General features: G+C 60.0%; 51 protein-coding genes and 2 tRNA genes (1 of these 53 running past the window's edge). 31 read left to right on the top strand and 22 right to left on the bottom strand.

Going from position 1 to position 57,671, the window contains the following annotated elements:
• The 4 genes from VGY55_22935 to flgL all read left to right on the top strand — a co-directional run.
• A protein-coding gene (locus VGY55_22935) for a rod-binding protein (GenBank protein ID HEV2972841.1) crosses the window boundary here: on the top strand, positions 1-6 show its 3' end. Its footprint begins 390 nt before the window's first position; only the last 6 of its 396 coding nucleotides appear in the window; its start codon lies beyond the left edge, outside the window; its stop codon occupies positions 4-6.
• 114 nt (positions 7-120) lie between these two features.
• Positions 121-615 (top strand): flagellar export chaperone FlgN, encoded by a 495-nt coding sequence (flgN, locus tag VGY55_22930; protein ID HEV2972840.1) that lies wholly within the window; start codon positions 121-123, stop codon positions 613-615.
• Positions 616-649: 34 nt separating this feature from the next.
• Positions 650-2,347, top strand: a complete 1,698-nt coding sequence (gene flgK, locus VGY55_22925) for a flagellar hook-associated protein FlgK (protein HEV2972839.1) — start codon at positions 650-652, stop codon at positions 2,345-2,347.
• A gap of 127 nt (positions 2,348-2,474) precedes the next feature.
• Entirely contained in the window at positions 2,475-4,784 is a 2,310-nt protein-coding gene (flgL, locus tag VGY55_22920) for a flagellar hook-associated protein FlgL (GenBank protein ID HEV2972838.1), read from the top strand.
• Positions 4,785-4,834: 50 nt separating this feature from the next.
• Here flgL and VGY55_22915 read toward each other — a convergent pair whose 3' ends face one another.
• The 4 genes from VGY55_22915 to VGY55_22900 form a co-directional block, all read right to left on the bottom strand.
• Positions 4,835-5,587, bottom strand: coding sequence for a hypothetical protein (locus VGY55_22915; GenBank protein HEV2972837.1), 753 nt, complete (start codon positions 5,585-5,587; stop codon positions 4,835-4,837).
• A gap of 223 nt (positions 5,588-5,810) precedes the next feature.
• Positions 5,811-6,983, bottom strand: a complete 1,173-nt coding sequence (locus VGY55_22910; protein ID HEV2972836.1) for a hypothetical protein — start codon at positions 6,981-6,983, stop codon at positions 5,811-5,813.
• Positions 6,984-7,288: 305 nt separating this feature from the next.
• Positions 7,289-8,332 (bottom strand): PDZ domain-containing protein, encoded by a 1,044-nt coding sequence (locus tag VGY55_22905; protein HEV2972835.1) that lies wholly within the window; start codon positions 8,330-8,332, stop codon positions 7,289-7,291.
• Positions 8,333-8,645: 313 nt separating this feature from the next.
• A tRNA-Lys gene (locus tag VGY55_22900) sits at positions 8,646-8,718 on the bottom strand.
• Positions 8,719-8,932: 214 nt separating this feature from the next.
• Here VGY55_22900 and VGY55_22895 point away from each other — a divergent pair.
• From VGY55_22895 to VGY55_22885, 3 genes are all read left to right on the top strand, one after another.
• Complete coding sequence (locus VGY55_22895) at positions 8,933-9,649, top strand: hypothetical protein (GenBank protein HEV2972834.1); 717 nt, start codon at positions 8,933-8,935, stop codon at positions 9,647-9,649.
• Positions 9,650-9,884: 235 nt separating this feature from the next.
• Entirely contained in the window at positions 9,885-10,604 is a 720-nt protein-coding gene (locus VGY55_22890; GenBank protein ID HEV2972833.1) for a Bax inhibitor-1 family protein, read from the top strand.
• 410 nt (positions 10,605-11,014) lie between these two features.
• A complete protein-coding gene (locus VGY55_22885; GenBank protein ID HEV2972832.1) occupies positions 11,015-13,279 on the top strand; it encodes an autotransporter-associated beta strand repeat-containing protein in 2,265 nt (754 codons plus the stop codon).
• Between the two features lie 73 nt (positions 13,280-13,352).
• On the opposite strand, the gene VGY55_22880 is transcribed toward VGY55_22885, so the two are convergent.
• The 9 genes from VGY55_22880 to VGY55_22840 all read right to left on the bottom strand — a co-directional run bounded on the left by VGY55_22880 (position 13,353) and on the right by VGY55_22840 (position 24,215).
• Positions 13,353-14,621: a hypothetical protein gene (locus VGY55_22880; GenBank protein HEV2972831.1), complete on the bottom strand. Its 1,269-nt coding sequence runs from the start codon at positions 14,619-14,621 to the stop codon at positions 13,353-13,355.
• Between the two features lie 180 nt (positions 14,622-14,801).
• The gene (locus tag VGY55_22875; GenBank protein ID HEV2972830.1) at positions 14,802-15,290 is read right to left on the bottom strand and encodes a DUF3368 domain-containing protein; all 489 of its coding nucleotides are present in this window, start codon (positions 15,288-15,290) and stop codon (positions 14,802-14,804) included.
• Positions 15,287-15,553: a UPF0175 family protein gene (locus tag VGY55_22870; GenBank protein ID HEV2972829.1), complete on the bottom strand. Its 267-nt coding sequence runs from the start codon at positions 15,551-15,553 to the stop codon at positions 15,287-15,289. The genes VGY55_22875 and VGY55_22870 overlap by 4 nt, the downstream gene beginning before the upstream one ends.
• Positions 15,554-15,644: 91 nt before the next feature.
• Positions 15,645-16,601 carry a N(4)-(beta-N-acetylglucosaminyl)-L-asparaginase gene (locus tag VGY55_22865; protein HEV2972828.1) on the bottom strand — a complete coding sequence of 319 codons (957 nt, stop codon included), beginning with the start codon at positions 16,599-16,601 and terminating at the stop codon, positions 15,645-15,647.
• On the bottom strand, positions 16,598-17,602 hold the full coding sequence (locus tag VGY55_22860; protein ID HEV2972827.1) for a GDP-mannose 4,6-dehydratase: 1,005 nt from the start codon (positions 17,600-17,602) through the stop codon (positions 16,598-16,600). The genes VGY55_22865 and VGY55_22860 overlap by 4 nt, the downstream gene beginning before the upstream one ends.
• Positions 17,569-19,860, bottom strand: coding sequence for a hypothetical protein (locus VGY55_22855; protein ID HEV2972826.1), 2,292 nt, complete (start codon positions 19,858-19,860; stop codon positions 17,569-17,571). Before VGY55_22855 ends, VGY55_22860 begins: the two co-directional genes overlap by 34 nt.
• A 68-nt stretch (positions 19,861-19,928) precedes the next feature.
• Positions 19,929-22,217 (bottom strand): BatA domain-containing protein, encoded by a 2,289-nt coding sequence (locus VGY55_22850; GenBank protein ID HEV2972825.1) that lies wholly within the window; start codon positions 22,215-22,217, stop codon positions 19,929-19,931.
• Between the two features lie 137 nt (positions 22,218-22,354).
• Positions 22,355-23,251 (bottom strand): DUF58 domain-containing protein, encoded by an 897-nt coding sequence (locus tag VGY55_22845; protein ID HEV2972824.1) that lies wholly within the window; start codon positions 23,249-23,251, stop codon positions 22,355-22,357.
• A gap of 7 nt (positions 23,252-23,258) precedes the next feature.
• Positions 23,259-24,215: a MoxR family ATPase gene (locus VGY55_22840; GenBank protein HEV2972823.1), complete on the bottom strand. Its 957-nt coding sequence runs from the start codon at positions 24,213-24,215 to the stop codon at positions 23,259-23,261.
• Between the two features lie 508 nt (positions 24,216-24,723).
• Between VGY55_22840 and VGY55_22835 the strand changes: the two genes are divergently transcribed.
• From VGY55_22835 to VGY55_22790, 10 genes are all read left to right on the top strand, one after another.
• Complete coding sequence (locus tag VGY55_22835) at positions 24,724-27,237, top strand: DUF4159 domain-containing protein (GenBank protein ID HEV2972822.1); 2,514 nt, start codon at positions 24,724-24,726, stop codon at positions 27,235-27,237.
• A 394-nt stretch (positions 27,238-27,631) separates the two neighbouring features.
• Positions 27,632-30,691 (top strand): LPS assembly protein LptD, encoded by a 3,060-nt coding sequence (gene lptD, locus VGY55_22830; GenBank protein HEV2972821.1) that lies wholly within the window; start codon positions 27,632-27,634, stop codon positions 30,689-30,691.
• Between the two features lie 216 nt (positions 30,692-30,907).
• Positions 30,908-31,570: a hypothetical protein gene (locus VGY55_22825; GenBank protein ID HEV2972820.1), complete on the top strand. Its 663-nt coding sequence runs from the start codon at positions 30,908-30,910 to the stop codon at positions 31,568-31,570.
• A 28-nt stretch (positions 31,571-31,598) separates the two neighbouring features.
• Positions 31,599-32,444, top strand: coding sequence for a sugar phosphate isomerase/epimerase (locus VGY55_22820; protein ID HEV2972819.1), 846 nt, complete (start codon positions 31,599-31,601; stop codon positions 32,442-32,444).
• 115 nt (positions 32,445-32,559) lie between these two features.
• Entirely contained in the window at positions 32,560-32,805 is a 246-nt protein-coding gene (locus tag VGY55_22815; protein HEV2972818.1) for a hypothetical protein, read from the top strand.
• A gap of 161 nt (positions 32,806-32,966) precedes the next feature.
• The gene (locus VGY55_22810) at positions 32,967-33,743 is read left to right on the top strand and encodes an SMC-Scp complex subunit ScpB (protein HEV2972817.1); all 777 of its coding nucleotides are present in this window, start codon (positions 32,967-32,969) and stop codon (positions 33,741-33,743) included.
• Positions 33,744-34,042: 299 nt separating this feature from the next.
• Positions 34,043-34,873, top strand: coding sequence for a ribulose-phosphate 3-epimerase (rpe, locus tag VGY55_22805; GenBank protein ID HEV2972816.1), 831 nt, complete (start codon positions 34,043-34,045; stop codon positions 34,871-34,873).
• Between the two features lie 50 nt (positions 34,874-34,923).
• Positions 34,924-35,580 carry a histidine phosphatase family protein gene (locus tag VGY55_22800; GenBank protein ID HEV2972815.1) on the top strand — a complete coding sequence of 219 codons (657 nt, stop codon included), beginning with the start codon at positions 34,924-34,926 and terminating at the stop codon, positions 35,578-35,580.
• 140 nt (positions 35,581-35,720) lie between these two features.
• Positions 35,721-36,581, top strand: a complete 861-nt coding sequence (gene accD / locus VGY55_22795) for an acetyl-CoA carboxylase, carboxyltransferase subunit beta (GenBank protein ID HEV2972814.1) — start codon at positions 35,721-35,723, stop codon at positions 36,579-36,581.
• 236 nt (positions 36,582-36,817) lie between these two features.
• Positions 36,818-37,684 carry a serine/threonine-protein kinase gene (locus VGY55_22790; GenBank protein HEV2972813.1) on the top strand — a complete coding sequence of 289 codons (867 nt, stop codon included), beginning with the start codon at positions 36,818-36,820 and terminating at the stop codon, positions 37,682-37,684.
• 85 nt (positions 37,685-37,769) lie between these two features.
• On the opposite strand, the gene VGY55_22785 is transcribed toward VGY55_22790, so the two are convergent.
• Positions 37,770-37,976, bottom strand: coding sequence for a carbon storage regulator (locus VGY55_22785; GenBank protein HEV2972812.1), 207 nt, complete (start codon positions 37,974-37,976; stop codon positions 37,770-37,772).
• A gap of 586 nt (positions 37,977-38,562) precedes the next feature.
• Here VGY55_22785 and VGY55_22780 point away from each other — a divergent pair.
• From VGY55_22780 to VGY55_22770, 3 genes are all read left to right on the top strand, one after another.
• Positions 38,563-38,820 (top strand): ribbon-helix-helix protein, CopG family, encoded by a 258-nt coding sequence (locus VGY55_22780; GenBank protein HEV2972811.1) that lies wholly within the window; start codon positions 38,563-38,565, stop codon positions 38,818-38,820.
• Positions 38,817-39,251, top strand: coding sequence for a type II toxin-antitoxin system VapC family toxin (locus VGY55_22775; protein HEV2972810.1), 435 nt, complete (start codon positions 38,817-38,819; stop codon positions 39,249-39,251). The genes VGY55_22780 and VGY55_22775 overlap by 4 nt, the downstream gene beginning before the upstream one ends.
• Before the next feature lie 118 nt (positions 39,252-39,369).
• On the top strand, positions 39,370-40,650 hold the full coding sequence (locus VGY55_22770; GenBank protein ID HEV2972809.1) for a Gfo/Idh/MocA family oxidoreductase: 1,281 nt from the start codon (positions 39,370-39,372) through the stop codon (positions 40,648-40,650).
• Between the two features lie 28 nt (positions 40,651-40,678).
• Here the strand turns inward: VGY55_22770 and VGY55_22765 are convergent, their stop codons facing one another.
• Positions 40,679-41,443, bottom strand: coding sequence for a hypothetical protein (locus tag VGY55_22765; GenBank protein ID HEV2972808.1), 765 nt, complete (start codon positions 41,441-41,443; stop codon positions 40,679-40,681).
• Between the two features lie 135 nt (positions 41,444-41,578).
• Here VGY55_22765 and VGY55_22760 point away from each other — a divergent pair, with 135 nt between their 5' ends.
• Positions 41,579-44,113, top strand: a complete 2,535-nt coding sequence (locus tag VGY55_22760) for a DUF4982 domain-containing protein (protein ID HEV2972807.1) — start codon at positions 41,579-41,581, stop codon at positions 44,111-44,113.
• Between the two features lie 32 nt (positions 44,114-44,145).
• On the opposite strand, the gene VGY55_22755 is transcribed toward VGY55_22760, so the two are convergent.
• The 6 genes from VGY55_22755 to VGY55_22730 all read right to left on the bottom strand — a co-directional run bounded on the left by VGY55_22755 (position 44,146) and on the right by VGY55_22730 (position 47,254).
• Positions 44,146-45,153 carry a hypothetical protein gene (locus VGY55_22755; GenBank protein HEV2972806.1) on the bottom strand — a complete coding sequence of 336 codons (1,008 nt, stop codon included), beginning with the start codon at positions 45,151-45,153 and terminating at the stop codon, positions 44,146-44,148.
• 25 nt (positions 45,154-45,178) lie between these two features.
• On the bottom strand, positions 45,179-45,454 hold the full coding sequence (locus tag VGY55_22750) for a hypothetical protein (GenBank protein ID HEV2972805.1): 276 nt from the start codon (positions 45,452-45,454) through the stop codon (positions 45,179-45,181).
• A gap of 100 nt (positions 45,455-45,554) precedes the next feature.
• The gene (locus tag VGY55_22745) at positions 45,555-46,115 is read right to left on the bottom strand and encodes a hypothetical protein (GenBank protein HEV2972804.1); all 561 of its coding nucleotides are present in this window, start codon (positions 46,113-46,115) and stop codon (positions 45,555-45,557) included.
• A gap of 304 nt (positions 46,116-46,419) precedes the next feature.
• Complete coding sequence (locus VGY55_22740; GenBank protein HEV2972803.1) at positions 46,420-46,827, bottom strand: hypothetical protein; 408 nt, start codon at positions 46,825-46,827, stop codon at positions 46,420-46,422.
• Positions 46,828-46,863: 36 nt separating this feature from the next.
• Positions 46,864-47,112, bottom strand: coding sequence for a hypothetical protein (locus tag VGY55_22735; GenBank protein ID HEV2972802.1), 249 nt, complete (start codon positions 47,110-47,112; stop codon positions 46,864-46,866).
• Between the two features lie 68 nt (positions 47,113-47,180).
• Positions 47,181-47,254 (bottom strand) — tRNA-Met (locus VGY55_22730).
• 181 nt (positions 47,255-47,435) lie between these two features.
• Here VGY55_22730 and VGY55_22725 point away from each other — a divergent pair.
• From VGY55_22725 to VGY55_22705, 5 genes are all read left to right on the top strand, one after another.
• Positions 47,436-48,488, top strand: a complete 1,053-nt coding sequence (locus VGY55_22725; GenBank protein ID HEV2972801.1) for an alpha/beta hydrolase — start codon at positions 47,436-47,438, stop codon at positions 48,486-48,488.
• A 102-nt stretch (positions 48,489-48,590) separates the two neighbouring features.
• On the top strand, positions 48,591-49,406 hold the full coding sequence (locus VGY55_22720) for an NIPSNAP family protein (GenBank protein HEV2972800.1): 816 nt from the start codon (positions 48,591-48,593) through the stop codon (positions 49,404-49,406).
• Between the two features lie 57 nt (positions 49,407-49,463).
• A complete protein-coding gene (locus VGY55_22715) occupies positions 49,464-50,615 on the top strand; it encodes a rhomboid family intramembrane serine protease (protein ID HEV2972799.1) in 1,152 nt (383 codons plus the stop codon).
• Between the two features lie 222 nt (positions 50,616-50,837).
• On the top strand, positions 50,838-52,316 hold the full coding sequence (locus tag VGY55_22710) for an MBOAT family O-acyltransferase (GenBank protein ID HEV2972798.1): 1,479 nt from the start codon (positions 50,838-50,840) through the stop codon (positions 52,314-52,316).
• Positions 52,317-52,430: 114 nt separating this feature from the next.
• The gene (locus VGY55_22705) at positions 52,431-53,459 is read left to right on the top strand and encodes a hypothetical protein (GenBank protein ID HEV2972797.1); all 1,029 of its coding nucleotides are present in this window, start codon (positions 52,431-52,433) and stop codon (positions 53,457-53,459) included.
• A 5-nt stretch (positions 53,460-53,464) separates the two neighbouring features.
• On the opposite strand, the gene VGY55_22700 is transcribed toward VGY55_22705, so the two are convergent.
• Complete coding sequence (locus tag VGY55_22700) at positions 53,465-54,052, bottom strand: TetR/AcrR family transcriptional regulator (GenBank protein HEV2972796.1); 588 nt, start codon at positions 54,050-54,052, stop codon at positions 53,465-53,467.
• Between the two features lie 109 nt (positions 54,053-54,161).
• Here VGY55_22700 and VGY55_22695 point away from each other — a divergent pair, with 109 nt between their 5' ends.
• The 5 genes from VGY55_22695 to VGY55_22675 all read left to right on the top strand — a co-directional run bounded on the left by VGY55_22695 (position 54,162) and on the right by VGY55_22675 (position 57,666).
• Positions 54,162-54,920: a 3-oxoacyl-ACP reductase family protein gene (locus tag VGY55_22695; protein HEV2972795.1), complete on the top strand. Its 759-nt coding sequence runs from the start codon at positions 54,162-54,164 to the stop codon at positions 54,918-54,920.
• 172 nt (positions 54,921-55,092) lie between these two features.
• Positions 55,093-55,851 (top strand): SDR family oxidoreductase, encoded by a 759-nt coding sequence (locus tag VGY55_22690; GenBank protein HEV2972794.1) that lies wholly within the window; start codon positions 55,093-55,095, stop codon positions 55,849-55,851.
• 12 nt (positions 55,852-55,863) lie between these two features.
• Positions 55,864-56,841, top strand: a complete 978-nt coding sequence (locus VGY55_22685; GenBank protein HEV2972793.1) for a zinc-dependent alcohol dehydrogenase family protein — start codon at positions 55,864-55,866, stop codon at positions 56,839-56,841.
• Positions 56,842-56,850: 9 nt separating this feature from the next.
• A complete protein-coding gene (locus VGY55_22680; protein HEV2972792.1) occupies positions 56,851-57,255 on the top strand; it encodes a nuclear transport factor 2 family protein in 405 nt (134 codons plus the stop codon).
• Positions 57,256-57,300: 45 nt separating this feature from the next.
• Positions 57,301-57,666, top strand: coding sequence for an SDR family NAD(P)-dependent oxidoreductase (locus VGY55_22675; protein ID HEV2972791.1), 366 nt, complete (start codon positions 57,301-57,303; stop codon positions 57,664-57,666).
• Positions 57,667-57,671 lie beyond the last annotated feature (5 nt).

Raw genomic sequence — 57,671 nt, 5'->3', positions numbered from 1 at the left:
CGCTGATAACAACGCGGGATTCGGGATTCGTAGCGCGCGGCCCTAAGCCGCGATTTCCCCGGAACCCCGCCTCCCCAGTCTCGAGTCCCGAACCCCGAACCTTTCCACTTCGAGCATTTCATGCCAACGCAGATAATCGCCTGGGAGTCAGAACTGGCCGGCCTATTGGCCGAGCTATCGGATATTCAAACCGAATTGCTCAGCGTGCTCTCCGATAAGCGTCATCGACTGCTCACCTCCGACACGCTAGCGATGGAAGCCCTGCGCAGCCGGGAAGAAGAACTAATCGGCCGGCTGCAAGCCTGCCAGGAGCGACGCCTCGAGTTGCTAGCACAGGCGGCGGCCGAAGGATTGCCAGCGAACGATTTGAAGAGCCTGGCGGCGGCGCTGCCGCTGTCCCAGCGCAAAAACTTGAGCCCAAAGCTTCGCGAAGCGACTGCTCGTATGCGGCTCTTGCAGCACCACAGCCTGACAAATTGGGTACTCGTGCAGCGGACGCTGATTCATCTTTCTCAAGTGCTGGAGATTATCGCTACTGGCGGCCGACTACAGCCGACATATGAAAAGGACGATTCCGCCAGGTCCGGCGGATTCCTGGTAGACCGGGCGGCCTAGCCATTCTGGCCAATTTCCACCGGGATCGAGCGCGATGTCGCTGTTCAGCTCCATTCAGATGGCCAGCAATACTCTGCAAATCCAACAAATTGGATTGCAGGTCGCCGGCCAGAATATCTCCAACGCCAGCACCCCCGGTTACAGCCGCGAGGTGGTGGATCTCGCCGCTGGTCCCTCGCAGCAAGTCGGCGGATTGCTATTGGGCACTGGCGTTCAAATCCATGCGATTCAACAGGAAGTCGATCAGTTCCTCAACCAACGCGTTCGCGGCGCGGCCAGCGATCAAACGAGCACTGCCCTGAGCACGCAAACCTACCAGCAGCTCGAGAGCCTGTTCGGTGAATTGAACAGCTCGAATCTCGGCACGTCACTGACCGATTTCACTTCGAGCATTGCGCAAGTGCTCAATTCGCCGCAGGATGTTCCCACTCGCAATCTCGCGGTGCTCAAGGGGCAGACGGTGGCCAGCACTCTCAATAACTTGGCGTCGCAAGCCAGCCAACTTCGCTCGCACTTGAACGACCAAGTGATTCAAGACGCCGGCAACATCAATAGCCTGCTCAACCAAGTGGGCAAGCTCAACGTTCAAATCGCCGACGCCGAAGGGGGCAATACCACTTCGAGCCAGGCGGTCGGTCTCCGCGACCAGCGCGACCAAGCGCTTTCCGACTTGTCGAAGCTGATCAACATCACGACGACGGTCCAGCCCGACGGAACGGTGAATGTCTACAGCGGCGGCGACTATCTCATTTCCGAGGGACAGGTCCGGCAGGTCAAAGTTGATACGACCTCGGATCGCGGGCTGTCGGCCGCGAACATTCGTCTGGCCGCGACCGATTCGAAGCTAGCCATCAATTCCGGCGAAGTGGGAGGGCTGATCAACTCTCGCGATCAGATCCTCGGCGGGTTCCTCGATCAGCTCGATTCATTCGCCGGCACGTTGGCTCATGAGTTCAACAAGATCTATTCAACCGGTCAAGGATTGAACGGCTATAGCCAAGTGACGAGCACCACGCCGGTGGACGATGTGAACACGGCGCTCGATGCCACGGGGCTCAAAAACTCGCCGTCGAGCGGCACGTTTCAAGTGCTGGTCTATAACAAGGCCACCGGGCTGACGCAGACGACCAACGTGCAGGTTACCGAAAACGGCCTCGCCGGCGATACCTCGCTCTCCAATCTCGCATCACAATTGAACTCGATCAGCGGACTGTCCGCGGCAACGACGCCCGAAGGCAAACTCACGATCAGCACCACTTCGGCCGACCAACAGGTGGCCTTCGCCGGAGACACAAGCGGGACGTTGGCGGCACTGGGAATCAACACGTTTTTCACGGGATCCGATGCGCGGGGAATCGCGGTGAACAGCGCCGTCGTCCAAGACCCGTCGACCTTCGCTGCGAGCAGCGGCGGCGTGGGGGTCGATACGAATGTGGCGCAGCAACTCGCCCAATTCCAGGACTTGCCGCTGGCCTCGCAAAACGGCGCGACGATGTCGAACCTGTACGATCAGATCGCTTCGAGCGTCACCCAGGGATCGAGCGTCGCCAAGAGCGTCAGCGATAGCGCCGCGACGTTCGCCGCCTCGCTCGAGGGCCAACAGCAATCCATCAGCGGCGTCAACATCGACGAAGAAACGGTGAACATGCTGCAATATCAGCGCAACTTTCAGGCTTCGGCGAAATACATAGCGACGCTCAGCCAATTGTTGAACGATTTAGTCCAGCTATAAGGATGCCTGACAAATCCGGCGGGGACTGTCCCGCGTTTGCGCGGGCACCATCGCCGCGATGGTCGGCGGAGCAAAACGGGGACTGTCCCCTTCTCCCAGCCGGATTTGTTAGGCATTCTAAAAACTCATGACCGCCATCGCTCCCATTCCTGCCACGCGAGTCAGCGATCTGCTGACCACCCAGCGGCTCAACGCGCAGTTGCAGGCCGATGAGATCGGCTTGCAGCAGCTCGAGAGCCAGGTGTCCACGGGACAGCGGCTGACCCTGCCGAGCGATGATCCGACGGCGGCGGCCCAAGCCATTAATTTGAACCGGTTGATTCAACAGAAGACCCAAATCAAGAACAATCTCGATACCAACCAATCGTATTTGACGGAAACCGACACCGCGCTGGGAAATGTGGCGAACCTGTTGTCCAACGCTCGCTCGACGGCCCTTTCCGTAGCCGGCACAGTGGCCGACAGCTCCCAGCGCCAAACCGCGGCCCAAGTGGTCGCCAGCGCCATCCAGCAATTGACCGACATCGGCAATCAGAGCTTCAACGGCCGCTATCTGTTCGCCGGTTCGCAGGCCGGAACGTCGCCGTTTCAAACCGACGGTTCGTATGTCAAATATGTCGGCAATGCCGAGCAACTCACCAGCTTGTCCGACATCAGCCAACTCTTCCAAACCAACGTGAGCGGCGCGGATGCGTTTGGCGCGCTCTCGACCGGAGTGAGCGGCGCCGCCAATCTCACGCCCAACGTCACGGCCGACACCAGGCTCTCCGATCTCGATGGCGGCCAAGGCGTAAATAAGGGGAGCATCACGATCTCCGACGGCGCACATTCCAGCGTCGTCGATCTGAGCAACGCGGTCACGCTCGGCGACGTGGCCAATCTGATCGAGTCGCATCCGCCGCTCGGAAGAACGCTCCGCGTCGATATCACATCCACCGGGCTGAATGTCTCGCTCGACGCCGCCGGCGGGGGCAATCTAACGATCACGGAAGTCGGCAACACGACCACCGCCGCACAACTTGGCATCTTGAGCCCGAACAACGTCGGCACGGCGGTCGTTGGCAAGCCGCTCAATCCCCAGCTCACACTCACCACGTCGCTATCGGACATCCTCGGTTCGCAAGCCCAGGCCAACCTGATTTCATCCGGCAGCGATAAAGACATCGTCATCCAAGCTAACAACCACGGCGCTGCCTACAACGGCTTTGCCGTTCACCTGATCGACGATCACACGGTCACCGTCGGCTCCGAAAAGGTGAACTACGATGCGGTCGGAAAAACGATCACGATCGACATCGCCAGCGGCCTGAGCACCGCTAAGGACGTGGTGCATGCCCTCAACAACAACGCCGCGTTTTCGGCCGACTTCACAGCCGCTCTGGACCCGGCCGAACTCAAAAACGATGGCAGCGGCACGCTCGACACAACCCCAACCGCCACGACCGCCGGCGGCAGCGGAGTGAACTTCGACAGCGGCTCAGGCCTGCAAATCGCCAACGGCGGCCAGACCTATACGATCGACACCAGCGGCGATCACACCGTCGAGGATTTGCTCAACACGCTCAACGGCTCGCCCGCTTCGCTGTCGGCGGAGATCAATTCGTCGGGCAATGGCATTAACATTCGCTCGCGGCTTTCGGGGTCCGATTTTTCGATCGGCGAGAACGGCGGCTCGACGGCCGCCCAGCTCGGCGTGCGCACGTTCAACGGTTCGACATTATTGACGCAATTGAATTACGGCATCGGCATCCATACGGCGACGAGCGGCACGGATTTCATCGTCCAGCGCCCGGATGGATACCAACTCAAGGTCACGGTTGGCTCCGCCAAGACGATTCAAGACGTCATCAACCTGATTAACAACGACCCGAACAATCAGGTCGCGGCCAACAAAGTCACTGCCCAGCTTGCATCGACAGGCAACGGCATCGTCCTCACCACGACCGACCCTTCGACGGTTTCCCCATTGGCCGTGATCGAGCAGAATGGCAGCACCGCGGCCCAAGACCTTGGATTAGTCCCCGCCGGTCAAACGCAAAGCAATCCGGCGACCGCGTCCGGCGGAACAACAACGATCGCCGGCGCCGACGTCAACCCGCAGGAAACGGATAGCGCCTTCAACGCGCTGATCCGCCTCAAATCGGCGCTGGAAAACAACGACACGAACGGGATCAATCGCGCGATCGGGCTGCTCGACGGCGCGTCGAGTCAACTCGATTTGACACGCGCCGACCTCGGTGCCCGAGAACAAACGCTAAACACGGTGAGCACTTCCTTGGCCACGGAGCAGGACAACCTGCAATCGAGCCTGTCGAACACGGTCGATGTCGATATGGCCAGCGCGATCACGAACCTGACGGCGCTTCAGACTTCCTTCACCGCTACGCTGCAGATGACGGCCCAAATCTCGAAACTGACCCTGCTGAATTACCTGTGAGCGGCGATTTGCGATAGTGTACCTCTCACGCGGAAGGTGAGGGGTACACTTTATTTCGACTCGCGCTTCCAGGCGAGCGTCACGCCCAGGCTGTTCAGGTCTTGCCCGAGTTCTTCCCCGAGAGAATGCAGCCAACCGGTGGTGGCGGGGCGCCCTTGATCGGCGCCGTCGCCGGTCGTGGGCGGACTCGGCGTCGGGGCAGACGACTCGGGCGCGGCGGTCTCCTTTTCCGCGGGCTTCTCATCCGGCGCGGGTTGCTCGACCGCGGTGGTCGCGCCGACAGGCGTTGCAGCGTTGTTCGAGCTTGGTTGTTCGATTGGCGCCGATGTAGCGGGATCTACATTCGCGACAGGAGCTTTCTCCGCGGCGCTGGGCTTCGTTGGTTGTTCTGGTTTTGGTTCAGATCCTCCGACAGCCCGCGCGTCGTCACTATTTTTGGGCACGACCACCTGCCGCGCGTTCGCGTTCTTCGGCTGGGTCTGGGGATCGGCGGTGACGATTGGCGCGTCGGGCAGCGGACCGATCGACTCCGGTTGCGATTGAGCCGTCGCCGTCGCTAACCAACTCACGATCGCCGGCAATTCACGATCCGGCTTGCCGGCGGTTTGCCAAGCGGCCTCCAATCGCGTCCATTCGGCCCGGCGCCGATCGTACTCGGCACGGTCGAGGTGGAATGTGTCATAGACCTGAATGCGATAGGCACGAGCGGCCTTTTCAAGCTGCTCTTCCTGCGGCGATGGGGAATCGGAGTTCCCAACCGCCAAACCCGCGGCAATCACGACGGCCAGCAAATGCGTTATCATGCGAATCACCCGAAGTGCGATCAAAAAAAAGAAAGAGGACGCCAATTACAGCGTCCTCGCAAGCCTAGGTCGCATTTCAGAACAGGTCAAATCGCCGCCGCATCGCTCCCTCTCCCTATGGGAGAGGGCTGGGGTGAGGGAAATTGCCAAGGACGCTCAACCCTCACCCCGCCCTCTCCCAAGGGGAGTGGGTTTCCCGTTCGTACTTCGTACTTCGTGCTTACTATTGCTTTCGCTGCACGTGAACCTTCACCCGGTATTGGCCGGGAAAATCGCTGCCGGCCTGCTCTGGGCGCATCGCGATGGCCAAATGGAATTGACCGGTTTTTTCCGCCGTGAATGTGAGGTGGCTGCCGATCTTGAAATAGTCTTCGCCGTTGCCGATCTTTCCGATCAACGCTCCGACCGGAATCTGCGCCTTGGGGCTTGCAAATATGCCGAAGTTCGCCCCGGCAGTTCCCCCGTCGGGCGTGCTCATCGCCTGAGCGCCCCAGGGAGTCATGGCAATCGATCCCGTGGCGGACACGGTCACCGTGTCGCCGCGTTCGAGGCGAATGTTCGTGTTCAGCGTGCCGTTGTGCACCATGTGAGAGCTATTGACGGTGAAATTAACCGGCAGCTCCTCTTTCTTTGCCACATCGCGGTCGATGTGGCGAACATCGGCCAGCTTGATTGTCAGTGGCCCGTATAAGCTGCTGATCGCGAACGATTGCGGCACGATCCGGCCGACGATTGTAAACTCCGTGGTCACGACCGTGTCGTCTGGGATATAGGCGGCGGCGCCGGAGTTTGGCTTGTCGTTCGGCGAATCGTCGGCGTCATCTTGCGCCTGCTCGAATTCGCTAAGTATTGCTCGCACTCGGGTGCGGCGCTCGGCGTCGGAATCGTCGCGGCGGCGTTCGAGTTCCGCCCGCACCGGGGGTCCCAATTTCATGAGCGCCTGCTGGGCGGCCTCGCGATCGTTAAACGTGCCCGAGCCGAGGTCTTCGATCCAGCCGGCGATTTGCTTGGCCAGCGTCGGATGGCTGGCGAGCCCGGGGGTGAAGCTGAGAATCTTCGCCACGGGAACGTTAAGCATCCCAAACTTCGTTTCGATCGACAGGTCTTTGAGCGACAGCCGGCCGGTGATCACCGAGCCATCCATCAAATGCATGCGGAGCGACTCGGGATCGGCGGCGTCGAGCGGCGCATCGCCGCCCAGCCTCGACGCATCAGCCGTCGCCGGGCTCGGCTTCGCGGCGGGCTTCGCAGGATCCGCGCGGTTCGTTTCGGTTGCGATCTGGTCGACGGGCTTTTGGTTGTCGGGCTTTTTGTCGTCAGCGGAAGCCAGCCTCGCGGGCACGACCAGCCAGGTCAGCAGCAAGCCAATGAGCAAAGAACGCGTCGCGAGTCTCACGTGACTCCTCCTCTTGATGCCAGAAATCCGGCGAAAAGAATGGCGAGTGAGCCATGAATCTTGAATTGCCCTGATCCCAAGACCATTATAACGGTCGCCGGGACGGATTGCACGAATTGGTCGCGAGAGACGCGAGAGATCGCCGGCTTCGGCCCTTGCTCGGCCGGTCTTATGGAGAGGGGACGCGATGCAGCGTCCCCTCTTGGGCACCCATGCCCACGGCTCGGCGTGGGTATGAGACGTAACGAGGCATGGCCACTCAGGGCAGTGGCCATGGTACCCGTCAATTCAGCATTGATGCTCTACTAGCGCGGTGCACGAGCCGGCGGCTCGGGGCGGGTCGCGCTGCTCACCCCCTCGCGGCGGCCCAATTTGGCGTCGGCCCGCATCGGCTTGGATTCGCGCATATATTCAAAGTCCACGGTTCCCGGCTCGATGCGGTGCAGGATTCGCCCGAAGTCGGCCAGATTGGTGATCCGCTCTCCGTGCCAGGTGGTGATCACGTCTCCTTCCCGCAACCCCGCCAGAAATGCCGGCGTGTCGGGATAGACACGGCGGACAATCAGCCGATCGGGATAGCGGTCGTCGAACACCACGCCGAAGTAGGCGAAATCGTCGTCATACACCTCATCGACGTAGAAAATGCTTGGTTCCAGGTAAACGACCTCCTCGCGCCCGTCTCGCCAGACGACCACCGTGATTCGCTCATCGTTGTTCATGCCATAAACAAACTGATCGAAATCATCCGGCCGCGCAAGTCGATGGCCGTTCACTGAAATGATGAAATCTCCAGGGCGCAGGCCTGCTTTAAAAAGCATACTGGTCTTCGCCAAATCGGAAACGGCCAGCCCGCGCTCGGTGACGCGACCGAATGTGATCCCCAAATCACGATCGGATCGGTGAGCTTGCCGGTGCACGTCTCGAGCGGTCGATCGTTGGTCGGCGTTGCGCCGATCGGTGCTGCCCGGAGCGGGTATCGCTTCGCGATCGCGAGAAGTAGGGCTCGTCTCGCGCGGGGCTGGCGTCGTCTCGCGCGGAGCCGTGTCCTTAGGATTCTGCGCTTTTTCACGAAGCGCCGGGTTGGTCTCCCGCGGGGCCGGAGTCACATCGCGCGGGTTCTTCGCGGGCTCGCGCGGTGCGGCGTCCTTTGAATCCTTGTTGCTGGGTTGCGGATTAGCCTCCTTGGGAGCCGCGTTCTTGGGCGCGACATCTTTTGGCGCGGCGCCCTTTGGCGGGACGTCCTTGGGCGGATTTGCCGGCGGATCGGCGGCGCTCACGCGCCCCAGGAGTAGAGCCATACCAACCGCTGCCACAATCAACGCTCGACCGACGGATAGAAACTCTCTCATGATGGTTCTCCTTCTTCTCGTTCTTACGGCATCAAGCGAGAGGTAGCTCGGTAAATACGCAATGGCTACCTGCTTTGCCGCCAATCACGGCGCCGCATATCGCGTTCCATAACTTGCTGCACCGCGTTCCGTGCCTGATTCGGCTCGCCCGCAGTCAAGTCTAAGACGAAGGACTCCAGTGGGTTACTGGAATCCGCGGTAGGAAAATGATTTCGATTGGCCTGGATAAGATTCTCGGCAACACGACCGATCAAGGGATGCGCAAGGTCGGTGGTGCTGAGCAAAAAGCGGCCAGGAGTGATTCCTAGGGCATTGAGGCTGTTGGGACTCGAACCCAAGACCTACGGATTAAAAGTCCGTTGCTCTACCGACTGAGCTACAGCCTCTCGCCGCCTTTTTGGATGAGAACGGGCAGAACCCTCGTGCCGAATCTCCGGACGGCGAACTCCTGATTCTATGCGGGCGGCGGTTGCCGCGAAACCCGTTTCGAAGACCGCCTTACAAATCCGCCGGGGACTGTCCCCCTCTCCCCCGCCAGACTTGTCAGGCACACTCATGTTATGATGCAATAACATTGAACCAAGTTCGCGAATCGACCGCATGAGCTTTTCCGAGAATCCGGATCCATTGGCTGGGGCAATTTCGGCGGCCTATGCGACGGCCGACGAGCGGGCCGGCTTCGTTCGTAAGTGCTACCTGCACATCTGCGGCGGCGTGTTTGCCTTGATTGGCGTTGAGGCGATCCTGTTGCAAGTTCCGTTCGGGCCGTCGTTGGCGGACCTGATGCTCGCCGCCCCTTATTGTTGGCTTGTCGTGATCGTGCTGTTCGTCGCGGTTGGCCATTTCGGAGACTATTGGGCGGAATCGGCCAAGACGGTCCCGATGCAATACGCCGGGCTGGCATTTTACATCGTCGCGCAGGCCGTCGTTTTTATGCCGTTGCTGCTGGTCGTCGAGCGGATCGGTCCGGATCGCGTGCTTCCGCAGATTGGAATGATCGCGGCCGTGATGTTCGGCGGGCTGACGTCGATCGTGCTCGTGACGGCCCAGAGTTTCATCCTACGGCGACTTCTCCAGTTGTTCGGCGGGCTGGCTGGGCTCTTGATTATCGCCTGGGGCGCTTCGACGAGTCATCCGCTCGCAATTCCCGTCGTCGTGGCGATCATCGGCCTGGCCGGCGCTTACATGCTGTACACAACGTCGAGAGTCATGTACGAGTTTCACCTCTGGCAATATACGGCAGCCTCGCTGGCCCTGCTCGCCTCGGTCGCGCTGCTACTTTGGGACTTGCTCCAATTCCGCTTGAGTCGCCGATGAAAATGCGGGACGGGGCACCCGCTGTCGCTATTCAGAGCGCCTAACGAATCCGGCGGGGACTGTCCCCTTTTTGCGGAGCGGGCACCATCGCCGCAACGGTCGGCAGCAAAACCGGGACTGTCCCCTTCTCCCAGCCGGATTTGTTAGGTGCTCACAAGCCCTTCTTGGCAGCCAGTTTGAGGTATGATATTGTAAGACCGTCAGCAACGATCAAATTATTGGGAGGCCCAAGGCCATGAGTTATTCCGAGAACCCGTACCAGTCATCTTGGGGCACGATCGCGGCCAACGCGGCGGTCGATGAGCGCACCGACTTCATCCGCAAGACCTATCTGCACCTCGGCGGAGCCGTGCTCGCCTTTATCGGCATCGAAGCAATCTTGCTCAATCTACCGATCGGCGCGCAAATAGTCGATTTGATGCTCGCCCAGCGTTATAGCTGGCTGATCGTCATGGCCCTGTTCATCGGCATCAGTTACTTGGCGTCGAGCTGGGCCCAGTCTGCCACTTCAGTCTCAAAGCAATACGCCGGGCTCGGGCTCTACGTCGTCGCCGAATCGATCGTCTTCTTGCCGATCTTGCTCATTGCCGATCGCTTCTATCCGGGCGTGATTCCGCAGGCCGGGATGATCACGGCCGTGATGTTCGGCGGACTGACGATGATCGTGTTCGTCACCGGCCACGACTTCTCGTACCTGCGCACGATCCTGATGCTGATGGGCCTGGCATCGCTGGTGCTTGTAGCTTGGGCCGTGTTCAGCAATCACGCGCTGGGGATTCCGTTCAGCGTGGCGATGATCGCCTTCGCCTGCGGATACATCCTGTACGACACGTCGAACGTAATGCACCATTATCGGATCGGCCAACACGTAGCAGCCTCGCTCGCCCTGTTCGCCTCTGTGGCATTGCTCTTCTACTACGTGCTGCGGCTCTTGATGCAATTGAACCGCCGCTAGCCGTTCCGCCTTGCTCCATCGCCGGCCTGCCATGAGCTTGTCGAAATGGAGTGAGGGCGATTCCAAACCGATCCGAATGCCATCAGAAGAGCCGGTGAGACGCGAGTCTCTCCGGCTCGTCTTTTCGCGCACAAATCCTCAAAATCCTGTCAGAAAAATCTCGACGGGATTCACGGGATTGTTTTTGTTGGCTGTCCCGAAGTCGGTGGGCCGGGTCGATGAGTTGCCGATCATTCGTCGCACGTGCCGGCATCAGCGCGAGACTCCGCTCAAAACAGTGCCGGTGTGGTGCCCGCGCTTGCATTCGCCGTTGAGCATGACTATTTTGGGGATCGGACGTCGCCTTTTGCCTGACGACCGGATATTGACCGTCGTGAGTCACCGGACACCAATTCCCGCAACAGTCGTTAATGATTCCAATCAAGATTCCAATCCGCCGCACGACCCCCGAAGATTGCCAGCGGCGTTTTGTTTCGCCGCGCCTCTATTCGCCCCGGCGGTTCCGTCTCGCCGCGCGACGCAGCCACTGCGCCTTCTTGATCGCTCTTCTTCTCGGCTTCACCGCGACGAGCGGCGTCGCCGGCACGAGTGGCACTTGGACCGACACGACGTCGGGCGGGCTCTGGTCAAAACCTGGGAATTGGTCGGGCGGAATCATCGCCGACGGGACAGACGCCACAGCGGACTTTAGCACTCTCAACATTACGGTCGACAACACAGTCCACCTTGACACTCCACGAGCGGTAGGTTTTTTGAGGTTTGGCGACACAACTCCGTCAAATAATTGGACGCTCGACAATAACGGGAATCCGCTGAACACTCTCACGCTGGCATCCTCGTCAGGCGGCCCGCTAATTCAAGTCAAAAACCAAACCGCAACAATCAGTGCGATCCTCGCCGGCTCCGAGGGATTCTTCACGACGAGCGGTACTGGCACTTTGACGCTCACCGGAGCCAACACGCTTTCAGGACCAACGTATGTCGAGGGAGGCTTTCTTCAGCTTAGTAATGGACTTGCTTTGCAGAACAGCACGCTCTCCCAAGTCAACAGCAACACTCTAATCTTCGGCGGCTCCATCGGCACCTTTACGCTGGGTGGGTTGTCGGGCGCATACAACTTGTCACTGACCGACAAACTTGGATCGGCGATCAATCTACGCGTTGGCAATAACAACGCCGATACTTCGTATGGTGGAACGCTGAGCGGTGCCGGCTCGCTGACCAAGGTCGGCACCGGAACGCTGACGCTCAGCGCACCCAACACATACACGGGCCAGACAACTATCCTTGGAGGCACGCTGCTCCTGACCACTAGCGCGTCTCCGCTTTTCAGCAGCACCGTCGTTTGCAATAGCGAAGACGGGCTCGCATTCAACCAAATTCCCAGCAGCGATGTGACGATCGGAGCGCTGGCGGGCACCGGTGATATCTCGCTCAATGTTGACGGCGGCTTCGGCACCACTGTCGGTATTACTCTCGACGTAGGCGGCAACGGCGCCAGCACAACCTACAGCGGCGCGTTGAGCGGGTTTGGCGGGTTAAAAAAGCTCGGAAGTGGAGTCATGACCTTAAGCGGCGCGAATTCGTATAGCGGCTGGACGACCATCGATGGCGGCACCGTAAAGCTCGATGGGGCTGGAACTCTAGGCAGCCGAACAGGAACACTCTATATCAGGAACAGCGGAATTCTTGACTTGAACGGCGTCTCGGTCGGTGTTGGAGATATGACCAGTGACTTGAGTTCGATCACAGTCGTGAACAACAAACCTGGCACTTTGGCCACCTTGACAATCGACACCGAAGAGCCCGGAACTGCCTCTTATAGCGGAATTATCGGCAGTAATTCGACAGGTGCGGGCACGATCGCTCTGGTCAAGACGGGTCCAGCGAGCGAATCGATTGCGGGAGCGTACGCCGCAACGACAACCGTCGAGCGCGGGACACTCGAATGCACTCTTGCCAAAAATGGCTCAGCCACCACCTTCATTTCGGCGGGCACCGATTTCTCAACCGCGGCGTTGATCTGCGGTGTGGGGCTTCGCGGGTCGTACGCAGGTATCGGGTCAACCGCCATTGGGCCTGCGATGGGTACGAGCGCTGATCTGCGCGCCGGTCGGAGCAGTTCGGGCTTTGGCAGCGTCGAGATGCAGTGGCGCGCGGTTAACATTGGCGATAGATCAAGCGTTGCGAGTGATGTGTTGAATCTGACCCATATGTCGCCGATCTCGGGGACTCATGTGCAGACCGATCCGTTTGCCTTGCAGATGACGTACATTCCAGGCGCGCTGGCCGGAGATGAGAGCACGCTGGCGGCCGAGGGATTGCTTCTGCTCGGCTGGCTTGATACGAGCCAGAATCAGCCGTTTGGGCTCTGGGAGGACGCGACGGCTGGAAATTTCGGGAGCGGGCTGCATGGCGATGTGTTTCAGAATGTCCAAAGCTCTTGGGATGCTTTTGCTTCTGCAAACTCAATCACCGATTCCAATGTCGGAAACTTTCTCGGCAGCTACGGCGTCGACGTGGCCCATCACATGGTCTGGGCGGTGGTGAATCACAACAGCCAATTCGCGGCCGTCCCGGAGCCGTCCAGCCTGATTCTTCTCGCAATTGGCGGCATTGCGCTCGGCGGGCGATTGCATCAACGGAGACGGCGGATGGGCAGCAGAGCGAATTAATGGTCTCGCCCATTGCGAGCATCAAATGCGGCGGAACGTGCGGAGTCAGGTTCTGGCCACTGATGGCAGCCGATCAGTCGTTCGTCGCCTGCTTTACGCCATTGTTCTCAAGCGCCGTGTACGTGTCGGCCGGCATCAGACCGAGCCATGGATCGGAGCGCGGGGTGAGGAACAATTCGGCGTAGACGCGATCGTTGAAAGCGTCGATCTCCGCCGTTGTCCCGGCGGCCAGCCATTGATGGATTTGTCGATGGAACAGGTACTCGTTTCGCGCGGTATCGACTCCGATTGAACCCTGGAAATTACGGACCATCCGCACCAGCGGGTCCTCGACCACCATCTTGGAAATCGCCAAACGCGCGGCTTTGGCGGCAGCCGGATGCTGGCTGCGGATCAAGGCCAGGCTGGCGGCGTCCAACTGGGAGTCGCCAGCGTGCAATTGGGCGATGCGGTTCCAAATGTCGTCGGTGGTGGCCTGAGCGACACCCAGCGTCTTGAGATCCTGCTGGTAAGCCGTCTCGATTGCCGCCGCACGATCGCGATGATAACTGGCTAAGAAGCTTTCTCGCTCGCCGGCCGACATGCCGGCCGCCTGCTTCGCCGTCTTTTCAGCCCGCTCTAACTCACGTAGGAATGCCTTCGGTCCATACAGTCCCGGCAGGGCATCGATGATCCGGCCGTCGGAATCGAGCACGTAATGGATGCTGTTGCCGGTGAGCGTCCGCTCGAGCTTCCGACCGTCGCCGAAATCGATCGTCACCTTCGGAACCGGCCGCACAGATTTCCAATGCAGTATGAAGCGATCGCGGAGCGCCTCGCTGATTTCGGCATTGGCGTAAAGCGTCGTGCGGAAGAAGCGGCTGTTGGCGCAACTGTATTCGTCGGTGAGCTTGCCGAGCAAGCGGAGCGAAAGAAGCGGCTTCCCTTCGCGCTTGGCAGCGGCCTTCGCTTCGTCGAAGTCGGTGTACCAGAACAGGCGCGAGGCGTGGCAATCGCGCTGACCGCTCACCTGATCGAGGGCTGTCCGCAAGCGTTGCCAGGCGAGTTCGTCGGGGTCAGGATCATGCTTCGCGGCCGAGGATGCGATCACGAGGCCCTGCATCGCGGTGTGCTTCGTAATCATCTCGGCATGCGTTGTCAGCAACGCTTGCAAACCGGCGGGGCCTTGCGTTCGCAACAGCCGAATCGCCGGCTCCGCAACCGTCGGGTCATCGGAGACGGCGTTTGTCGCCATACTTTGGAGCAATTCCTTCGGATCGCCGCAGCCGCTGGCCGAGCGCTCGAAAGACCAAACTGCGAGACCTGACGATGCCAGAATGGCGATGATCGCGACCCGTCGCATGGGAATCTCCTTTGCAAAGAACGCTTGATGTGCCGGCGAATGCGGGATCGTGGGAATCCCGCATCGAATGCCGCTGCATTCGACGTTTGGATTCTACTTCCGAATCAGCCGCCGCTGGGTAAAGCATTTGTAACGAGCGGCGAACGAGATTTCGTACGGAAAAACGTAGAATCGAGCGGCTCAATGCCCAGCCCGCCGTCGTTCAGCATCGGCCGCGAGCGCTCGGGCGAGAATTCGATCCGAGATATGGAAATTGGTTTGGCGCAGTTGAGCGATCGCTGTCGGCAGATCGAGTAAGTGCCGCTTTGCAGCCGCTTCCAGCACATTGATTGTGCCGGCAACCGACAAACCGAGCGCCTCAGCCATTCGACGGCCACGGCGGTCGTCCATCAGTAGCAAGGTGGCGTGCAACTCAGCGGCCAAGCTGATCGCTTCGGCCTCTCCCCTTCCAAGCCGAAGTTGCGGATCGACCGCGATGGGAGACCGAACAACAGGCCAAGCAGGAAGCCGGTCGATCCAACGACGGACGGGATCGGGGGCGCCCTGACGTTGACGTTCGGTTGGCACAGCCGTTGGAATCACGACTTCGCCAAAAAGAACTGGAAGAATATCAACCTGCCCGATCAAAACCAGATAATTGATGGGAGATGTGTCGGACAGAACGATCACGAGTTGAGGAGGCGATCAAGGGTTTCTCGATCGTGTTCGTAGTCTTCCAGCGAATAGGGAGCTTCGACGTGACTCGCTTTCATCAGTCCGTCGGCCTCGTATACGGAGATTCCAAGCACCTCCGCAACCTGACCGATGCTTAATCTCTCAGCCTGATACCAAGCGATCGCCAATGCTTCCTTCGCGGCATGAGCTAGATCGCCGCCGAATTGCAGTTCCAACGATTGTTGCACCGCATCGGGAATGTCGATCATGACCTTCATCAAAATGCCTCCGCACCCATTTAAGCCTACTTAGCCCAGAACCATTCCGTCAAGACAGACCCGATTTCCGGATTTACTGGCGCTCAAATCGTCAATCGCTGGCGGCGCGCTCATAAAGCGCCGCGCACGGTTCGAGCCGAGCACCCTGCTCGTCGGCGACGGCGATTTGCTTTGGTCCCCACATCGCTGCGCCGGCGTGGCGGCCGTCGGGGGTGAGAAGATAGAGTTGGACGTTAAAGTTGGGCCGCCCGTCGGCGTCGCGGCGATGCGATGGCGTGTGGGCGGCGACGCGGCGGAGGATTTCGAGCCCGGCCTCGTGCGGGGGCACTCCGCTACGCATTAGTTCAACGGCGGCGAAGCTCGACAGGTTTTGCAGATTCGCCTCACCCCAGCCGATGCTTCCGCACGAGCCGATCGCATTATCGACGTACAGCCCCGCGCCGAGAATCGGCGAATCGCCGACTCGACCCGCGAGCTTGAACGCATGGCCGCTGGTGCTCGTGGCGCAGGCCATGTCGCCGCGCGGGTCGATCGCCGCGAAATGGACCGTGCCGCCGGGGCCGTAGAAATGTTTGTCGAACCAGGTCTGCACATCAAGCTCGATTTCGTCCGGGCGCGGCGGCAGCCAGTCGCCCGAATTCGGGCGCGTTCGTCGCCAATGCAGCCACATCCGGCGAGCTTTATCCGTCAGCAGGTTTTCCTCGACGAAGCTATTGGCCAGCGCGAACCGCAGCGCGCCTTCACCGACCAACAATGCGCGGTCGGTTTGGCGCATCAAGAGCCGCGCGACTTGCGTCGGATGGCGAATGCCGCGCAGGGCCGCCACACCGGCGCCGCGATGGGTCGCACCATCCATCACGGCCGCATCGAGTTCAACGACGCCATCTTCGTTCGGCAGCCCGCCATATCCAACCGACATTTCTTCCGGGTCGTCTTCGACAAGTGTCGCCGCGGCCACACAGGCATCGAGCGGCGTGCTGCCGGCGGCCAGCAATTCATATGCCCGCACGGCGGCGCGAAGGCCATTATGAGATGCGATGACCTTCATCGCGTGATTTCCATATCGTGCTTTACCATCATCTCCACCAACTGCCGGAAATCGCAAATCGGCGACCAGCCCAATTCGGCTCGGGCCTTGCTCGCATCGCCTTGCAGATCGTTCACCTCGGCGGGCCGATAAAACTCCGGTCGCGAAACGACGTAATCTCGATAGTCGATCCCGACGCATTCAAACGCCAGCTTGCATAGGTCGCGGACCGAATGAGTTTGCCCCGTGGCGATCACGTAGTCGCCCGGCTGCTCTCGCTGGAGCATCCGATAAATGGCTCGCACGAAATCCTTGGCGTATCCCCAGTCGCGGCGGGCTTCGAGGTTCCCCAGCGGAAGCTCCTTGGCCAGCCCAAGCTTGATCCGCGCGACATGGGAGGTCACCTTGCGGGTGACGAATTCGAACCCTCGCCGCGGCGACTCATGATTGAAGAGAATCCCCGAGTTGACGAACATTCCATAGGCCTCGCGATAGTTGCGGGCCAGATGAAAGCCGGTCACCTTGGAAATGCCGTAGGGCGAGCGAGGGAAAAACGGCGTCCGCTCGGATTGCGGTGACTCCATCGGGTTGCCGAACATCTCGCTCGAAGCGGCGCAATAGACTTTGCACCGCGGCGCGCACTGGCGGACCGATTCCAGAATGAAATGCGTGCCGTCGATATTCGCCCGAAACGTCGAGAACGCATCCTCGAACGAATACGAAACGAAGCTCTGGGCGGCCAGATGATATAACTCGTCGGGTTGAATCTGCGAGACGGTCGTGTAGAGGCTGGCAAAGCTCTCGAGGCTGGCGGAATGCAGATGAATGCGGTCGAGGATGTGCGTGAGCCGAGATAACCGATGCGCCGGATCCTCGAGCGCCACCCGCCGCACCAGGCCATGCACCTCGTACCCTTCGTCGAGCAGTAATTCGGCAAGATAAGAGCCGTCCTGGCCGGTGATTCCAGTGATTAGGGCGCGCTTCATCGTTAGACCAGCCCCCATTTCTTGCGAAGATACCATTCGACGCTCAAAAGCGCTACCACGAATAGGAAGTAATACGGCTTATCCCAAGGCGTTTCCTTGATCTCGGTCGGAACTTCCAGATCTTTGGTCTGCTTCTTGAACCAGGCGCAGAGGTCGGTGAGTTCTTCCGGCGCCCAGGTGGCGCCGCCGGCGGCTTTCGTGAACGCGGCAAGGCTTCTCATCAAGCTCGGTCGCGGAGCGGGGTTTTCCATTTCGAGGTCTTGATCGTAGACGATGAACCGGCCTTTGGCCTCGCCCAGCTTTGCACCGCCGCGGGTTGCCGTAAGCAGGATCGTGTAGTCGCCAGGCAACTGGGTTTCCTTGAAGCTGCCAGTCATCTGGTCGCCCAGGCGGGCCAGATGGAGCGGGCGAGTTGTGCCGTCGGGCAGGACGGCGCTGGCCTCCAAGGTCGCATCGCGAATGGGCTCGCCTTGCGGCGAAGTCGCGCCGACGGTGAATTCCACCGGCCGCCGCGGGGTGAATTGTCGCTGCGCCAGCTTGATCCAGACGCCGGTCTTCTCGGCCTCATCTTTCTTCGCCAGCCAAAAGATCACTTGCCGCCAGAACTTCTTGTGCTCCTTCTCGAAGCCCTCCATATACCAATGCCAGGTGGAATCGCCGGCAAACGCCAACACTCGGCCCGCTCCCGCCTCCGCGGCGACCAACAGCGGCTGTCCGCCGGGAGACGTCACTGCCAGCGGCCTGGCCGTCGGTTTGAGCGCGCGAAATAAGTTCGCGCCATCCAAACCGGGAAGCTTCAGCCACGCTTCGCGATTCTTTTCCGGAATGTCGAGCTGCATGATCGAAACGTCGCCAAACTGTCGGCTCGGGACCATTTTCAGGCCGTGCTCTCGGTCAGTCGGCGCGATGTGCAGCTTTTCGCGGATCGGCTCGTCGAAGTTTTGGCGATCGAATCTGTCGAGATCGCCGGCTTCGACCGGCAGGACTTCACGCAGTTCCGTGTTCTGATAACCGCCGGCCCAGAAGCTGTGAAAACCGCCGAGCATGATCAGACCCGCGCCTCGTTCGACCGCTTCGCGCAGGCTTTTCAGGTCTTCGGGCCGGAACGCGGCGGAGTCGATGTCGCCAAGCATGTAGACGTCATAGCGGCCGTGCTTGAAAGCGTCAGAGAAATCAGCGGGCCATTTCTTACGGTTAAGATGATCCACGAATTCGAAATCCACTTTGATGTCGGGCGAGGCGTTGAGCGAACGACGGAGAAACCGCTGCTCGATCCGCGCCTCTCCTTCGATATACTTCACATTCAATCCCCCTTCGAACACCTTGACGATCGTGCTCTGCTCGTTGTTCGTCGTGTCTTGCTCTTTCTCTTGCGGATCGACGCGGAGCGTCAGCTTGTGCTCGCCGACGGTTTGCGGAATGTAACTGAACTTGACGGGCAACTCTTCACCGTCCTTGGCGGCCCTCACGACCTTGGTGCCGATCACTTGCAGCGGCTTGCCGGGCTCGACTTCGTATAGGGCTTGAACGGGAATGTCTTTATCTTGATAACCGCTGATTCGGACGGTTCCGCCGATAATCAGCTCGTTCTTCACGAACACGGTCGGATTGACATCGAGGGCTGTAACTGCCACGTCGCGGCGCTGGTTCTGCGAGGTTTCCTGCCCAAATGTGATCGTGAACAGCGGAACGCCCATATCGCCGAGTTGGCGGGCGGGGGTTTGCGGCGCGGCGTCGCGGGGCTCGAGCGCGTTTTGCCCCCCGTCGCTGAGCAGCACCATGCCGGCCAATCGGTGCCCCGTCTCCTTTCGGAGGGCATCGTTCATCGCGGCGCCGATAGCCGTTTGCGGGCCATCGGCCGTGACGCCTAGGTCGAATTGGCGATCCATCACATCGAGCGGAGCGAATTCGGAATCGAAAGTGTAGAACTTCACGTCGAGGTCGTCATTCAGGTCGCGAAATGCCGGGAGCGCTTTGTTCACTTCATCCCGTAGCCGTTGCCAGCGAGTCGCGCCATTAAGTTCATCCGCGACCGACATGCTCCGGGAGCGATCGACCAGCACGATCAAAGTGGCGCGATGCCGCTTCATCTTGGTGAACACATACGTCGGCCGCAACATGCCGCCGATCACGGCGAGAAAAATGGCCACGCGCAGGGCGATGAGCGTCGCCCTGCGGCGACTAGTCAGCTTGCGGAGGTCGGAACTCGCCAGCATCAGCAGCACGAGGAACAAAGCCGCGACGCCGACGACCGGCGCGTAGCCCCCGACCGGATTGATGTGCCAGCCGTTCATTTCGCCGCGGTGATCTGAATGCGGAAGTTCGAGGGAAGCATTACGAGTTGGCTAGCAAAATCAGGCGTTCATTTTGCCGCGGGCACCGTTTCGATCTGGGTAGGCGGGAGCGGTACGACGGCGGGCGACAGCGAGTCAACGTGCCTCGGGCGGAATTCCGGCAGCGGCGCCCGGCGGTAAAACCGATTGGCCAGAAGATGTTCCGCTCCGAGAACCAGCGCGACAAGGACAATCAGCAGCGGATACAATTCCCGCCCGATCCGGCCGGCGCTCACGTTGCGATCAATCTCCTCGCGGCCGTGAGCCAATCGGAATCGGCCAACGCCCAATAGGGCGGTCAACTCGTCGGGTTTGATGCGCGCGAGGCTCGTCGCGGCGGCGGGAATGTTCGCGCTGAAACCGCGGCGGACGCCCCCGACCGTTCCGCCCGACTGCACGGAGTAGTTTCCCGGCGTGGCGGTGGCGGTGTCGGGCACGGAAAGCGCGCCCTTCTTTTGATCGGCGGCGATCTTGATCCCTTCGTCGGCTTGCTCCAGATTGGCCACGATGAAGCTCGATTGCATTTGGTCCTGGTCGAGCCGCAACATGGCTCGGTCGCCGGCCGCATAGTTCAGCCGCTCCTCACCGCTGCCGACGAGATACAGCGCCAGATCGTTCAATAACGTGAAGTACGGCAATCCGATATCCAAGGTGTTCCATGCATTCGGATCGGAGGCTGAAACCGACATCGGCGTCGTCCATGTCAACACGCGACCTTTCCCGGCCACTGATTCCAGCAGCGCCGCGTCGCCGTTGCTGTAATGCACCACGGTGCTCGCGGATTTGCTGAGGTCGCTGAACACCCAGTGCCGCAAGACCGGATAGTGATTCCAGGGCACCGTCCGTTCGATGCGGCGAAAGCGGGCCATGATCGGGTGCTGCAAGTCCTCGCTGCGCGGGGAGAGAAAGAGCGTTGGCTTATCCCATTCGGCCTCCGAAACGGGCGCTGCAGAGGGAGCAATCCTCGCTAGCTTGCCGGGCAACAGCGCGAGCGCCGCCGGATCGTTGAACGATTCGAGCGGCTGGGCGTTGTGACCAAGCCAGATTCCCAGCCCGCCGCCGTCCTCGACATACGATCTCAACCGCTGCCACACCGCCGGGTCCAGCGGCGTCGGATCGAGAAGGCAGACGGCTGAGTAGGTCTCCAAATTCTTGTCGAGCAGCTTGTCGAATGGAATGGTTTCGCATTCAAACCTTGCCCTGCCCGTTTGACGATACAGGACCGGCGCGAGCGACTCGGTGAAGATGATCGCGTTTCGCTCAGCCGGCGGCGGCGCAGCGACCAGCACGCGAAACGCCGGCCGAATCTCAAACGTAAAATAACGAATGTCATCGGCCGCGAGATTGTCCTCCCCCATGATCCGAACGTAGCCTTGGTGCGTGCCGATCCCTTCGTTCGCCAAGGTAAAGTCGATCGGCGCGGGCGGGCCCGCGTGCCAATGGAGCGTCTTTTGGCCACGAACTCGCGGAGTCGGTGGGCTGGTTTTCGCGTCGAGAACATAGAGGGCCACGTCGCGGTCTTCGTCCGGTCCAAGTCGAATCGCTTCGGTCTCAATCTGAATCTGGCCACTCTTGGCCACGACCTCGGGTATGATCTTTACGTCGCCCAGGGCGAAATCGCGCGGCTCGGCAATTCCGACATCGACGACGTAAATGCCGATCTCGGTCGCCGTCTCGAGCACGCTTTTAAGTTGCCCATTGGGATCGGCGGGCCACGCCCCCGCGGCCAGATCGGTGAAGACGTAAATCTCCTTTCGTTGCCGGTCTTTCTTGTTAAGCAGCAGGATGGCTCGGTTGACGACCTGTGCCAGCGGCGTCGCGCTGCCGGCCGACTTAAGTTTCGAGACGCGCTGTTCGGCCGCCCCGAGATCGACCGAGAACTCGCCGCTCGGCTCTTCGGAAGTGAGCACGGCCACATCGCTTTCGGGCGGCAATTGCGTGAGCAGCCAGCGGGCCGTATCTTCGGCCGCCTGAAGGCGCGTGCGGTTCTCCTCGCGGTAGTCCATGCGGGGCGAGGTGTCGAAAATGAGCGCTGCCGCGACCGGCGCTTCCTGGCTCCCCAGCGCGCCCGCCATTTTGACGCTCGGCCTCGCCAGCGCAGCAGCCAAGAGCACGATTGCCGCGCAGCGCAAAATCAATAAGAGCAGGTGCCGCAGCCGCAATTGGCGGCGATTGGCCTGTTCGCGCTGCTGCAAAAATCGGACTGCGGGAAAGATCAGCCGCTTGGGCACCTGCCGCATCACGAGATGCAATACGATCGGCACTGCCACGAGCGCGATCCCTGTCAGAATCAGCGGCGTTACAAAGCTCAAGCCCATTTCGATTCACTTCCAAAAGCTAAACCGCCAAGAGGCCAAGATCGCCAAGAAGCAGCAAGAAAGCCGCCCTTGGATTCTGTATCACCATGTTTTCTTGGCGTTCTTGGCGCCTTGGCGGTTTATCTCCGGTCTTCGTCTCAGTATCTCGCTCGCCGGCTCAACAAGTATTCGGTTAGCGCCTTATCGAACTGCATGCTCGTGTCGAGACCGACGTAGTCGATGCCGCTTTGGAAACATTGGCGGCGATAATGGTCGCAAAACTTTCCGACCTCCGTTTGGTAGTCGGCGCGAAAGTCGTTCGCGTCGACCTGGATCTTGTCGCTCGTCTCCGGCTCCTCGAATTCTATCACGCCTTCGAATGGAAAGTGGACCTCCGCCTCGTCGAGGATATGGAATAGGATCACGTCGTGCCCGCCGTGCCGCAAGCGCCGCAGCGATTGCAACACTCCCTCCGGCTCGGCGAACAGGTCGCTGAAGATCATCACCAGGCTGCGGTGCTTGAGCATGGCCGCGATCTGGTGCAGGCTCTTGGCGATGTCCGTCTTGCCGGTCGGCTTGAGGTTCGCCAACAGGGAGAGCACCTGCCCCAACTGCGTCCGTTTCGAGCGGGCCGGCAGGCTTTGGCGGATCGCCTCGTCGAACGTGATCAGCCCGACCGGGTCCTGCTGGTGAACCATCAAGTAGCAGAGCGCCGCGGCGAGGCAGATGCCATACTCGAACTTGGTCAGCTCCTGCCGATACGTGTAGCCCATCGACCGGCTGAGGTCCATCACCAGGTAGCCGGTGATATTGGTCTCGGCCTCGAATTTCTTGATGTAGTATTTGTCGGTCTTCGCATAAACGAGCCAGTCGATATCGGCCGGATCGTCGCCGGGGGTGTACTTGCGATGCTCGCTGAATTCGACTGAAAAGCCTTGAAACGGGCTGGAGTGCAACCCCTGCAAAAAGCCCTTCACGATAAACTGGGCGCGCAAATCCAGCCGCGAAATCTGCCGGATCACCTCCGGCCGCAAGTATTTTTCGACGGTGGACATGGCCGGTTCACCGTGCGAATTTCGGGATTTCCGGCGTCGGCACCTCTGCGACTAAGCGGCGGATCACGCCTTCGCTGGTCATGCCTTCCGCCTGGGCTTGGAAGTTGGTGCTGATCCGGTGGCGGAGCACGGGGACGGCGATCTTCTGGACGTCGGCGATGGCGACTGAGAACCGCCCTTCCATTGCCGCGAGCGCCTTGCCTCCTTGAATCAGGAACTGTCCCGCTCGCGGCCCCGCGCCCCAATCCACTAGATCGCGAACGAAGGCCGGCGCCGTGTCATCCTTGGGACGTGTCGCGCGCACGAGCCGAGCCACGTACTTCACGATGTACTCGCTCACCGCCACCGAGCCGACCAACTTTTGCAGATTCACGATCGCGCGGCCGGAGAGCACTTTCCGGACGTCCGGCTTTTCATTGCGAGTGGTGGCGCTCAAAATCTGCTCTTCTTCGGCGGCCGATGGATAATCCACCTTGATGTTGAACATGAACCGGTCCAACTGCGCCTCGGGCAGCGGATAGGTTCCTTCCTGCTCGATCGGATTCTGCGTGGCGATCGTGAAGAACGGATCAGGGAGCGCATAGGTCGTCTGCCCGACCGAAACCTCGCGTTCCTGCATCGCCTGCAAGAGCGCGGCCTGAGTCTTTGGCGGCGTGCGGTTGATTTCGTCGGCCAGCAGGATATTGGTAAAGATCGGTCCCTCGACGAAGCGGAAATTCCGCCGCCCGTTCTCGTCTTCCTCCAGCACATTCGTCCCCGTGATGTCGGAGGGCATCAGGTCCGGCGTGAACTGAATCCGCTTGAAGCTGATGTCGAGGATTCGGGCCAACGTGCTGACCATCAGCGTTTTGGCCAGCCCAGGCACGCCTTCGAGCAGGCAGTGGCCCCGGGTGAAAATCGCGGCAAACAACTGCTCGATCACGTCGGATTGCCCGATGATGATCTTCTGCAATTCGTCCTGCATCAATTGTCGATGCTGGCTGAATTCCTGGAGGACATCTCCGAGACTACGGGGCTTCGTGGCCAACGCGGATCCTTGCAAGGAAAGAGGAATTGAATCTCAGCTCAAGCTCGAGATTTCAGGTCCTTAGGATGCCTAGCAAATCCGGCTGGGCGAAGGGGACAGTCCCCGTTTTGCTTCGCCGACTTCGCAAAAGGGGGACAGTCCCCACCGAACTTGTTAGGCGTTCTAAATCTGAAATCCGCGCCCGGAACCGCGAAAAGCGCCCGACGCAGGGCGGATCGCTCCAAAAAACACTATCTTATAGGTAGGCGCCGGAGCCAGCAACTTGCGGCCCGTCGCGTTGCCATCGTAAGTCCAGGCCCCTAAAATCGTTGAGACCGGAAGCCATCTCAAATCCGCCTGAGACTATCCCCATTTTATGCAGACGTCGGACTAAAATGGGAATCGTCGGATCGTTCCGTTTTCCTAGCGCTAGTTTCCGTTCCAAACCCACTCCGGGAGTCGCGCCATGGGCCGGCCAATGCTTGCAGGCATCATTTTGGCTAGCGTGGCTTTTGCACCGCTCCAATCGGTCCGCTCGGCCGATAACGACATCGACGCCGATCAAGTCCGCCAGTCGATTGAACGAGGCGTCGCCTATCTCAAACGAAGCCAGGACCACGGCATCTGGCCCGACCACGGCGGCCAGATCGGCGGCGTCACGGCACTCTGCACGCTTGCGCTGATCAATTGCGGGGTGCCAATCGAGGATGAAGTAATTCAACACTCGCTCACGTATCTGCGCACCCTCAAGCCGAGCACCACCTATGCTACGTCGCTGCAGACCATGGTGTTCTGTCTGGCCGAGCCACAGAAGGACCTCTTGGCGATCCAGCGCAATGCCAAATGGCTCGAAGAAACCCAGATTCAGGATGGCCCGCGACGCGGCTCCTGGGCCTATCCGGGTCTAAGCGGCGGGGGAGACAATTCCAACAGCCAATTCGCGCTCTTGGGCCTGTATGAGGCGGAACGGGTCGGAGTGCATGTCCAGGATCGGACGTGGGAGATGACGCTCAATTATTGGAAGAGCGCCCAGAACGCCAGCGATGGCTCATTCGGCTACTACAAAGCCCAAAACGGCATGGAAGCCCCCGGCACCGGAAGCATGACTTCCGCGGGAATCTCGTCGCTCGTGATCGCCTCGGGGCGAACGGCGGCCGGCGATGCCGAGGCCGATGGCGATCGCGTGCAGTGTTGCGGTAATCAGGCTGGCGACGACTCGGCCGAGCGCGTCAATCGCGCGCTCCGCTGGCTGGGGCGCGTCTTCTCCGTGCAGCAGAATCCGCAACGTGACAACACGTTCGGGCCGCGGGGCAGCGGGCAATGGCACTACTACTTCCTGTATGGCATTGAACGGGTCGGGCGGATCACAGCGCGACGGTTCATCGGCGATCACGACTGGTATCGCGAAGGCGCCGCCTATCTATGCAGCCCGAACGTTCAGCAAATCGACGGCCGCTGGCAGGGAACCCCCCACAGCGAAGACGATCCAAACATCGCCACGAGCTTCGCCCTCTTATTTCTCGGCAAAGGCCGGCGGCCGATCCTGATCTCCAAGCTGCAACATGGCCCGGGCAACGATTGGAACCATCATCGAAACGATGTCGCCGATCTGACGGGCTACGTCGAAACCAAATGGAAGCGCGAGTTCCCGCTCGGCATGTCGTGGCAGGTGGTCGATATCAGCAAGGCCTCGGTCGAGGATTTGCTGCAATCGCCGGTGCTTTTCATCAACGGCAGCGAGGCGCCTGAGATCGACGATCGACAGGGGCAAAATCTGCGTGAATATGTCGATCGCGGCGGCTTCATCTTCGCCGAGGCTTGCTGCCAGAATAGCGAGGGCTTCGATCGCGGCTTCCGCGAAATGGTGAAGAAGATTTTCCCGCCGGAATACAAGCTGAAGCTGTTGCCACCCGAGCATCCCGTCTGGCGCGCGGAAGAGCCGGTGCCGCCCGACAAACAGCGGACGCTCCTGGGGATCGACTACGGCTGCCGGACCAGCGTGATCTATTGCCCGCCGCCGGGACCGAACGATCCGCCGAATGGCTTGTCGTGCTATTGGGAGTTGTCGTCCTGGCGCGAGCCGAAGTATCGTCCGTCGGTGACGGCGCAGATCGCCGCCGCCAATTCGATCGGCGTCAACGTGCTCGCCTATGCGACCAATCGCGAGTTGAAGAGCAAGGAGCAGAACTTCGATTTGACCAAGTCGAAGGATGCCCAGGACGAATTCTCCCGCGGCAAGCTCTATATTGCCAAGCTGCGCCATTCGGGCGGCTGCGACACGGCCCCGGCCGCCCTGCCGCACCTCTTGGAAGCGGCGAACCGCGAGTTGCAGATGCGCGTGAGCACCGAGCAGCGGCTGATCGACCTCACCGATCCGTCGCTCTTCAAATACCACTTGGTCTTCATGCACGGCCGGCGGAGCTTCAGCTTCAGCCCGGCCGAGCGCGACAAGCTCCGCACCTTTCTCAAGCGCGGCGGCACGCTGATGGCCGATTCGATCTGCGCGAATCCGGAGTTCACAGAATCCTTCCGCCGGGAGATGCAGGCCATATTCGCCGGCGACACCGACGCCGCCGCCTCCGGCAGCTCCGGCAATGCGGCTGGCAGCACCAGCGGTTCGGCTGGCAGCGCCAGCACACCCGCGTTAGCCGGTTCGCTTGCGAACCGAACCCCGCAACCACTCACGCCAATCCCATCCAAAGACCCACTCTTCAGCCCGGATTTCGGCGGCTACAACCTTTCGACCGTCTCACTCCGCGTGCCCGGCGGCGGCAATAGCGGAAAACTCGAAGGCACTATCCGCAAAATCGAGCCGGAACTCGAAGGAATCAAACTCGGCGACCGCTGGGCCGTGATCTTCTCGAAATTCGACCTGAGCTGCGCTCTCGAAAAACACGACTCACTCGAATGCGAAGGCTACACCCGCGACGACGCCGAACGCATCGGCCTCAACGTGCTGCTCTACTCGCTGCACCAGTAGAGTAGCAGGCACTCTCCGCCGTGCCATCCGCCGTGTGCCGCATGTACTCCCCACACTCCGTCGTGAGGAAATGTCGTCACGGCGATGCGCGATGACAACGCTGGCGACACGATCCGGAGAATGGCCGCGCAAACGCTTTGCAGATAGCAACTTGAAACCGTTCGCTGTCGCTAGAATCTGCCTTGACCGCAGCCGTTGATCGCCCCTATAATCCGGCCCGCTTTTCTGGCCCAAGTCTGTTCACGGCAAGAGCTTTCGTCTCTTCATTTCGCGTCGCGACGCTTCTGTAGGTCGGTTGACCGAACTCAAGGCGTCGAAAAGGATGTTCCCGCTGCGCTCCGTTCATCATGCGGAGATCGGTCGTACGCGCTTCACCGCGCTCCCGCGCTGTGGAATGGCTCGCGCTGCGCTAATCGCGATTGCCGTTTGTTTCTTCGCGCTTCGCTCGGCGCACGGCCAAGAAGACGTGCCGCAGGCCGATCCGCATGAGCCGATCAAGGTGACTGCCGATCGCGCCAATCGTTGGACGGAAGGCGTCTACGACGTTTGGTATCTCGAAGGGAACTGCTCGATCACGCAGGGTGCAACGCACGCCAGCGGCGCTGCGGCCGTGTTGTGGATCGAGCATGGCGGCCGGCTCGGCTATCCGCCGAACAGAGTGATCGCTTACCTCGAAGGAAACGTCGCCGTCGAATCGCTGCCGACCGCCGGTGCTTTGAATGCCTCGGGCCGATTCGACGCCAGTCAGCAGCCGCTCGGTCCGGACAACGACCGATGGCTAGCTCGGCTCTCTTCGACCAGCCTGCCGATCATCCAGGCGCCGAATCCTGGGCCCGAGTTGAATCCCAAGCCGCCCGCCTATCAAAACGCGGTGGCGGCTCGAAATCCTCCGCACCGCAGCGCCGTCACTCGGACGCAGTTCAACGAGTTCGGCGCGCCCCCGTCAAATGCCGCGATGCCGATCGGCACGCGCCGAATCCGCATCTTCCCGCGCGGCGACGTCGGCTCGAATATTCAAGCAGCGCCCAGTTCCGCGGGTAACGAGACCGTGGCGATTGGCACTTCCGGGTTCAATATCATTGTTGACGGGCTGAAAGAATTCGGCTCGGTCGATGTCTCGACCGACCGGGTCGTCATCTGGACCACCGGCGTTCAGCGACCGGGCGCGGGGGGCGAAACCCTCCAGAGCGACGACACGCCGCTGGAAATCTACATGGAAGGCAATGTCGTCTTTCGGCAAGGGAATCGGATCATCCAAGCTCCCGCAATGTACTACGATGTGCGCCAAAAGATCGGCGTCGTGCTCAACGCCGAGGTGCTCACGCCGCTGCCCAGCCCGACCTATCCGGGGCTCGTGCGGTTGCGGGCCAATGTGCTGCGGCAGGTTGACGAAGACCGCTTCGTGGCCGAAGGGGCAAGCTTCACGACCAGCCGCTTCGGCGACCCGACTTATGAAATGCGGGCCGGGCAGGTCGTGTTCGAGGACTCGCAACACCCTGAGATCAACCTGTTCACCGGCGCCCCGGAGGTCGATCCCCGCACGGGCGAGCCGCGGATCGAAAACGAGGAGCGGCTGACCGCCTACAACGACGTCTTTTACTTCGAGGATTTCCCGGTCTTTTATTGGCCCGTTTTTTCGGGCGATCTCGAGCGCGGCTCTTTCTACCTCAACAAGCTCGAAATCAAGACCGACGCCGTCTTCGGCACGCAGATCGACTCGGAATTCGACATGTATCAACTCCTCGGCTTTCGCAATCCGCCGAAGGGGACGACTTGGGATGCGGAACTTAACTATTACAGCAAGCGCGGCTTTGCCAGCGGATCGGAATTTCACTACAACCTCGACCATCTACTCGGTATCCCCGGCAAGACGACCGGCTACTACGATTCGTGGTTCATCAACGATCACGGAGTCGATAATCTGGGTCTCGATCGCCGGGCGATCGTTCCCGAGGATGGCAACGTTCGTGGGCGGATTCTGGCTCAGCATCGGCAGCAGTTGCCGAACGATTGGCAGGTGACGGCTGAGTTCGGATTTCAGAGCGATCGCAATTTTCTCGAAGAATACTATCTCCGCGAATTCGACACGCTCAAAGACCAAACGACCGATATCGAGCTGCGCCGCAATTACGACAACGCATCGTTCACGCTCACGGGGGCGTTTCGCCTCAACCAGTTCTATACCGAGACGCAATGGCTCCCGCGGCTCGATCATTTCTGGCTCGGCCAACCGCTGGCGGAGGACGTGCTCACATGGTACGAGCACACCAACATCGGCTACGCCAATCAAAACGAAGCGAGCAAGCCGACCGACGCGACCGACGCCTCCAAATTCACCTATCTCCCCTGGGAGTCGCCCGGACTGAACGGGCAGCGACTCGCCTCGCGGCAGGAAGTGGATTGGCCCGTGCAGCTTGGGGCGGTCAAGGTCGTGCCTTATGCCCTAGGCGAAGTGGCCAACTGGGGCGAGGACCTGCAACACGACGACTTCAACCGCGCGTATGGCATTGTCGGGCTGCGGGCCAGCTTGCCGTTTTGGGCCGTCGATCCGACGATCCAGAGCGATCTGTTCAACGTGCATGGAGTGGCCCACAAGATCGACCTGTCAGCCGACTTCTCGCTGCAACAAGCCACCAGCAATCTCTCGAATCTTCCGCTCTACGACCAGATCGAGGACGAATCAATCCAACACTTCGAGCGCAGATTCGCTTTCAACACCTATGGTATCCCGGTTGGAGTCGGGCTGCCGGGGGGGATGCCGGAATTCCCGATCAAGTACGATCCGCGCTACTATTTGCTCCGCCGCGGCTCGGGCGAATGGGTCACGGGACCGACCGAAATCGCCGGCGACTTGACCGTGGTCCGCTTGGACGCCGATCAGCGCTGGCAGACAAAACGCGGCCCACCCGGCGATCAGCACATCATCGATTGGATCACGCTCGACACCGAGGCGGAAATCTATCCCGACTCGAAACAGAATTTCGGCTCGACGATGGGCCTGGTGGATTACGACTTTCATTGGTACGTCGGCGATCGGGTGACGCTCGTCTCGAGCGGGGCGGCCGATTTCTTCAGCGGCGGGCAGGAGGAAATCTCGTTCGGCGCGTATCTCAACCGCCCGCCGCGCGGCAATATCTACGTCGGCTACTACTCGCTTAACGGCGACATCCGCTCGAACGTGATCGCCACCGCCTTTACCTACCGCATGACGCCGAAATGGGCGGCCACCTTCGGCACCACGTTCGACATTTCTCCAGCAGTCAACATCGGCCAAAGCTTCACGATCACGCGGATCGGCGAATCGTTCCTTACCACGGTCGGCGTGACGGTCGATGCCAGCCGGGGCACGGTCGGCGCCAACCTGATGATCGAACCGCGGGCGCTCGGCCGAGAACGGCTCGTCCGCGCCCGCGGCCTCGAGATCCCGCCGGCGGGCGTGTATGGCCTGGAGTGACTTCGGGTGCCATTGCTGGCTCGTCCAGCAGTGCTGACTCACTGGGTCTTGCTTGCAGTCTCGAATTCCAACAAACTCAAGCAAGGGAGTTGTCGTACTCAGCATCGTTCCAACGTTGGAATTGACGGAGCTTCCTCGATCAAGCCCTCGACAACGTGTGTCACTGCTGGGCAAGCCGGCAGTGGCACCCGATCGCCGCGGTCCACCGTCCGTTCTATGAACTATTTCGCTCACGGCCGCGATCACGTTGACGATCCCTACTTCCTCGCCGGCACGGCGGTGCCCGATTGGCTGTCGGTGGTGGATCGGAAGGTGCGGGCGCGGTCGCAGCGCGCCGCGCCGCTCATGGAGGACTCCGATCCGCGCATGGCCGCGGTGGCGCGCGGAATCGTGCGGCATCATCGGGATGACGCTTGGTTTCACGAAACCCGGGCCTTTGGCGAACTCTGCTGGCGGTTTACCGCCGCCGTGCGTGACGCCTTGGCCCTCGACGACAGCCTGCGTCCTAGTTTTCTAGGGCATATTCTCGTCGAGTTGCTGCTGGACGACACGCTTATTCACCGCGATCCCGTTCGACTGAATCGATATTATCGAGCGATGGCGTCGGTCGAGCCGGCCGTGGTCGAGCAAGTCGTGAACCGCATTTCGCCGCGACCCACCGACCGGCTTGGGTATTTCATCTCTCTTTTTTGTCGCGAGCGGTTCTTGTGGGACTATTCCGAGGATGGCAAACTACTGTTTCGCTTGAATCAGGTCATGGATCGAGTCGGCCTGCAGCCGCTGCCGATCGAGTTTCAACAAGTCTTGCCAGACGCCCGCAAACAAGTGGCCGAGCGCGCCGACGAGTTGTTGACGGCAAACGACAAACAGACTGCATGAACAGCTTTAGCCTTTTGGAGATCCCGCCATGAAATTCGGCATGAACCTTCTGCTCTGGACCGATCGCCTGCACGACGGCATGTTGCCGGTGCTGGAGCGCATCAAGAAATTGGGCTACGACGGGGTCGAGATTCCGCTGTTTGATCTCGGCCTCGACTACGCCGCCTGGGGTAAGCGGTTCGACGACCTGGGCCTCGAGCGCACAGCGGTCACGGTCCGCGGGCCGGCAGACAATCCAATCAGCCCCGACGCGACGGTTCGCGCTGCGGGCGTAGCCAGCACCAAGCGCACGCTCGACTGCTGCCAGGCAGCCGGTTGTCAGACATTGGTCGGGCCGTATCACTCAGCGATCGGCGAATTCAGCGGCAGCGGACCTACGGCGGACGAACGGAATTGGGGCGTCGAAAGTATGCGGCACGTGGCCGAACATGCGGGGAAGGTCGGCGTGAAGCTGGCTGTCGAATACCTCAACCGTTTCGAGATTTACCTGCTTAACTCAGCCGCCGACACGGCCCGCTTCTGCAAGGAGGTAGATCATCCAAACTGCCGGATGATGTATGACACGTTCCACGCCAATATCGAAGAGAAAAACGTCGCCGACGCGATCCGCACGGCCGCTCCATTGCTGACGCACGTCCATATTTCCGAAAACGATCGGAGTACGCCGGGCGTTGGCGGCATTCCCTGGTCCGCGACGTTCGACGCGCTCAAGCAGATCGGCTATCAAGGCTGGCTGGTGGTCGAAGCCTTCGGCGTGGCCCTGCCGGCGCTCGTCGCGGCGACGAAAATCTGGCGGCGGATGTTCGAGAGCGAAGACCAACTCGCCCGCGACGCCCTGGCCTTCATGAAACGCGAGGTCGCCAAGCGGTGGTAGGCCGGAATTAGTGAGCGACCCGTGGTGCGCGGGTGCCACTGCTGGCTTATCCAGCAGTGAAGCACTTGAACGAAGGCTTGCATGATGTCTTCCCAAATCCATCCAAAGGGTCTTTATGCAGCTACCGAAGGATCATCGAAAAACCGTGCGAGACTACGACAATCCGAGCGATTGTCACGAATTGACCTTCTCCTGCTACAAGCGGCTGCCATTGCTCACGAACGATGTACTTTGCGTCCTAGCCGTCGACTGGCGATGGTTGGGTGCTCGCCACGATCAATGTTCGGCCGAGATTTCCGATCCGAAATTGCCCAGACTTGATCCGTTGCCGGCTGAGTTTCTGGCGAACGCCGACATTTGATCGTCAATTGGGAATATGGATTTGTTGGTTGTTCAACGTGCAAGCCAAGGGCGTTTGACGGCACTGCTGGACAAGCCAGCAGTGGCACCCGACATCAATGTTGTCACCTCAGGCCGTTCGGTATTGTCGGTTATCAACCGGCCGTTCTATAGTGGCGCGTAGTGACTGAACCCCGCGCATCAAACGACGAATCGTGCGCCGAGATTCTCGGGCTGGACTCATTTCGCCAGCCGCTCGAGGAAGGCTTGTCGTTGGACAAGCTCAACCGGGCATTTGCATCGATGCTGGGAACCGGTGAGGATCCCTATTCCGTGCCGAGGGATCCGGATGACGACCCAATCCGGACGGCGATTGCCGTCGAGGTGCGGGAAGCGGCGGGGTCTCGCGACCGATCGGCGGGCGACACAGCGTGCGAAATCAATCCGCGGACCATCCTCGAAGCGATGATGTTCGTCGGCACACCTGGCAATCAATCCCTCGCCGCCCAGCAAATCGCAGGGTTGATGCGCGGCGTGCGTCCGACCGAGATCGACGAACTCGTCAAGGAATTGAATGAAGCTTATGCTGGCGACCGCCGGCCCTATCGAATTGCCAGTCAAGGCGCCGGCTATCGGCTGGTTCTCCGCGAGGAATTCGAGCCGATTCGCGATAGGCTCCAAGGGCGGATCAAAGAGGCCCGGCTTTCTCCCGCCGCCATCGAAGTCCTCGCAGTGATCGCGTATAACGAGCCACTGTCGGCCGACGAGGTCAATCACTTGCGAGGCACCTCGAGCGGACCGATCTTAGCCCAACTGGTTCGCCGCCGATTGGTCCGTATCGAACGGCCCGACGAGGGGCCTCGGGCGCCGCGCTACTTGACGACCGAACGGTTTCTCAAGCTATTCGGCATTCAGGGCCTCGCCGAATTGCCGCGCAGCTTGGACCTCGATCGACAATAACCATTCAAGCCAGGATCGCCGGCTGGCAATTCCGGACCACCGGGCGCGGCAACTTGCTGATTTCGGCCTCGGGGTACGACGCGAATGCCTCCTTGGTTTGATAACGTACACATCCGACGACTACCCAGCGGCTCAGAGTCCGTTTGGTGTCAAATGACGTAACATTCACAACTGCAATTGTTTACGTCAATCGTATCAAGCCCGATGTACGGGCGATCGGGGCCATGATACAATCAGACACGTGAACTGCGGACTAAACGGGCGTGGAATCGCTTGTCCGTCGTTCATAGCCGGGCAAAGTGCCGCGGCCCCCATTCGATTTCGGGCATCTCGAAATCAGCAACTCCGCTCGAGCGCAGAAGGCGACGGCGGGATCGCATCTACTATTTGTGACTGCATCCAACGTGGTCGAACAAGTTGATGGTTGTCGGCTTCGAGGCTCGCGCTTCATCGAATTGCGGGCTTCCTCGCCGGTGATTTTGCCGTCTCTGTTGCTCTGCGATTTCGGTCATTTGGCCGATGAGATCGCCCGTCTGGAGGCGGCCGGCGTCCACGCACTTCATCTGGACGTGATGGACGGTCATTTCGTGCCGAATTTGACCTACGGCCCGATGATTGTCGAGGCAGTGCGGAAATACACCAGCCTGCCGATCGAAGCCCATTTGATGATATCCAATCCGACTGAGTACATTCGCCAGTTTCACGACGCCGGGGCGGACCATTTGACGATCCACTTCGAGGCGGTCGCCGATCCGCGGCCAGTTTTGGAGCAGATACATGGCCAGGGCTGCACTGCCGGATTGGCGATCAATCCCCCAACGCCCGTCTCGGCGATCGAAGGGGTCGTCGATCTCTGCGATAGCATTCTTGTGATGAGCGTCATGCCGGGCTTTGGCGCTCAGAAATTCGATCCGCGAGTGCTGGAAAAGCTCAAACAATTGAGCAATCGTCCAGGTTCTCAGCCGTTGCTCGGGATCGACGGCGGCATCCATGAATCGACGATTGGCGCCGCGGCGGCAGCCGGTGCGCAACTATTTGCAGTGGGCTCGGCGATATTTGCGCCGGATTCGGACTACGTCCATACCTTGGCCGAATTGACCCGTTTGGCTCGCGAGGAACTCGTCCGTTGATTACGTCAGCTTTGGAAGTTGGGATGACTTTTGTGGACAACGAGAAATCTATGGTTCAGATCGTGCTAATTCGTCCCGGTTCGACCGACTACGACGTTCAAGGCCGGATTCAGGGGAACTTGGACATTCCACTCAACGATGACGGGCGGAATCAAGCTCTTTCGGCCATCGACTGCCTGAAGGGCCGATCGCTGACGGCGCTATATTCATGTGCCTGCCAGGCGGCCCAGGAGACGGCCGAATTGATCGGCGCGGCGCTCAAGCTCAAGCCCAAAATATTCGAACGGCTGGAAAACCTCGATCACGGCTTATGGCAGGGGATGTTGATCGACGATGTGAAACGCAAGCAGCCGAAGGTCTACAAGCAGTGGCAGGATCATCCGGAAAACGTTTGCCCGCCGGAGGGCGAAATGCTGGCCGTGGTGGCCGAACGAGCCGACGCGATGCTCGACAAGCTGCTTCGCAAGCATCGCTTTGGCACGATCGCTCTGGTCGCTCCCGAGCCGCTGGCCAGCGTCATTCGCTGCCGCATCTTGGGGAGCGAAGTGGGCGATCTGTGGAAGGCCGCCAACGGTTGCAGCCGGCTCGAAGTGTTTGAGGTTCAGCCGCGAGTGCGGCGATCACAGTCGGCTGGCTTCGAGATTCGCGCGACCGATGAGGCGTCGCCGGCCGATGCCGGAGGGGCGATCGCCGCCAAGCCGAAGTGACATTCGCCATGTAGTCAGTAGCTGGATTCGCAACACTTCAGGTGATTTCGCGAAGGATCCCGAGCGACTTAGGCGGTGATGGAGTTCATGCGGATTCCGCTCCATCGCGGTCGTCTGATCAAAGCCGGAGGCCGAGTGTTATGGCCGTTGGAAAGATCGAACCCGCCGTCGAGCAATCGAGCATGAAACGCCCGCATTGGAAAAAGCGCGGCGTGCCGGAGGGTCTGTGGCAGCTCTGCCCCGGCTGCCAGCAGATGATCTACCGCAAGGAGGCGGAAAAGCGGCTCGGGACCTGCCCCAAATGCGAATTCCATTGGTACGTTTCGGCCAAGGATCGCATTCAACAGGTGCTCGACGACGGGACATTTGAGGAGTGGTCCGCCGATCTGGAGCCGACCGATCCGCTCAATTTCGCCGATAAAAAACCCTATGCCGAGCGGCTCAAGGCCGAACAGAAGCGGACCGGCCTGCGCGACGCGGCGCTCGTTGGCGGCGGGATGATCCGCGCCCGCCGCGTGGCTTTCGGCGTGACCGACTCGGCCTTTATCATGGGAAGCATGGGCTCCGTCGTCGGCGAAAAACTCACCCGGCTCACCGAACGGGCCACCGAAGAGAGGCTGCCGCTCATCATCGTCAGCGGCTCCGGCGGCGGCGCCAGGATGCACGAAGGCATCCTGTCACTGATGCAAATGGCCAAGGTCTCCGCTGCCTTGGCCCGTTACAGCGAAAGTGGCGGGCTGTTCATTTCGGTGCTCACCAATCCGACGATGGGGGGCGTGGCCGCCAGCTTCGCTTCTTTAGGCGATCTGGTGTTCGCCGAACCCAAGGCCCTGATCGGCTTCGCCGGCCCGCGGACCATCAAAGCCACGATCCGCATCGAATTGCCCAAGGGCTTTCAAACCAGCGAATTCCTGCTCGAGCACGGTTTCATCGACCGCATCGTCCGCCGCTTCGATCTAAAGAGCGAGATCGCTCGGGCGATCGACTATTGCGGGATGTGACGCTTCGTCGGTTGCCATTCGCCGGCGGTGACTTTAGAGTAGAATTGGCTGCGGTGCGGCTTTTTTTCCGATGCTGCGCCTTGGAATCCACCGGCTGGTCGTCCATGTATGGCGCTAGCCGGCGGTCGTCGGATTGCGTCATTGCGTGCGCGTCGCGAGGCCGAGACTCGCGGAAAGTAGATTCCCAAGCAAAGCCGGGTTAATACACCACACACAGAAAGGCGCCGCGATCGAGAATGGGCCTGCTGGGAAACCTCAAATCGCTGTTCGGCTCGAAGACCAATATCACCACGCGGTTTGAGTTGCTGCGCGAGGCGATCACGGGCACGATGTCCACGTTTTATATGGCCCGCGACCGGCAGACGGGGCAGGTCGTTGGGCTGAAGATATTGGACTTGGAGAAGCACATCGCGTACGAGGCCCGCTTCAAGGGATTGAAGAAGCCTGGCGAGGGGGAAATCGGGATGGCGATCCACCATCCGAACATCATGAAGACACTCGAATTCGGCACGAGCACCGATGGGTTGCAATTCATCGTCGTCGAATTCATTCAAGGACCGGGGTTGCACTCGGTGTTGGTCTCCAAAGATCGGCGGCTCGAAGGGCGGCGCGTCAAGCTGCTGCGGCAGGCAGCCGAGGCGCTCAAGGCGGTCCACGACACCGGCTACATCCACCACGACGTCTGCCCGCGGAATTTCGTCTGCTCGCACGACCTGGAAACGATCAAGCTCATCGATTTCGGGCTGACGATCCCCGCCACCCCCGAGTTCATGCAGCCGGGCAATCGCACCGGGACGGCCAACTACATGGCGCCGGAAGTGGTCCGGCGGCGAGCCAAGGACTGGCGGATCGATGTGTTCTCGTTCGGTGCGATGGCTTACGAGATGCTCACGTTCAAGCTGCCCTGGGAACGCGGGCACGGACAGGCGGCCTTGCAACACGATCCGACGATCGACGTGCTGTCGGAAAGGCCGCAGACGAATCGCCGGCTGGCCGAGGTGGTCGCACGCTGCCTGGCTCCCGACCCGGAGCAGCGGGTGTACTCGTTCGACCAGTTTCTCTTGATGACGGCGAAGCTCAAGACGGAAGACGATCCGGGGTAGCCCGACCCGGGCAGCGTCGGCCACGTGGCCAAGGCTACCGGCGTCGGGCTACGAGAGTGTCGCCGTCGTCACCCATCGTTCGAACTCAGCCGTTGAGTGCCGGCGGCCCGTTCAACTCCGGCAAGGCAGCGGCCGGCGCGCCGCGCGTTTCCAATTCCTCTCGCAACACGATCATATCGGCCGGGGCTTCGATCCCCAGCCGCACTTTATCACCGGAGACGCGGACCACGGTCACGACGATCGAGTCGCCCACTTTGATTCGCTCACTCTGCTTGCGGGACAAAACCAACATGAAGGCACCTCCGTATGCGATAGGATAGTATATTTATGTATAGTACTCCTGAACGCCTGTCAAGACGTCTTTGGAAGCTCTTCCGCGAGCGGTTCGACGAGCTGGATCTTTTGCAATCGCTCGCCGGTCGACCCGTAAAACAAGACTGTGTTGCGTTCGGTTTCCCAAACCGCCGTGAATTTGACCGCCCTCGGGCCGTGCAGACAAAACAAGATTCCGCACGGTTGATCCCCACGGAGCAACAGACGCTCCGTCATCCGAAACGCACCGATTACGAGTTGATGTTGATAGCAGAGGGTCTTATTAACGAAATCTCTCAAGTTGTCCAAGTTCTTTATATTCTGGGCTCGCGCCATCATTGCGGGGTAAATCTCCTCGCTGGGCACGGAAGATAGAGAGCATGAAGATGTCCGTGCGGGCCAGAAAAGATAGGGTAACTGCCAATAGATTTAGCTATCGGCAATTTGGAATGGCTGACTTCGGCGTCCGCCGCAGGAATCTAATGAATGTCGCGCGAGCAATCGAAGAGATCGGGCGGTGCAAACTGATGCGTTGACATCAACGATTGTGATGCTATGATGCAATTATGAGAACGACTGTGCGAATTGACGACGATTTGCTTCGCGAACTCAAGAGCCGGGCCATCGCTGAAAAAGTTCCCATCACCAAGCTGATAAATCAAGCCATCCGCCAGGGAATGGCCAGCCGCGGTGTGAGGCATGTGCGCTACCGCGAGCGGGTGTTTTCCTTGGGCGCGCCATTCGCCAATCTCGACAAAGCGCTGGCGTTGGCCGCCGCCGATGAAGATGAGCACGCCGTGCGTAAACTGGCGGCCCGCAAATGAAGCTCATCGATCTGAACGTATTGCTGTATGCCGTGAATCGGGATGCCGCGCAACATGCTCGCGTGCGAGGCTGGTGGGAGGAGGCGCTTGGCAGCGGCGAGCCCATCGGTCTCGCGTGGGTTGTTATCCTTGGATTTCTGCGCTTGGCAACCAATCCGCGGGTGTTTCCCAGCCCGCTAACTTCCGGCGAGGCGCTCGATCGCGTCGAAACGTGGCTTGCGCATCCCAATACGCGACTGGTCACCGAAACGGACGAGCAATGGCATATTCTGCGCGACTTGCTTCGAGAGACCGGCACGGCGGGCAATCTGACGACGGATGCCCATCTCGCGTCCATCGCCATCGCGCTCGGGGCAACGCTTGCGTCGTGTGACGGCGATTTCGCGCGCTTCCCTCGCGTGCGCTGGGAAAACCCGGCGGCAGCTTCGTGAAGCCCGTCTCGGCAATTGCAACTCGTTTCGTTTTAGGCGAAGATAGTTAGCGGTGTCAGCACAATCCCTGCCACGACGCACCCGCCCGCAGCACCCGCCCAGCCAAGGAGATTCAACGATGAGTTCATCCCGACTTTCGCGACGCGAAGCCCTCAAATACTCGGCTGTCGGCGCGGCAGGAGCCATCGCTCTGCCCCATCTGATTTCCTCGACCGCGCTCGGCGCCGACGAAAAGCCGAGCGCCAATGACCGCGTGATCGTCGGCTTTATCGGAACTGGACATCGGGCGAGGCAGTTGATCGATCAACTCCCGCCGCCGGGGCATATCGTCGCGGTCGCCGATTGCTACATCAAGCGGGCTCACGAAGCCGTGGCGGAAAAGAAAGCCGATTGGAAAGTGTATCAAGATTATCGCGAGATGCTCGACAAGGAGAAGCTCGACGCGGTGGTCGTCGCCACGCCCGACCACGCGCGCGCCGGAATCGCCATTCATGCTTGCCAGGCCAGCAAGGACGTGTATGCCGAAAAACCGCTCACGGCCTACATCGCCGAAGGCCGTGCACTCGTCAACGCGGCCCGCAAGGATCAGCGAGTTTTTCAGGTCGGCAGCCAGCAGAGAACGATGGAGCGGAACCGGGTGGCTTGCGAATTCGTTCGCAACGGCGGCTTGGGCAAGCTCATCGTCGTGCAAGGCCTGGCCTACGGCGGCCCGAAACGCTACTCCGGTTTGCCAGAAGAGGCGGTCCCCGAAGGAGACAACTGGGACGCCTGGTGTGGTCCGACCGAGTTGCGACCCTTCAATTCGCAACTGCAATTCAGTTGGATGCAGTGGCGCGATTACTCCGGCGGCGACATGACCAACTGGGGCGCCCACGGCGTCGATCAGATTCAATGGGCTCTCGGCGCGAGCGAGACAGGACCGGTTGAGATTTGGCCGGTCACGTCCGGACCGAATGGCAAGGTCTCGATGCGCTATGCCAACGGCGTCGAGGTGCGGATGGAACTCAGTCGCCCTCGCGGTCCCGAAGGGGGCGCGATTTTTACCGGTGAGCATGGCAAAATCGAGATCAATCGCAATAAATTCACCAGCAATCCTCCCGACCTTATCAAGAACGCGCCGCCGCCGCCAACGGCCGAGGAATTGGCCGACCGCGGCTGGGTCGCCCGGCCGCACCTTCAGAATTGGCTCGATTGCATCAAGACCCGAGCGAAGCCGAACGCCGACGTCGAGATCGGGCATCGCTCGATCAGCGTTTGCCACCTGCTCAATATCGCCCGCGAAGTCGGCCGCAAGCTCCGCTGGGATCCCGACAAGGAGCAGTTCCTCGACGACGCCGAGGCCAACACCTACGTCTCTCGCCCGCGCCGCAAAGGCTACGAACTGCCGGAGATAGCCTGACCAAGTCACGAAACGGCGACGCTCATCGTCAGCGACGTGGCCAGCCCTCAATGAGCGTAAACGCAACCGCATATGCGACGAAGATGCCGGCGCCCCCGGCGGCTCCCGCCGCTATCGAAGTCCGCCAGCCACCGCGCTTGACGAAGATCGCCAACAGACCGAGCAGCACGGCGATGGCAAATTCGCCGAGGATAATGTACCACGGAGTGCCTGAGATCATTCGGCAGCCCGAGTATTGCCACCAGTGGGTTCGTCTGGCCATCTCTTCGTAGAACGGAATGTTGATCGCCCCGAGGATTCCGTTGAGAAGCAATCCGCTTGCGCCGAACCGCTCCCAAAGCCGCAGGCCGACATAGCCGAACTGGACCGATACGACTTCCCAAGCCGCGGGCATCCAGACGGGCGATCGCCAGAGCATCGGCCCGCCACCGATCGAATAATCCAGCGTGCCCGTGATGCCGACGAGCCAGGCATCGGCAACGAGTTCGACGACTCCGGCGGAAAGTCCGAAGACGATGAGCCGCGCCATGAGGACGTCGCGGTACCGCAGCATGAAGCCCAGTAGCAGCGCGTTGTCGATCAGATTCAGCGCCAACGCCGTCCGCCAACCCGACCACGGCGCAAACACCAAGAGCGATACGGCAACGACATTGATGCCAATCGTCGCCAGGATGACGAACAGTCTGCATCGGCTGAGGTCGGAATCTCCCACGCGAAGATTATAGCGGCGATTCGCAGAATTCTGCTTGACCAACTTGGAACTTCGCGTCCAATAAATAGGAATTCGATGCATCGCAACGATTGCACTTGGTGGTCGATGGATTCCGAACTGAATTGTGGCGATTGGCATCGGCGGCCGTGTACTGCAAGTCGAAGGCGCTTCGTGACTGAGAGACGGCGACAAGGATTGGCGTCTTGCTTATTCCTCGTGCTTCATTGCGTAACGAGCGGCGCCGCTTTTGCGCAAGTTGGCCAAGCACCCTTTGCGCCCCCCACCTCGCCGCACGCCGTCTATTCGTTTGATGTCGGCTGGAAGTTCATCCGCCAGGATTTGCCGGGGGCCGAGGCGCCTGGCTTTGATGATTCGGGCTGGACGGTCGTCAGCACGCCGCACACGTACAACGACATCGACACGTTCAATCGAATCATCTCTCATAGCGGCGGCCAGCAAGGCGCATACATGGGAGTCGCCTGGTACCGCAAGCATTTTTCGTTGCCGGCCGACTTGCGAGGGCGCAAGCTGTTTCTCGAATTCGAGGGGATGCGCCAGGCCGGACAGATCTTCTTGAACGGTAAAATGATTGGACTTTCGGAAAACGGCGTGACTGCTTACGGAGCGGACATGACCGCCGGCGCCAAATTCGGCAATAGTGAGAATGTGCTCGCGGTCCTAGTCGATAACAGCGGCCGCTATGCAGAACGGGCGACTGGCACCGCGTTCCAATGGGAGTCGAAGGACTTCAACCCGAATTACGGCGGCATCAATCGCCACGTCTGGTTCCATGCAATGGACCCAATCCATCAAACGCTGCCGCTCTACGATGGGCTGAAGACTAGTGGCGTGTATGTCTATCCGTCGAACATTGCAGTCGCCGATGGCGGCTGCGACGTGAATATCGAGTCGCAAGTTGCAAACGAGTCGAAAGTCCGCGCCTCGGTCACACTATCGGCGGTCGTTGTCGATTGGCAAGGCCACGTCAGTGCGCGATGTGACGGCAGTACAATCGATCTTGCCGGCGGCAGTCGAAAAACGATGAAGGCGTCCGGCCATCTCGTGGCGGCGCGGCTCTGGAGTCCTGACGAACCAAGTTTGTACGACGTTTATACGATCTTGACTGTTGGGGGGAACGTCATCGATGTCGCCAAGACGACGACCGGCTTCCGCAAAACCGAGTTTCGCGGTGGCGCTGGGACGGGCGGCGTGTTTATCAACGGCAAGTTCACGTACCTCACCGGCTATTCGCAGCGATCGTCCAACGAATGGGCCGGACTTGGACAGGCCTATCCCGATTGGATGCACGATTTGACAGCCCGGCTGATCCGCGACAGCCGTGCGAATTACCTGCGCTGGATGCACATCGCGCCGCAACGCGTTGACGTTTGTGCCTGCGACCGTGCCGGAATCGTCGAGGTCTGTCCGGCGGGCGACAAGGAGAAAGATGTCGAGGGCCGCCAGTGGGAGCAGCGGATCGAGGTGATGCGCGACTCGATGATCTACTTCCGCAACAACCCCAGCATCCTGTTCTGGGAGGCCGGCAACAACGGGGTCGGCGCCGAGCACATGAAGCAGATGGTCGAACTGAAAAAGGAGTGGGACCCCAACGGCGGTCGCGTCATCGGCTGCCGCACGCTGAACGATCCGGCCGCCACTCCGGTAGCCGAGTATTTTGGCGTGATGATCGGTCAGGATCGACGGACTGACTTGCTCAAAGGCCCGAGCGACATGTTCCGTGCCTACAGCGCCGAGCGGCGCGATCGCGCGCCGATCATCGAGACCGAGGATTTCCGCGACGAGGCGGCCCGGCGGTTCTGGGACGACTTCTCGCCGCCCGACTACGGCTTCAAGCCGGGGCCGAACGACACCTATCACTGGAACAGCGAGACCTTCTGCCTGGCGGCCGCCGCACGGTACACGGCTTATTGGCAGAACCGCATCGCCGACCCCGACCCGCGTCGTTCGCGGTGGTCCGGCTACGCTTCAATCTACTTCTCGGATTCCAACGCCGACGGGCGGCAGGACTCGAGCGAAGTCGCCCGCGTCAGTGGCAAGGTCGATGCCGTCCGGCTGCCAAAAGAGGCCTACTACGCCTACCGCGTCATGCAAAGCCCGCGCCCCGATCTGCACATCATCGGGCATTGGACGTATCCCGCGGGGACGAAAAAGACGATCTACGTGTTCGCCAATCACTGTCAGGCAGTCGAGCTAAACATAAACGGGCGGTCGCTCGGCCGCGCGGATCAACCGGCGGACGGATATGTGTTCACCTTCCACGATGTGAGGTGGGAACCCGGCACAATCAAGGCGACCGGTTATGATGCCCACGGCGCGATTGTTTGCACCGACGCGCTAACGACCGCCGGACTTGCCAAGAGCGTGAAACTGACCGCTACGACCGGTGCCGGCGGCCTGCGCGCCAATGGCCAGGACGTGGCATTGTTCGACGTCGAAGTCTGCGACGCCGACGGCCATCGCTGTCCGACCGATCAGGCGCGCATCGACTTCACGATCGACGGGCCGGGAATCTGGCGCGGCGGATACAATAGCGGAATGGTCGGCTCAACCAACAACCTATTTCTAGACACCGAATGCGGAATCAACCGCGTAGCGATCCGCTCGACGCTCACGTCCGGCGTCATCACCTTGACCGCAGCCCGACAAGGCCTCGCCCCGGCAACAGTTCAAGTCCGCTCGGCGCCCGTCAAATTGACCGGCGGGCTGTTGCCAATCACGAGTTCACGCTGACGAAGCTGGGCGCTAGTTTAGGGGCAATCGTTTCAGTTCTGACTTCTCGGCCGCGCCGTTCGTTTCGCCGGCTTCGGAATGAATCCTTCGCGTCGAAGAGCCGCAGTGAGGCCGCGGAATTGCGGGTGAGCATCGTGGAGTTTCCGCGCCTGCATCTCTGCCAAATCCGATTTATCGCTTTCGGATAGCGCCTCGCGCAAATCGGCGAGAAGCGAACTCGCCTTGCCATAGGCATTTGTGGAGCGTTCAACGACCAGTTGTTCCGTCTTCAGCAGAAACGGTGTCGGGTTCTCGGCCATTTTGGCCAAGAGTCGCGCCCGGGCCTGGGCGTCCGCCGCAGCCTTCCTTCGAGCCGACTTGTTCTCGATCTCTTTTGCTTCGGATCGAAGTTGCGCAACGGTGCGGCGATGATTGTCCCCGGCGGACGACCGATCCGGACGTGCGGCGGCGGCAATCAGTGCCTTGCCGATCCAGTAGAAACTGGCCAATGCGAGTTGTGCATTGGTCGGTTTTTCAAGTCCAGGGGGAACAGGCCCCTCCATTTGTTCATCAGGGTCGTGATTGCAGTCGCAGCAAATCGCCAGATGAGCCAAGTACAACGGTCGGGTGTCGCCAGCTTGGATCTCTTTTCGGATCGGAATTAAGTCGTCCACCATTTCGTCGAGATCCCAAAGCTCTTCTAGGTCGCCGGGTTCGTAAAACGGCTCGATTGCCAGAGTTCCACCCGGTCCGCGCTTATCCTTCTTAAACTGGAGCGAGTCGCCATCGAGATAGGGTTTCGCCGCGTCGTGATCGGGCAACCCCTTGGGAAACCGGAGAAATAGGCTGCGAATCCCAAAGTTTGCGTAGTGCAAGTGAATGTCATAGCCGCGGCGCATCATCTCCAATGCATTGCCGCGGAAATCGCCAAAATGGTATTCATTCTCGAACGACCAGCGCGTGATCTCGGCCCGCGTAGATTGCTTCTCCATGTATTTGAGGTTCTTTTCGCTGACCGGGCCATCGATCGCGCGAAAGGCCACGAATTGATATTCGCTCATAAGGCATCCTCCTTGCGTGACATACTCAGCACGTGCTATCGAAATCCTCTATCTCCATTACCAACTCAACGAGGTCCAGCGAATTGGCGTCGTGCCTGGCAAGGATGGATTGAAGCTGGCGGATCGTTTCTTCGCGGATCTCTTCGTCATCTTGCGAGAACGTGCGAATTCGTTCGCGAATCGCCTCCGCCTCCTCTCCCGTGACGAAAAGCGCATGGCGGCCAACTTGGACGAACAAGAGCAGCGTCCCGCAATTCGGGCAAGGCCCATCGCCAAACGGCGACGATGGCTCAATCTGCACGACGCTCGCACATATCGGACACCGATTCGGCGAGCCTTCGGGAGTTCGTGAAGAAATAATCATGTCCCACGCGATCTTTGCATGCGCGTCTGCGGGGTCTTCACTGGCCGGGCACATTGAAAATCAAGACATGCGAGATATTCCCGATTCCTATCTTCGTGGCGTCGTAGTACAGAACGCCTCGACCAGAGGCTTGGAGGCTTCCAATGGCGAGCTTAACACTTCCCTTTGTGAAGGCGGTCACGATATCATCGTCAGACTGCCACTGCGCACCGTTCCAGGCGCCAATCGCGGATTGCTCGTCTGCATGTATTTCCGAGCGATTCTTCGCGACGCCCAGCGGAGTGCGGACCAGATCGTTTTTCAAATCGATTTCGATTCCAGTGAAATCCGGGAGCGATTTGCCGCCGTCCAGAATGTAGATATCATCACTGTCCTTGTTCGCGATCACCAGCGTAGCTTCCGACTTCTTCCGCATGAACATCTTCTTGCCCAGTGCGAGATACTCGTCCCATTCGGCGCGAGAGACGCCGAGTCGTGGATCGTATGGCAATGGTTCGCCCGATTTCAGATTCTTGACGCGCTCGAGCGCCCACTCCGGATTCTGACCGAGGGCCTTTTGCACGCGATCTCCCAGCTCGACAGCCCGTCGGTGAACCATCATCTCCATTACGTCGACAGTGAGACTTCCAACTCGCAGTACCGTCCGCGCTCCTCGAAACTCGTGTCGGACGGGCGGAGAGTCAGTTGTTGAGTTGGTGGTCGCGCTCGTAGAACGGCCGTCGATTGTCGAACTCATGTCACCACGCCCCGCCTTGTCGCCAGGCAGTTCGCGGCCACACCCGACGAAAGCACACGTGAATAGCATCACGAGGAGGCTTGGAAACCCGAACCGAAAAACAATGGCGCGGAAACAACGGGTTCGGGAATTGATGAACATTGATGAGTTGCTCGTGTCGTCAGTCTTACGAGCCATCGGGGGCGTCTCGCAACCGGACGAGTTCTTTCATCGTTTTTAGCCTCACCGCGGGGCGTCGTTTGAGCCGCTGACCGAGAGGATCAAATTCGATGCCGACAGATTGTATGGCGAGCATGCCAAGCACCGGATCGGCGTTGTCCGCGCCGAAGATCACGTTTGCAGGGACGAATTCGCCCATGAATTCAAAATGAGCGCAGCCGACTGGCAACGCCACCTTCGAGCCATCGGCCCGTTCGTAAACTCGCTCGCGCGTGGGCTCAATCCCGATTTCGCGGAGGCGATTGCCCGGGACGATGCAATCGAGCGCCTCGGTATCGATCACGAATAGGCGTTCCCAGCGCCGTTCCGTATCCGCCGGATTGCACACGGCCACCGTTACCTGAGCGATTCGCATCGAACCCTCGCGAACTCGCCGCAGGATCAGCAACGGCTACCGGCGTCTTTTCTTGTGCGAGCCATTGCCGGACTTGCCTGCATGGAGAAGCGGCTCAAGTGATACGATTAAGAGCGGTTCAAGGATTTTTGTTTCGCTGTCTTCGTCGGTCACGATCACAATGCGTTGATTCATCGCGACGAACTCCGGATGCTTGACCGGGATCCGTCGTCCGTCGACCAGGCAGAGCACAAAGGGCTTGAATGGTTCTTCCCGCAACGCATGGCGGATCGAATTCAAATCCACGACTACGCTCCAAAGACCCCAAAACACCCAGAGCCACTGCGATTTGCCCAGCGGGCCATTCCAAAAAATGGCGGGGACAGGATTCGAACCTGTGACCTCGAGGTTATGAGCCTCGCGAGCTACCAGACTGCTCCACCCCGCGTCGGTTTGCGGCAGCAGCCGCTGGATAGGGAAATATAGCAGGGGAATCGGCTCGGGGCTAGGGGTTTGGGGATGAAAGCGCGAGACGGCGAGCCGGGCTTCGATTATGATACCGTCTAAACGCAGTCAAACATGCTGGTCGCCTCGCGCTCCAGCCCGCGCATCTTCACACGGGAGTCTTCATGAAACGCTTCCTGCTGTTTGCCGTCGTCTTCACCGCCACCGCCTGCCTACCGTTCGCTGCGCTACGCGCCGACGAGCCCAACTACTCCCGCCAGGAGGTCATCTACGGGCGCAAGTTCGGCACCGCGCTGACTATGGACGTTTTCTCCCCGAAGAAGGATGCCAATCGCGCCGGCGTGATATTCGTTGTCAGCGGCGGTTGGTATTCTGACCATAACGGAATCAACGGCGCCATTCCCCTCTACATCCAACCATTGCTCGACAAAGGCTATACGGTCTTCGCCGTCGTCCATGGCAGCAATCCGAAATACGCGGTTCCCGAAATCCTCGAAGATCTACATCGCTCCGTCCGTTTCATCCGCCACAACGCCAAGGAGTACGGCATCGATCCTGACCGCCTCGGCATCACGGGCGGATCGGCGGGCGGGCACCTGTCGCTGATGCAGGGCTGCGCCGGCAAGGACGGCGATCCCAAAGCCTCCGACCCGATCGACCGCGAATCCAGCCGCGTCCAAGCCGTCGTCTCCTTCTATCCGCCGACCGACTTTCTCAATTGGGGCGAGCAGGGCAAGGTCATGCTCGGCACGCACCCCATCGTCCCGATCAAAGGCGCCTTCGATTTCTACCACCTCGATCAGAAGACCAAGTCGTTTGAGCTGATCACCGACGAAACGAAGCGCGAGGAAATTGGCCGGGACATCTCGCCCATCAATCACGTGGACAAAGACAACCCGCCGACGCTCATCATCCACGGCGACAAGGACGCGCTGGTTCCGCTCCAGCAGGCCGAGATCATGGCTGCCAAGCTGAAGGAAGCCGGCGTTCCGTCGGAATTGATTATCAAGAAAGGGGGCGAACACAACGGCGAGTTGGTCAAGGAGTACCTGCCGAAGATGATCGAGTGGTTCGACAAGTATTTGGCGAAGAAGGAGAAATCGGCTCGCCGCGAGACGCGAGTACAGGCCGGATCCGTGGGACTGAATTCAATCGCCGCCCCACACGCTGGACGATCGCGTCACCCATTGCTTGCAATCGCTGCCGCTAACGGCTAGTCTTGCGCTTCCGGAAAGTCAGGCCGGAGAACGCAATGAATCGATCGATTTCCTAGCGGCACGGCGCAATTGTGCAACCGGCCGATTCTGCGGAGAAAACCCATGAGTTCGTTGGTGCCCCGGAGGGAATTCCTGGCTCGCTCTCTTGCCGGCGGCGCTGTGGGCGTCGTCGGTATCTCGGCGGTCTCTCGGCTCGCCGAGGCTGCCCCGCCAGCCGACGCCAAGCGGCAAGTTTACGAGCTGTGGCTCTACCAGATGACGGACGGCGGCATGGTCCAGAAGGCCGACGATTATTTCCAACACGCGCTCATCCCCGCCCTTCGCCGTGCGGGCGCCGGACCGGTCGGTGTGTTCGTCGAGTCCAGCAAGGCCGACGCTCCCGTGATCTATGTGCTGATACCGCACGCCGGAATGGATTCGGCCGCGGCCCTGTCCACGACACTCCGAATTGATGCGGACTATCAGAAGGCCGGCGCGGCTTTTTTGTCTGCCTCGCCGAAGGACCCGGCGTATGTGAACCACGAAGCGCGGCTGATGCGTGCGGCCCGTTTCATGCCCGCGCTCGAAGCGCCTATGCAGAAGGAAAGTCGCGTCTTCGAGCTGCGCCGCTATCGGAGTCCGAGCGAAGCCGCGTTCCGCAAGAAGCTCGAGATGTTTGAAACTCGCGAGCTGGCCATCTTCCGCCGCGTTGGTCTCAATCCGGTGTTCTTCGGCGAGATGCTGTTCGGCCCGGATATGTTCAACATCACCTACATGCTCACGTATCCGGACGCGGCGGCTCGCGGCAAGGCCTGGGGTGAGTTCGGCAAGGACCCCGACTGGCAAAAGCTCCGTGTCACGTCCGGTTACACCGACGCCGAAATCATCGCCAACATCAAAAGCTTGACCCTCAAGCCGGCCCCCTATTCGCAGATCTAACGGGCCGGTGAATGAACGGGAGCAAGTCACCGACGCGCCGCTCGGCAGGGATTCCGCATGTTGATCCCATACAATACCGACGCGCCGCTATATCACTTCCCTTTCGTCACGATCGGGCTGATCGCCGTCAACGCGATCGTGTTCGTCGTCACAGCGCAGGTCGAGCCACAGTTCGTCGAGCCCTGGGCGCTGCAATTTGGCCACGGCCTTCAGCCCGGGCAATGGGTTACCAACAATTTTTTGCACGCCGACGTCGTGCATTTGCTGGGCAACATGTTTTTCCTGTGGGGCTTTGGCTTGGTCGTGGAAGGGAAGCTCGGCTGGTGGAGGTTCTTGGCTCTATATCTGACGATCGGCGCGATCTATAGCGTCATCGTTCAAACGATCGAGCTTGGTTCGGAGGGATCGGCTCTGGGATCCTCGGGAGTGGTCTTCGGCTTGATGGTGATCTCGCTGATTTGGGCGCCTAAGAATGACATGAACTGTTTTATGTGGTTCATTCGACCTGTGTTGGTCGAGGTGCCAATCACTCTCTTTGCCACCGCGTATTTGATCTGGCAAGGCCTCGTCGCCTGGTTGATGGGCTTCTCGATGTCGAGCGCGATGTTGCACCTGATCGGCGCGGGCGTGGGAGCCGTATTCGGCGTGGCGTTGCTCAAGTTCGATTGGGTCGATTGCGAAGGCTGGGACTTGTTCGCCGTGTGGAAGGACAGACTCCCCACGCGAGTCGAACAAACTTCCAGCGCGATTCAGCCCGCGTCGCCTCCTCAGCCGGCGTCTCTCGGCGAGCAGCAAGCGGAATTCCTCGCCGCCGCGCTGCGAACTCGCCTAGAGAGCGGCGATGCGGCCGCCGCAGCGCAACTCTACAAAAAGCAGCGCGCTTCGAATCCCGTATGGAACCTGAATTCGGCCGACTTGATGGCCTTGATCCAAGCGCTCCACAAGCAAAAGCTGTGGTCCGAATCGGTTCCCGCGATGATCGATTACCTGCGGCAGTTTCCCGATAATTCGGCCCGAATGCGGCTCAAACTCGCGCAAATCCTGATCGACGCCGACCGCCGCCCCGCCAAGGCGCTGAAAGTGCTGTCGAAAATCCCACCCTCGAAACTCCCCGCCGACCTGCAAGCCGTTCACGACAAACTGACGGCCCGCGCGAAACAATTGCAAGCGGAGTCCGAAATCGAGTTCGTCGATGACGGGGATGTGTAATCTCCCACGTAAGCACTCGAATCGACCTTGACCGCAATGGCTCCGCTTGCGACGATGCCGCCCGCCGGAACCGTCCGACATTCTCGGTCATTCTCCAAGAGCCTATCCGCGCGTGGGCAAAGGGGACAGTCCCCGTTTTGCTACGCGGACTGCGCAAAAGGGGACAGTCCCCGGCGGTTCTCGCACAGTGAGCGACCAGCCGGTGCGGGAGGGAGCCAGCGCATGCTGTTTAACTCCTTGGAGTTCGCCTGCTTTTTTCCGCTGGTAACGCTAGCGTATTTTGCGCTGCCGCATTCTTGGCGATGGGCGCTCTTGGTTGCAGCCAGTTGCTGGTTCTATGCCCGCTTCGTGCCGGCATACATCCTGATCCTGGGCGCGACGATCGTCGTCGATTATTCCGCCGGGATTCTCATGGAAAGTTATCCTCGGCATAAGCAGTCGATCCTGTGGGCCAGTATTTTAAGCAACGTCGGTTTCTTGTTCTTTTTCAAATACTTCAATTTCGTCAATGCCAATGTTAGCTGGTTAACGAATTCAATGGGACTTCATAATCCGGTCGGAAGTCTAGATATCCTGCTGCCGATTGGCCTTTCATTTCACACGTTTCAGGCCATGAGCTACACGATTGAAGTGTATCGGGGCGCCCAGCGCGCCGAACGTCATTTCGGCATCTATGCGTTGTACGTGATGTTTTACCCCCAACTTGTGGCAGGGCCGATCGAACGTCCGCAGAATATGCTGCCGCAGTTTCGGGAGCGACATTATTTCGACGACCGGCGCGTGACGGCCGGTTTGCGGCTCATGCTCTGGGGATCATTCAAGAAGATCATCATCGCGGATCGATTGGCCTTGCCGGTCGGGATCTATTTTAGTCATCCGAGCGACTTCCAAGGGCTGGCTCCCCTCGTCGCCGCGATCCTGTTCGCATTTCAGATTTACTGCGATTTTTCTGGTTATTGCGACATCGCGTTGGGAGCCGCGGAGGTGATGGGATTTCGACTCATGTCGAATTTCGATCGACCCTATTTCGCGAGATCGATCGGCGACTTTTGGCGACGTTGGCATATCTCGCTGTCGACGTGGTTTCGGGACTACGTGTATCTTCCGCTGGGCGGCAGTCGCGTCGGCCATGTGCGCTGGGTCAGAAACATTCTTATCGTGTTCATGTTGAGTGGCCTCTGGCACGGCGCCAACTGGACCTATGTCGTTTGGGGTGCACTTCACGGAATCTTCTTGATCGTCGGCCGCGCCACGAAGCCGCTCCGGCAACACGTCGCCGATCGGAGCGGATTCGCAAGCTGGCCGCGAGTGCAGGCAGCGTGGCAAATCCTTGTTACTTTTTTACTCGTCTGCGTTGGTTGGGTATTTTTTCGCGCGGGAAACGTCACGGAAGCATGGTTTATCTGCCGCAAACTTGTGGGAGGTATTTGGCCGGTGCTTCGTAGTTTAGCTCTGCACGGCGGGCACAGCCTGGACACGGGAGTATCGGCCTTGTTCACGTCGCCCGGCGAATTGGCCGCCTGTTTCGGATTGATTGCGGGACTGATTGTCGTCGAAGGGTTGCAACAAACCGCGACCTTCTCGGAATGGCTCGCTCGCTGGCCCTGGACCGTCCGCTGGGCCGCGTATCAGGCCGCGATCATCGTGATTGTCATGTTCGGATCAATCGAATCCCGTCAGTTTATTTACTTTCAGTTCTAGGAGCGCCTAACAAATCCGGCGGGGACTGTCCCCCTTTTGCGGAGTCCGCGAAGCAAAACGGGGACTGTCCCCTTCGCCCAGCCGGATTTGGTAGGCGATCTAAGCCGCTCTGTGATGATGACGGAATCAATCGAAGGCAAATCGGCGATTGAAACAGGTCCGCGGGGGCGAGCGCGCTTTGCATTGAAGCTGGCGAGTTTTTCTGCCATTCAGCTCGTCCTGTTCGCTGGTGTGGAGATCCGGCTCGCCCAAATACCTAATCCCTATAGCATCAAGAGGGCTCGGCTAGAGTCGTCGCCAGGCACCAAGATCTTGCTGCTCGGTTCGTCGCACGTGCTCGGCGGTCTGAATCCGGACGAACTTGGTCTTCCGGCGATCAATCTGGCCGGATATAGCCAGGACCTGTATTACGATTCGCAACTGGTCCTGCGAGAGATCGATCGACTGCCCTCACTGCAATGCGTTGTTTTGGGATTGTCGTACTTTTCGTTGGAGTACGATATGGAAGCATCCTGCGAGGAGTGGCGCTCATGCTATTATCGCCGCTACTTTGGGATTCCGCATCGACATCTTGTGAACGAGTTCGATCTTCGCAACTACAGCTTGTTCTTTCTCTACGGACCAGACCTTGCCAGACAGATATTGCTCACCGGAAATGACCCCGGTTTTTCCGCCTTAGTGCAGTCCAACGGATGGGCGGAGAATCCCGTGCCCGTCGATCCGAATGCCGCGGTCAGCGATGGAGCGGCGCGACTGGCAGCCCATCATGGTCTCATGCGTGAGGACAATCTTGGCCGAAATCTGGCCGTTCTCGACGAGCTGCTCGACGTACTCCATCGTCGCGAGATTCAGGTCGTTCTCGTGACAACACCCGTTCATCGCTCCTATTCGACGGAGTTCGATCCGCAGCGGGAATCGCGGTTTCGAGGCGCCGTTCGACATTTGCAAGCGCGATATGGCGCCCACTACTTCGATTTCTCGAATGATGCGCGATTCGATGCTCGTGACTTCTACAATAGCGATCACCTAAACCGGGACGGCGCGACAAAGCTAAGTCGGCTGTTTGGCCGCGAATTGCAGGAAATGGTCAACGACCGAACTATGCCAAGCTGGTCATCTCGAAATCGGCCGAAGTCCTTTTAGATCGGTCAAGATGGCCATGCTTGCATGGCCAGCGCCGCAACCAGCCGCAACTCCTTTTGGGTCGTCCCGCTGGCCGCCTGAACTGCCAGGCCGTTCAGCACCGTGGCAGTGTACCGCGCGAGCGTCGCGCAATCGGTCCTTGCTGGCAGATCGCCGTCCTGCACGGCCCGCTCGAATCGCTTGCGTAACGTCGCTACGATCGCTTGCCTCAATCGGGCCAACTCCCGGCGCACCGTCTCCGCCTCCTCGCCGCACGCGAGTGCCCCGGACACGACCAGGCACCCGCGTGCTTTGTCGCGGTCGCGTTGCATTCTGACGAACCCCGAGAAAATTGCCTCAACTACCGCCCGAGCGGTCGGCTTGCGCAGGGCCTCGGTCAGGAACGACATGGGCCCCGTTTGGTAACGGTTGAGCGCCTTGCGGAACAACTGCTCCTTGTTCCCGAAGGCGGCGTAGAGGCTTGGTCGGTTGATCCCCATGGCCCTGGTCAGTTCCGGGAGTGTGGCGCCCTCGTACCCGCGTGCCCAGAACACCTCCAGTGCCCGGTCCAGTGCCTCATCCACGTCGAACTGTCGCGTGCGTCCCGAGGGCACGGCGACCTCCTCTCAAAAATAAACATTGTTGGCCCTTGACCGGCATCGCTGGCCCTGTACACTTTCATTGTACTGTATGGTACAATTTAATTCAAGTAAGGAGATTGCCATGTCACGGACTACTCAGGAAAGACCACTGGCAGGCAAGGTCGCGCTCGTCACCGGCGGTTCGCGCGGCATCGGCGCCGCGATCGCAAAGCGCCTGGCCGCGGACGGCGCCAGCATCGCCGTCACTTACTCCAAGGGCGCTGACGCAGCGGCGTCCGTCGTCAAAGTGATTGAACGCGGAGGCGGAAAGGCGATCGCGATCCAGGCCGATGCCACCGACGCCGCCGCAGTCCGCAACGCCGTCGAAAGGACGGTCATGGCATTCGACCGGCTCGACATTCTGGTGAACAATGCCGGGACGGCCATTCCGAAAACGTTCGAGGAGGCCACCCTGGAAGAGATGGATCGCGTGATCGACATCAACGTCCGCGGCGTATTCGTCGCGACGCAGGCGGCGCTGAAGCACATGAAGAGCGGCAGTCGCATCATCATGATCGGTTCGGCCGTGGGTGAGCGTGTGGCGGCGCCCGGGCTCGTCCCCTACGCGGCCACGAAGGGGGCCGTCAAGATGTTCAGTCAGGCGCTGGCCCGAGAAATCGGGAGCCGGGGCATCACGGTCAACAACGTGCAGCCGGGTCCGATTGACACGGAATTGAATCCCGCCACGGGCGATTGGGCGGTGCCGCAGAAGGCCGCCACAGCACTCGACCGCTACGGGCACGTTGATGAAATCGCTGCGATGGTGGCGTTCGTTGCCGGTCCAGAGTCTTCGTACGTGACCGGGGCGAATCTTACCGTGGATGGCGGAATGAATGCCTGACCGCACGACGGCATTGTCACCCCGCTGTTTCGAACATCTGGGTCAACGCGCAATTCGCATTAATTGGAGGAACGCGTCCAATGGCTAAGGTGCCAAAGAAACACAGCATCTCTTCTGAGCTAGCACAGACTTGTCGGGCACAGCCATTCAACACAAGAAAGAGAGATCAACCATGAACGAATTTCAGGGAAAAGTGGCTCTCGTGACCGGCGGGACCTCAGGAATCGGCCGCGCCGCCGCCATCGCCTATGCCAGGGAAGGGGCCCAGGTGGTTGTTGCCGGCCGCCGAGCCGCCGAAGGCGAGGAAACAGTTCGACTCGTGCGCGAGCAGGGACGCGAAGCTATGTTCGTGCCGAGCGATGTGGCCCAGGAAGCGCAGGTAAAGAACCTCATCGGTCGCACCCTGGAACAGTTCGGCCGGCTCGACTTCGCCTTCAACAACGCGGGCATCGAGCAAACGCCGACGCCGTTTCTGGAGCAAGCAATGGAGACCTATGACCAGGTCATGGACATCAACGTGAAAGGGGTCTGGCTGAGCATGAAGTACGAAATCCCAGCCATGCTCAAGACCGGCGGCGGCTCCATTGTCAATACGTCTTCGGGGGCTGGAGTGATCGGCATGCCGGGCGCTGAAATCTACGTGGCTAGCAAGCATGCCGTCATCGGCTTAACGAAATCGGCCGCCCTGGAATTTGGGAAACACGGCATCCGCATCAATGCGGTGTTGCCCGCGGTGATCGAGACCGACATGTCGCGCCGTTTTTTCGGGGAGAAGCCCGAAGCTCGGGCCGCGATGGAGGCCATGCACCCAATCGGCCGAATCGGCACTCCGGAGGAAATCGCCGACGCCGTGATTTGGCTGTCCTCCAGCAAGTCCTCGTTCGTCATCGGCCACAGCTTGCTGGTCGACGGCGGGTTTACGGCTCAATAAGGAAGCATCAATATGCGCGCTGTTCAACTTATGGCTTATGGCAACCCCGTCGAGGGACTTAAACTGGTCGACATTCCGGCGCCCGACGGTCCCGGCCCGAACCAGGTCCTCATCGGCGTCGAGTTTTGTCCAATCAACCCGAGCGATCTGTTGCTTGCAACGGGCATTTATGCGTTGCGCCCCGCGCTTCCGACCGTCATCGGCAATGAAGGCGTCGGCCGCATTCTCGATGTGGGTCCGGGGGTGCGGAACGTCAAGGTCGGCGACCGGGTTCTGCCGCCGCTCTCCAGCTTCACCTGGCGGGAGCAAATGGTCATTTCCGCAGACGGACTTTTCGCCCTGCCTCCTGATGCGGACGCGCGGCAATCGGCGATGCTTTCCATCAATCCCCCGACCGCCGCGCTGCTGCTCAGCGAGTATGTCAACCTGAAACCTGGCGAGTGGGTAGTGCAGAACGCCGCCAATTCCGGTGTCGGACGGTGGGTGATCGCCTTCGCGAAACGGCGCGGCCTGAAGACCGTCAACATCGTCCGGCGGCAAGAACTCGTGCCCGAGCTTGAGGCGATTGGCGGAGACCTCGTCGTCGTCGACTCTCCCGATGTTTCAGAAAGGATCAAAGCGGCTGTCGATCATGCTGAACTCCGCCTGGCGCTTGATGGTGTCAGCGGCCTGGCGACAGGGGTGCTCGCAGCGACGCTCTCGCCCCGCGGCACGCTCGTCAGCTTTGCGGCCATGAGCCTGAATCCGATGTCAATCAGCCCGCTGGACATTATCTTCAAGCCTGTCGCGGTGCGGGGCTTTTTCATGGGCCACCCGGAGTTTGCGGCGAAACTTGCACCAGCCGCAGGGCAGGCGGCGGAGATGATAGCGTCCGGCCAGGTTCACGTTCCCGTGGCGGCAACCTACGCCCTCTCGTCCATCAAGGAAGCCGTCGCGCATGCGCAACGCGGCGGAAAGATTCTTCTGGACGTAGCGGGAACCGATGGTTAGGAGATCGTTATGAGTCAGACGACACAGGAGAGGAATAAGGCACTGGTCCTCGAGGCCTTCGACACGTTGTTCAACAAGCGGGACTACGTCGCGGCAGAGCGCTACTGGTCGCCCACATACATCCAGCACAGCGCCCACATCGAGCCGGGCCGCGATGGCCTCTTCAACCTCATCAAGAGTAGTCCACCCACGCTTAAGTATGAACCGGGGATGATTGTGGCCGATGGTGACGTCGTGATCATCCACGGGCGATTCTCGGGCATGGGCCGGCCCGCGAATTGGATTGCGGCGGACATCGTTCGGATCGAGGATGGGGTTCTTGTCGAGCGTTGGGATGTTCTTCAGGACGAGGCGACAGGGGAACAATCCAAGAGCGGCAGGCCGATGTTCGGCGACTCGTTTCCAATCTCGTGAACAGGCAGTGTCATTTCATCAAAGTCTTCAACAAGGAGCCAACCCATGAAACTCACCGGCAACACGATCTTCATCACCGGCGGCGGATCCGGCATCGGCCGCGGCCTGGCCGAAGCCCTCCACAAACGCGGCAATCAGGTGATCATCGCCGGCCGACGAAAGGGGCGCCTCACCGAGGTCGCCAGCGCCAACCCTGGCATGCGGTGGGTCGAGCTGGACATTGAAGACCCCGCCAGCATCTCCGCCGTCGCCGGCAGGCTCATCACGGAGCACCCGAAGCTCAACGTGCTGATCAACAATGCCGGCGTCATGCACATTGACGACGTGTCCGCCGCGATTGACGAGAAGTTGCTGGTCACGACGCTCACGACGAACGTCGGCGGACCGTGTTCAATCAATCGACCGGCTTGACGTTG

The organism is Pirellulales bacterium, assembly GCA_035939775.1.
In the GTDB taxonomy this organism is placed as follows: Bacteria; Planctomycetota; Planctomycetia; order Pirellulales; family DATAWG01; genus DASZFO01.
This window is presented reverse-complemented; position numbering and strand designations above follow the sequence as displayed.

What these genes read in the sequence shown, in the direction of transcription:
- VGY55_22780 (HEV2972811.1), top strand. Translation starts at nt 38,563, where the DNA reads ATGAGAACGACTGTGCGAATTGACGACGATTTGCTTCGCGAACTCAAG.
- VGY55_22785 (HEV2972812.1), bottom strand. Translation starts at nt 37,976, where the DNA reads ATGTTGGTTTTGTCCCGCAAGCAGAGTGAGCGAATCAAAGTGGGCGAC.
- VGY55_22870 (HEV2972829.1), bottom strand. Translation starts at nt 15,553, where the DNA reads ATGAAGGTCATGATCGACATTCCCGATGCGGTGCAACAATCGTTGGAA.
- VGY55_22685 (HEV2972793.1), top strand. Translation starts at nt 55,864, where the DNA reads ATGCGCGCTGTTCAACTTATGGCTTATGGCAACCCCGTCGAGGGACTT.
- VGY55_22725 (HEV2972801.1), top strand. Translation starts at nt 47,436, where the DNA reads ATGAAACGCTTCCTGCTGTTTGCCGTCGTCTTCACCGCCACCGCCTGC.
- VGY55_22865 (HEV2972828.1), bottom strand. Translation starts at nt 16,601, where the DNA reads ATGAAGGTCATCGCATCTCATAATGGCCTTCGCGCCGCCGTGCGGGCA.
- VGY55_22715 (HEV2972799.1), top strand. Translation starts at nt 49,464, where the DNA reads ATGTTGATCCCATACAATACCGACGCGCCGCTATATCACTTCCCTTTC.
- VGY55_22705 (HEV2972797.1), top strand. Translation starts at nt 52,431, where the DNA reads ATGATGACGGAATCAATCGAAGGCAAATCGGCGATTGAAACAGGTCCG.
- VGY55_22840 (HEV2972823.1), bottom strand. Translation starts at nt 24,215, where the DNA reads ATGCAGGACGAATTGCAGAAGATCATCATCGGGCAATCCGACGTGATC.
- VGY55_22815 (HEV2972818.1), top strand. Translation starts at nt 32,560, where the DNA reads ATGCAGCTACCGAAGGATCATCGAAAAACCGTGCGAGACTACGACAAT.
- VGY55_22790 (HEV2972813.1), top strand. Translation starts at nt 36,818, where the DNA reads ATGGGCCTGCTGGGAAACCTCAAATCGCTGTTCGGCTCGAAGACCAAT.
- VGY55_22905 (HEV2972835.1), bottom strand. Translation starts at nt 8,332, where the DNA reads ATGAGAGAGTTTCTATCCGTCGGTCGAGCGTTGATTGTGGCAGCGGTT.
- flgN (HEV2972840.1), top strand. Translation starts at nt 121, where the DNA reads ATGCCAACGCAGATAATCGCCTGGGAGTCAGAACTGGCCGGCCTATTG.
- VGY55_22675 (HEV2972791.1), top strand. Translation starts at nt 57,301, where the DNA reads ATGAAACTCACCGGCAACACGATCTTCATCACCGGCGGCGGATCCGGC.
- VGY55_22895 (HEV2972834.1), top strand. Translation starts at nt 8,933, where the DNA reads ATGAGCTTTTCCGAGAATCCGGATCCATTGGCTGGGGCAATTTCGGCG.
- VGY55_22765 (HEV2972808.1), bottom strand. Translation starts at nt 41,443, where the DNA reads ATGCATCGAATTCCTATTTATTGGACGCGAAGTTCCAAGTTGGTCAAG.
- lptD (HEV2972821.1), top strand. Translation starts at nt 27,632, where the DNA reads ATGGCTCGCGCTGCGCTAATCGCGATTGCCGTTTGTTTCTTCGCGCTT.
- VGY55_22850 (HEV2972825.1), bottom strand. Translation starts at nt 22,217, where the DNA reads ATGGGCTTGAGCTTTGTAACGCCGCTGATTCTGACAGGGATCGCGCTC.
- VGY55_22820 (HEV2972819.1), top strand. Translation starts at nt 31,599, where the DNA reads ATGAAATTCGGCATGAACCTTCTGCTCTGGACCGATCGCCTGCACGAC.
- VGY55_22835 (HEV2972822.1), top strand. Translation starts at nt 24,724, where the DNA reads ATGGGCCGGCCAATGCTTGCAGGCATCATTTTGGCTAGCGTGGCTTTT.
- VGY55_22770 (HEV2972809.1), top strand. Translation starts at nt 39,370, where the DNA reads ATGAGTTCATCCCGACTTTCGCGACGCGAAGCCCTCAAATACTCGGCT.
- VGY55_22845 (HEV2972824.1), bottom strand. Translation starts at nt 23,251, where the DNA reads ATGTCCACCGTCGAAAAATACTTGCGGCCGGAGGTGATCCGGCAGATT.
- VGY55_22915 (HEV2972837.1), bottom strand. Translation starts at nt 5,587, where the DNA reads ATGATAACGCATTTGCTGGCCGTCGTGATTGCCGCGGGTTTGGCGGTT.
- VGY55_22885 (HEV2972832.1), top strand. Translation starts at nt 11,015, where the DNA reads ATGATTCCAATCAAGATTCCAATCCGCCGCACGACCCCCGAAGATTGC.
- VGY55_22680 (HEV2972792.1), top strand. Translation starts at nt 56,851, where the DNA reads ATGAGTCAGACGACACAGGAGAGGAATAAGGCACTGGTCCTCGAGGCC.
- VGY55_22800 (HEV2972815.1), top strand. Translation starts at nt 34,924, where the DNA reads ATGGTTCAGATCGTGCTAATTCGTCCCGGTTCGACCGACTACGACGTT.
- VGY55_22755 (HEV2972806.1), bottom strand. Translation starts at nt 45,153, where the DNA reads ATGAGCGAATATCAATTCGTGGCCTTTCGCGCGATCGATGGCCCGGTC.
- VGY55_22740 (HEV2972803.1), bottom strand. Translation starts at nt 46,827, where the DNA reads ATGCGAATCGCTCAGGTAACGGTGGCCGTGTGCAATCCGGCGGATACG.
- flgL (HEV2972838.1), top strand. Translation starts at nt 2,475, where the DNA reads ATGACCGCCATCGCTCCCATTCCTGCCACGCGAGTCAGCGATCTGCTG.
- VGY55_22690 (HEV2972794.1), top strand. Translation starts at nt 55,093, where the DNA reads ATGAACGAATTTCAGGGAAAAGTGGCTCTCGTGACCGGCGGGACCTCA.
- VGY55_22825 (HEV2972820.1), top strand. Translation starts at nt 30,908, where the DNA reads ATGAACTATTTCGCTCACGGCCGCGATCACGTTGACGATCCCTACTTC.
- VGY55_22880 (HEV2972831.1), bottom strand. Translation starts at nt 14,621, where the DNA reads ATGCGACGGGTCGCGATCATCGCCATTCTGGCATCGTCAGGTCTCGCA.
- flgK (HEV2972839.1), top strand. Translation starts at nt 650, where the DNA reads ATGTCGCTGTTCAGCTCCATTCAGATGGCCAGCAATACTCTGCAAATC.
- VGY55_22775 (HEV2972810.1), top strand. Translation starts at nt 38,817, where the DNA reads ATGAAGCTCATCGATCTGAACGTATTGCTGTATGCCGTGAATCGGGAT.
- accD (HEV2972814.1), top strand. Translation starts at nt 35,721, where the DNA reads ATGGCCGTTGGAAAGATCGAACCCGCCGTCGAGCAATCGAGCATGAAA.
- VGY55_22710 (HEV2972798.1), top strand. Translation starts at nt 50,838, where the DNA reads ATGCTGTTTAACTCCTTGGAGTTCGCCTGCTTTTTTCCGCTGGTAACG.
- VGY55_22720 (HEV2972800.1), top strand. Translation starts at nt 48,591, where the DNA reads ATGAGTTCGTTGGTGCCCCGGAGGGAATTCCTGGCTCGCTCTCTTGCC.
- VGY55_22890 (HEV2972833.1), top strand. Translation starts at nt 9,885, where the DNA reads ATGAGTTATTCCGAGAACCCGTACCAGTCATCTTGGGGCACGATCGCG.
- VGY55_22745 (HEV2972804.1), bottom strand. Translation starts at nt 46,115, where the DNA reads ATGGTTCACCGACGGGCTGTCGAGCTGGGAGATCGCGTGCAAAAGGCC.
- VGY55_22855 (HEV2972826.1), bottom strand. Translation starts at nt 19,860, where the DNA reads ATGAACGGCTGGCACATCAATCCGGTCGGGGGCTACGCGCCGGTCGTC.
- VGY55_22860 (HEV2972827.1), bottom strand. Translation starts at nt 17,602, where the DNA reads ATGGTATCTTCGCAAGAAATGGGGGCTGGTCTAACGATGAAGCGCGCC.
- VGY55_22695 (HEV2972795.1), top strand. Translation starts at nt 54,162, where the DNA reads ATGTCACGGACTACTCAGGAAAGACCACTGGCAGGCAAGGTCGCGCTC.